This is a genomic window from Microbacterium sp. MYb66, from assembly GCF_002979435.1.
Lineage (GTDB): Bacteria > Actinomycetota > Actinomycetes > Actinomycetales > Microbacteriaceae > Microbacterium.
In genome coordinates this window covers 1-54806 of record NZ_PCOV01000007.1, presented here as the reverse complement: position 1 = coordinate 54806, position 54806 = coordinate 1, and the positions used below count along the sequence as shown (strand labels likewise).

At 69.9% G+C, this 54806-nt stretch carries 58 protein-coding genes and 1 pseudogene (1 of these 59 running past the window's edge); 17 read left to right on the top strand and 42 right to left on the bottom strand.

From position 1 onward, the window contains the following. A protein-coding gene (locus tag CQ045_RS14080) for an acyl-CoA dehydrogenase family protein (RefSeq protein WP_258131075.1) crosses the window boundary here: on the bottom strand, positions 1 to 469 show its 5' end (the start). It extends 1145 nt beyond the left edge of the window; the window shows 469 of its 1614 coding nt (coding positions 1-469); the start codon lies at positions 467 to 469; its stop codon lies off the left edge, out of view. A gap of 121 nt (positions 470 to 590) precedes the next feature. Here CQ045_RS14080 and CQ045_RS14075 point away from each other — a divergent pair. Further along, positions 591 to 1913: pseudogene (locus CQ045_RS14075) on the top strand (APC family permease); the annotation flags it as partial. A gap of 367 nt (positions 1914 to 2280) precedes the next feature. On the opposite strand, the gene CQ045_RS14070 reads toward CQ045_RS14075, so the two are convergent. The 7 genes from CQ045_RS14070 to CQ045_RS14040 form a co-directional block, all read right to left on the bottom strand. Continuing rightward, positions 2281 to 2856, bottom strand: coding sequence for a cysteine hydrolase family protein (locus tag CQ045_RS14070; protein WP_105724765.1), 576 nt, complete (start codon positions 2854 to 2856; stop codon positions 2281 to 2283). Positions 2857 to 3013: 157 nt separating this feature from the next. Further along, complete coding sequence (locus CQ045_RS14065; RefSeq protein ID WP_105724763.1) at positions 3014 to 3781, bottom strand: SDR family NAD(P)-dependent oxidoreductase; 768 nt, start codon at positions 3779 to 3781, stop codon at positions 3014 to 3016. Beyond that, on the bottom strand, positions 3778 to 4392 hold the full coding sequence (locus CQ045_RS14060) for a nucleoside/nucleotide kinase family protein (protein WP_105724761.1): 615 nt from the start codon (positions 4390 to 4392) through the stop codon (positions 3778 to 3780). Before CQ045_RS14060 ends, CQ045_RS14065 begins: the two co-directional genes overlap by 4 nt. 94 nt (positions 4393 to 4486) lie before the next feature. Further along, positions 4487 to 5494: a sugar ABC transporter substrate-binding protein gene (locus CQ045_RS14055; RefSeq protein WP_105724758.1), complete on the bottom strand. Its 1008-nt coding sequence runs from the start codon at positions 5492 to 5494 to the stop codon at positions 4487 to 4489. 55 nt (positions 5495 to 5549) lie between these two features. Then, a complete protein-coding gene (locus tag CQ045_RS14050) occupies positions 5550 to 6587 on the bottom strand; it encodes an ABC transporter permease (RefSeq protein WP_258131074.1) in 1038 nt (345 codons plus the stop codon). Continuing rightward, positions 6584 to 8083, bottom strand: coding sequence for a sugar ABC transporter ATP-binding protein (locus CQ045_RS14045; protein WP_105724754.1), 1500 nt, complete (start codon positions 8081 to 8083; stop codon positions 6584 to 6586). Before CQ045_RS14045 ends, CQ045_RS14050 begins: the two co-directional genes overlap by 4 nt. Continuing rightward, on the bottom strand, positions 8080 to 9135 hold the full coding sequence (locus CQ045_RS14040) for an NAD(P)-dependent alcohol dehydrogenase (RefSeq protein ID WP_105724752.1): 1056 nt from the start codon (positions 9133 to 9135) through the stop codon (positions 8080 to 8082). Before CQ045_RS14040 ends, CQ045_RS14045 begins: the two co-directional genes overlap by 4 nt. 220 nt (positions 9136 to 9355) lie before the next feature. Here CQ045_RS14040 and CQ045_RS14035 point away from each other — a divergent pair, with 220 nt between their 5' ends. After that, on the top strand, positions 9356 to 10423 hold the full coding sequence (locus tag CQ045_RS14035) for a LacI family DNA-binding transcriptional regulator (RefSeq protein WP_105724750.1): 1068 nt from the start codon (positions 9356 to 9358) through the stop codon (positions 10421 to 10423). A gap of 23 nt (positions 10424 to 10446) precedes the next feature. On the opposite strand, the gene CQ045_RS14030 is transcribed toward CQ045_RS14035, so the two are convergent. The 3 genes from CQ045_RS14030 to CQ045_RS14020 are packed head-to-tail and all read right to left on the bottom strand — an operon-like array spanning position 10447 to position 13216. Then, positions 10447 to 11103 carry a transaldolase family protein gene (locus CQ045_RS14030; protein ID WP_105724747.1) on the bottom strand — a complete coding sequence of 219 codons (657 nt, stop codon included), beginning with the start codon at positions 11101 to 11103 and terminating at the stop codon, positions 10447 to 10449. 8 nt (positions 11104 to 11111) lie between these two features. Continuing rightward, entirely contained in the window at positions 11112 to 12569 is a 1458-nt protein-coding gene (xylB, locus tag CQ045_RS14025) for a xylulokinase (protein ID WP_105724745.1), read from the bottom strand. Beyond that, entirely contained in the window at positions 12566 to 13216 is a 651-nt protein-coding gene (locus CQ045_RS14020) for an SIS domain-containing protein (RefSeq protein WP_181156571.1), read from the bottom strand. Before CQ045_RS14020 ends, xylB begins: the two co-directional genes overlap by 4 nt. 140 nt (positions 13217 to 13356) lie before the next feature. Between CQ045_RS14020 and CQ045_RS14015 the strand changes: the two genes are divergently transcribed. Then, a complete protein-coding gene (locus CQ045_RS14015; protein ID WP_181156570.1) occupies positions 13357 to 14307 on the top strand; it encodes a sugar-binding transcriptional regulator in 951 nt (316 codons plus the stop codon). Beyond that, complete coding sequence (locus CQ045_RS14010; RefSeq protein WP_105724738.1) at positions 14307 to 14936, top strand: hypothetical protein; 630 nt, start codon at positions 14307 to 14309, stop codon at positions 14934 to 14936. Before CQ045_RS14015 ends, CQ045_RS14010 begins: the two co-directional genes overlap by 1 nt. A gap of 30 nt (positions 14937 to 14966) precedes the next feature. Here the strand turns inward: CQ045_RS14010 and CQ045_RS14005 are convergent, their stop codons facing one another. From CQ045_RS14005 to CQ045_RS13995, 3 genes are read right to left on the bottom strand one after another with little or no spacing between them, the layout of a single operon-like run. Next, positions 14967 to 16277 (bottom strand): FGGY family carbohydrate kinase, encoded by a 1311-nt coding sequence (locus CQ045_RS14005; protein WP_105724736.1) that lies wholly within the window; start codon positions 16275 to 16277, stop codon positions 14967 to 14969. A 45-nt stretch (positions 16278 to 16322) separates the two neighbouring features. Further along, positions 16323 to 17339, bottom strand: a complete 1017-nt coding sequence (locus CQ045_RS14000; protein WP_105724734.1) for a magnesium and cobalt transport protein CorA — start codon at positions 17337 to 17339, stop codon at positions 16323 to 16325. Positions 17340 to 17374: 35 nt separating this feature from the next. Further along, positions 17375 to 18658: a serine hydrolase domain-containing protein gene (locus CQ045_RS13995; protein ID WP_105724732.1), complete on the bottom strand. Its 1284-nt coding sequence runs from the start codon at positions 18656 to 18658 to the stop codon at positions 17375 to 17377. 96 nt (positions 18659 to 18754) lie between these two features. Between CQ045_RS13995 and CQ045_RS13990 the strand changes: the two genes are divergently transcribed. Then, positions 18755 to 19069: a DUF2470 domain-containing protein gene (locus CQ045_RS13990; RefSeq protein ID WP_105724730.1), complete on the top strand. Its 315-nt coding sequence runs from the start codon at positions 18755 to 18757 to the stop codon at positions 19067 to 19069. A 46-nt stretch (positions 19070 to 19115) separates the two neighbouring features. Further along, positions 19116 to 19763 carry a heme oxygenase (biliverdin-producing) gene (locus tag CQ045_RS13985; protein WP_105724728.1) on the top strand — a complete coding sequence of 216 codons (648 nt, stop codon included), beginning with the start codon at positions 19116 to 19118 and terminating at the stop codon, positions 19761 to 19763. A gap of 14 nt (positions 19764 to 19777) precedes the next feature. On the opposite strand, the gene CQ045_RS13980 is transcribed toward CQ045_RS13985, so the two are convergent. Next, the gene (locus CQ045_RS13980) at positions 19778 to 21163 is read right to left on the bottom strand and encodes an ATP-dependent RecD-like DNA helicase (RefSeq protein WP_181156569.1); all 1386 of its coding nucleotides are present in this window, start codon (positions 21161 to 21163) and stop codon (positions 19778 to 19780) included. 115 nt (positions 21164 to 21278) lie between these two features. On the opposite strand from CQ045_RS13980, the gene CQ045_RS13975 reads away from it, so the two are divergent. Continuing rightward, positions 21279 to 22349 (top strand): hypothetical protein, encoded by a 1071-nt coding sequence (locus tag CQ045_RS13975; protein WP_105724724.1) that lies wholly within the window; start codon positions 21279 to 21281, stop codon positions 22347 to 22349. Between the two features lie 18 nt (positions 22350 to 22367). Here the strand turns inward: CQ045_RS13975 and CQ045_RS13970 are convergent, their stop codons facing one another. The 3 genes from CQ045_RS13970 to CQ045_RS13960 form a co-directional block, all read right to left on the bottom strand. Beyond that, a complete protein-coding gene (locus tag CQ045_RS13970) occupies positions 22368 to 24362 on the bottom strand; it encodes a cytochrome c oxidase assembly protein (protein WP_105724721.1) in 1995 nt (664 codons plus the stop codon). Between the two features lie 106 nt (positions 24363 to 24468). Beyond that, the gene (locus CQ045_RS13965) at positions 24469 to 24756 is read right to left on the bottom strand and encodes an HU family DNA-binding protein (protein WP_017203554.1); all 288 of its coding nucleotides are present in this window, start codon (positions 24754 to 24756) and stop codon (positions 24469 to 24471) included. Between the two features lie 182 nt (positions 24757 to 24938). Next, positions 24939 to 25520: a TetR/AcrR family transcriptional regulator gene (locus tag CQ045_RS13960; protein ID WP_105724719.1), complete on the bottom strand. Its 582-nt coding sequence runs from the start codon at positions 25518 to 25520 to the stop codon at positions 24939 to 24941. Between the two features lie 152 nt (positions 25521 to 25672). On the opposite strand from CQ045_RS13960, the gene CQ045_RS13955 reads away from it, so the two are divergent. Beyond that, positions 25673 to 26500 (top strand): alpha/beta hydrolase, encoded by an 828-nt coding sequence (locus CQ045_RS13955; RefSeq protein ID WP_105724716.1) that lies wholly within the window; start codon positions 25673 to 25675, stop codon positions 26498 to 26500. A 60-nt stretch (positions 26501 to 26560) separates the two neighbouring features. Here CQ045_RS13955 and rpsN read toward each other — a convergent pair whose 3' ends face one another. From rpsN to CQ045_RS13880, 15 genes are all read right to left on the bottom strand, one after another. Continuing rightward, a complete protein-coding gene (rpsN, locus tag CQ045_RS13950) occupies positions 26561 to 26866 on the bottom strand; it encodes a 30S ribosomal protein S14 (protein ID WP_017829734.1) in 306 nt (101 codons plus the stop codon). 3 nt (positions 26867 to 26869) lie between these two features. Further along, positions 26870 to 27040 carry a 50S ribosomal protein L33 gene (rpmG, locus tag CQ045_RS13945; RefSeq protein WP_017203558.1) on the bottom strand — a complete coding sequence of 57 codons (171 nt, stop codon included), beginning with the start codon at positions 27038 to 27040 and terminating at the stop codon, positions 26870 to 26872. Next, positions 27040 to 27276: a 50S ribosomal protein L28 gene (rpmB, locus tag CQ045_RS13940; RefSeq protein ID WP_017203559.1), complete on the bottom strand. Its 237-nt coding sequence runs from the start codon at positions 27274 to 27276 to the stop codon at positions 27040 to 27042. Before rpmB ends, rpmG begins: the two co-directional genes overlap by 1 nt. 157 nt (positions 27277 to 27433) lie before the next feature. Beyond that, on the bottom strand, positions 27434 to 28168 hold the full coding sequence (locus CQ045_RS13935; protein WP_105724714.1) for a DNA-3-methyladenine glycosylase: 735 nt from the start codon (positions 28166 to 28168) through the stop codon (positions 27434 to 27436). A gap of 1 nt (position 28169) precedes the next feature. Next, positions 28170 to 30059, bottom strand: coding sequence for an Ig-like domain-containing protein (locus tag CQ045_RS13930; protein WP_258131073.1), 1890 nt, complete (start codon positions 30057 to 30059; stop codon positions 28170 to 28172). Beyond that, positions 30049 to 30852 carry a TIGR03943 family putative permease subunit gene (locus tag CQ045_RS13925; RefSeq protein ID WP_105724710.1) on the bottom strand — a complete coding sequence of 268 codons (804 nt, stop codon included), beginning with the start codon at positions 30850 to 30852 and terminating at the stop codon, positions 30049 to 30051. The genes CQ045_RS13930 and CQ045_RS13925 overlap by 11 nt, the downstream gene beginning before the upstream one ends. Continuing rightward, entirely contained in the window at positions 30845 to 31885 is a 1041-nt protein-coding gene (locus CQ045_RS13920; protein WP_105724708.1) for a permease, read from the bottom strand. Before CQ045_RS13920 ends, CQ045_RS13925 begins: the two co-directional genes overlap by 8 nt. Beyond that, positions 31882 to 32298, bottom strand: coding sequence for a Fur family transcriptional regulator (locus CQ045_RS13915; protein ID WP_105724706.1), 417 nt, complete (start codon positions 32296 to 32298; stop codon positions 31882 to 31884). Before CQ045_RS13915 ends, CQ045_RS13920 begins: the two co-directional genes overlap by 4 nt. Before the next feature lie 46 nt (positions 32299 to 32344). After that, on the bottom strand, positions 32345 to 33205 hold the full coding sequence (locus CQ045_RS13910) for a metal ABC transporter permease (protein ID WP_105725007.1): 861 nt from the start codon (positions 33203 to 33205) through the stop codon (positions 32345 to 32347). A 14-nt stretch (positions 33206 to 33219) separates the two neighbouring features. Beyond that, the gene (locus CQ045_RS13905; RefSeq protein ID WP_105724704.1) at positions 33220 to 34053 is read right to left on the bottom strand and encodes a metal ABC transporter ATP-binding protein; all 834 of its coding nucleotides are present in this window, start codon (positions 34051 to 34053) and stop codon (positions 33220 to 33222) included. After that, positions 34050 to 35075, bottom strand: a complete 1026-nt coding sequence (locus tag CQ045_RS13900) for a metal ABC transporter solute-binding protein, Zn/Mn family (RefSeq protein ID WP_105724702.1) — start codon at positions 35073 to 35075, stop codon at positions 34050 to 34052. Before CQ045_RS13900 ends, CQ045_RS13905 begins: the two co-directional genes overlap by 4 nt. A 79-nt stretch (positions 35076 to 35154) precedes the next feature. Next, entirely contained in the window at positions 35155 to 36507 is a 1353-nt protein-coding gene (locus CQ045_RS13895) for a dihydrolipoamide acetyltransferase family protein (RefSeq protein ID WP_105724700.1), read from the bottom strand. Positions 36508 to 36535: 28 nt separating this feature from the next. Next, a complete protein-coding gene (locus tag CQ045_RS13890) occupies positions 36536 to 37558 on the bottom strand; it encodes an alpha-ketoacid dehydrogenase subunit beta (protein ID WP_258131072.1) in 1023 nt (340 codons plus the stop codon). Beyond that, a complete protein-coding gene (locus CQ045_RS13885; protein ID WP_374955027.1) occupies positions 37513 to 38640 on the bottom strand; it encodes a thiamine pyrophosphate-dependent dehydrogenase E1 component subunit alpha in 1128 nt (375 codons plus the stop codon). The genes CQ045_RS13890 and CQ045_RS13885 overlap by 46 nt, the downstream gene beginning before the upstream one ends. A gap of 104 nt (positions 38641 to 38744) precedes the next feature. Further along, positions 38745 to 39812 (bottom strand): histidinol-phosphate transaminase, encoded by a 1068-nt coding sequence (locus CQ045_RS13880; protein WP_105724696.1) that lies wholly within the window; start codon positions 39810 to 39812, stop codon positions 38745 to 38747. Positions 39813 to 40020: 208 nt separating this feature from the next. On the opposite strand from CQ045_RS13880, the gene CQ045_RS13875 reads away from it, so the two are divergent. Continuing rightward, positions 40021 to 40425, top strand: a complete 405-nt coding sequence (locus tag CQ045_RS13875) for a phage holin family protein (RefSeq protein ID WP_105724694.1) — start codon at positions 40021 to 40023, stop codon at positions 40423 to 40425. Positions 40426 to 40542: 117 nt separating this feature from the next. Here CQ045_RS13875 and CQ045_RS13870 read toward each other — a convergent pair whose 3' ends face one another. Together CQ045_RS13870 and CQ045_RS13865 are read right to left on the bottom strand one after the other, a co-directional pair. Beyond that, positions 40543 to 41862, bottom strand: coding sequence for a hypothetical protein (locus CQ045_RS13870; RefSeq protein ID WP_146115246.1), 1320 nt, complete (start codon positions 41860 to 41862; stop codon positions 40543 to 40545). Continuing rightward, positions 41859 to 42122: a hypothetical protein gene (locus tag CQ045_RS13865; protein ID WP_105724689.1), complete on the bottom strand. Its 264-nt coding sequence runs from the start codon at positions 42120 to 42122 to the stop codon at positions 41859 to 41861. Before CQ045_RS13865 ends, CQ045_RS13870 begins: the two co-directional genes overlap by 4 nt. A 209-nt stretch (positions 42123 to 42331) precedes the next feature. Here CQ045_RS13865 and CQ045_RS13860 point away from each other — a divergent pair, with 209 nt between their 5' ends. Further along, a complete protein-coding gene (locus CQ045_RS13860; protein WP_374955028.1) occupies positions 42332 to 42808 on the top strand; it encodes a low molecular weight protein-tyrosine-phosphatase in 477 nt (158 codons plus the stop codon). Next, positions 42805 to 44187, top strand: a complete 1383-nt coding sequence (purB, locus tag CQ045_RS13855; RefSeq protein WP_105724687.1) for an adenylosuccinate lyase — start codon at positions 42805 to 42807, stop codon at positions 44185 to 44187. Before CQ045_RS13860 ends, purB begins: the two co-directional genes overlap by 4 nt. 16 nt (positions 44188 to 44203) lie before the next feature. Here purB and CQ045_RS13850 read toward each other — a convergent pair whose 3' ends face one another. The 3 genes from CQ045_RS13850 to CQ045_RS13840 all read right to left on the bottom strand — a co-directional run bounded on the left by CQ045_RS13850 (position 44204) and on the right by CQ045_RS13840 (position 46714). Beyond that, complete coding sequence (locus CQ045_RS13850) at positions 44204 to 45637, bottom strand: MFS transporter (RefSeq protein ID WP_181156568.1); 1434 nt, start codon at positions 45635 to 45637, stop codon at positions 44204 to 44206. Between the two features lie 76 nt (positions 45638 to 45713). Continuing rightward, positions 45714 to 46070 carry a hypothetical protein gene (locus CQ045_RS13845; RefSeq protein WP_105724684.1) on the bottom strand — a complete coding sequence of 119 codons (357 nt, stop codon included), beginning with the start codon at positions 46068 to 46070 and terminating at the stop codon, positions 45714 to 45716. Further along, on the bottom strand, positions 46067 to 46714 hold the full coding sequence (locus CQ045_RS13840) for an acyl-CoA synthetase (protein ID WP_105724682.1): 648 nt from the start codon (positions 46712 to 46714) through the stop codon (positions 46067 to 46069). Before CQ045_RS13840 ends, CQ045_RS13845 begins: the two co-directional genes overlap by 4 nt. A gap of 305 nt (positions 46715 to 47019) precedes the next feature. Between CQ045_RS13840 and CQ045_RS13835 the strand changes: the two genes are divergently transcribed. Then, positions 47020 to 47931, top strand: coding sequence for a hypothetical protein (locus CQ045_RS13835; protein WP_105724680.1), 912 nt, complete (start codon positions 47020 to 47022; stop codon positions 47929 to 47931). Positions 47932 to 47938: 7 nt separating this feature from the next. On the opposite strand, the gene CQ045_RS13830 is transcribed toward CQ045_RS13835, so the two are convergent. Next, positions 47939 to 48778, bottom strand: coding sequence for a sulfurtransferase (locus CQ045_RS13830; RefSeq protein WP_105724678.1), 840 nt, complete (start codon positions 48776 to 48778; stop codon positions 47939 to 47941). Between the two features lie 124 nt (positions 48779 to 48902). Between CQ045_RS13830 and CQ045_RS13825 the strand changes: the two genes are divergently transcribed. The 3 genes from CQ045_RS13825 to CQ045_RS13815 are packed head-to-tail and all read left to right on the top strand — an operon-like array spanning position 48903 to position 50995. Continuing rightward, complete coding sequence (locus CQ045_RS13825) at positions 48903 to 49841, top strand: DMT family transporter (protein WP_258131070.1); 939 nt, start codon at positions 48903 to 48905, stop codon at positions 49839 to 49841. Continuing rightward, positions 49834 to 50493 (top strand): GTP cyclohydrolase II, encoded by a 660-nt coding sequence (gene ribA, locus CQ045_RS13820; RefSeq protein ID WP_105724676.1) that lies wholly within the window; start codon positions 49834 to 49836, stop codon positions 50491 to 50493. Before CQ045_RS13825 ends, ribA begins: the two co-directional genes overlap by 8 nt. Before the next feature lie 28 nt (positions 50494 to 50521). Further along, a complete protein-coding gene (locus CQ045_RS13815; RefSeq protein WP_105725000.1) occupies positions 50522 to 50995 on the top strand; it encodes a MarR family winged helix-turn-helix transcriptional regulator in 474 nt (157 codons plus the stop codon). Between the two features lie 40 nt (positions 50996 to 51035). Here the strand turns inward: CQ045_RS13815 and CQ045_RS13810 are convergent, their stop codons facing one another. Further along, the gene (locus tag CQ045_RS13810; RefSeq protein WP_219844436.1) at positions 51036 to 51908 is read right to left on the bottom strand and encodes an aldo/keto reductase; all 873 of its coding nucleotides are present in this window, start codon (positions 51906 to 51908) and stop codon (positions 51036 to 51038) included. A gap of 115 nt (positions 51909 to 52023) precedes the next feature. On the opposite strand from CQ045_RS13810, the gene CQ045_RS13805 reads away from it, so the two are divergent. Both CQ045_RS13805 and CQ045_RS13800 read left to right on the top strand, forming a co-directional pair. Next, complete coding sequence (locus tag CQ045_RS13805; protein ID WP_105724672.1) at positions 52024 to 52950, top strand: helix-turn-helix transcriptional regulator; 927 nt, start codon at positions 52024 to 52026, stop codon at positions 52948 to 52950. 64 nt (positions 52951 to 53014) lie between these two features. Then, entirely contained in the window at positions 53015 to 53368 is a 354-nt protein-coding gene (locus CQ045_RS13800) for a helix-turn-helix domain-containing protein (protein ID WP_105724670.1), read from the top strand. A gap of 1 nt (position 53369) precedes the next feature. On the opposite strand, the gene CQ045_RS13795 is transcribed toward CQ045_RS13800, so the two are convergent. Next, on the bottom strand, positions 53370 to 53963 hold the full coding sequence (locus tag CQ045_RS13795; protein WP_105724668.1) for a ClpP family protease: 594 nt from the start codon (positions 53961 to 53963) through the stop codon (positions 53370 to 53372). Next, positions 53960 to 54574: a ClpP family protease gene (locus tag CQ045_RS13790; protein ID WP_105724666.1), complete on the bottom strand. Its 615-nt coding sequence runs from the start codon at positions 54572 to 54574 to the stop codon at positions 53960 to 53962. Before CQ045_RS13790 ends, CQ045_RS13795 begins: the two co-directional genes overlap by 4 nt. Positions 54575 to 54806 lie beyond the last annotated feature (232 nt).

The following is a 54806-nucleotide window of genomic DNA, read 5'->3' as shown; positions in this document are numbered from 1 at the left end:
GCAGCCGCGGCATCCACTCCTCCGCGAGCTGCGGATGCTGCGCGATCACGGGCACGGCGGAGTGCGTCATCGACATCGGACACGCATGCCCCGGCTCGATCTGCGCGTAGAGCATGAACGTGGCGGCTCTGGCCGCGCTCGCACCGGGGCGCGGGTCCGCGAACGCGGCCGTGTGGGCACCGTCGCCGACGGCCGCGGCGATCACGCGATGGTAAGCGGGGTCGTACTCGACCTCGTCGACGCGCTCACCCCAGCGGTCGTGCGTCCGCAGGACGGGTTCGTTCCGGTTCGCCCGCCGGGCGTCGTCCTGGAAGCCGGCCGATCCGACGCGGCGCCCGACGCCGTGCAGCGACTCGGCCGCCCACCCGGCCCCCTGGAGCCGCACGGCCTCGATCAGCGCGACGTTCGCCCCGTACTCGTCGACGTCGACGCGCGGCGGGACCTGGTTGAAGACGGTGTGCGTGCTCACGATGCTCCGGATCAAATCACGGATGCCGTCGCCGGGCAATGCTCGACCCGGTGCACGACCCACGCCGCACGTCGGTGTCAACCCCGTCGCCACCCCCTCGACTGCTCCGTATTCTGCAGGGATGACGACCGAGACCGCGCCCCGCGCCGAGAATCCGACCCGGCTGCGGAGGGCGATCACCGGCCCGCTGCTGTTCGCCTTCATCCTGGGCGACGTGCTCGGCGCGGGCATCTACGCGCTGATGGGCGTGCTCTCCGCGAAGGTCGGCGGAATGCTCTGGGCGCCGCTGCTCCTGGCCCTGTTGCTCGCCCTGCTCACCGCCGGCTCCTATGCGGAGCTCGTCACCAAGTACCCCAGGGCCGGAGGAGCCGCAGTCTTCGCCGAGCGCGCGTTCCACAGCCCGCTGATCTCGTTCCTGGTGGGCTTCAGCATGCTCGCGGCCGGAGTGACCAGCGCCGCCGGGCTCGCCATCGCCTTCTCCGGCGACTATCTGAGCACCTTCATCGACCTGCCGACGATCCCCGTCGCCATCGTCTTCCTCGCCATCGTCGGCCTCCTGAACGCCCGCGGCATCCGCGAGTCGATGGGGGCGAACCTCGTGATGACGGCGATCGAGCTCAGCGGCCTCGTGATCGTCATCGTCGTCGTCGCGGTGTTCGTCGGCGGCGGGGGCGGCGACGTCTCCCGCGTCACCGAGGTGCCGGAGGGCACCAGCGTCGCCGTCGCCGTGCTGTCCGGCGCGGTGATCGCGTACTACTCCTTCGTCGGCTTCGAAACGTCGGCGAACATGATCGAAGAGGTCAAGGATCCGCGCCGCACATACCCGCGCGCCCTCTTCGGAGCGCTCTTCACCGCCGGAGCCGTCTACGTCCTGGTGGGGCTGGCCAGCTCGATCGCGCTGCCAGCCGCAGAACTGCAGGAGTCGAGCGGTCCGCTGCTCGCGGTCGTCGAGGCCACCGGGGTCAGCATCCCGTCATGGCTGTTCAGCCTCATCGCCCTCATCGCCGTCGCGAACGGGGCCCTGCTGACCATGATCATGGTCAGCCGTCTGACCTACGGCATGGCCGAGCAGGGACTGCTTCCCGCCGCTCTCGGACGCGTGCTCCCGAAGCGGAAGACGCCGTGGGTGGCGATCCTCACCACCACTCTCGTCGCGATGGGCCTCACGCTCGTCGGCGACCTGGCCACCCTCGCGGAGACGGTGGTGCTGCTGCTCCTCGTCGTCTTCCTCAGCGTGAACGTGTCCGTCCTGGTGCTGCGCCGCGACCACGTCGAGCACGACCACTTCCGCGTGTGGACGTTCGTCCCGGTGCTCGGCGTCGCGTCGTGCATCCTGCTGCTCACCCAGCAGCGGCCGGTGGTCTGGCTCTTCGGAGCGATCCTGCTGGCGGTCGGCGGCGTCCTGTACGTGCTCGCACGGTGGGGACGCAAGTACGCCGAGAAGCGCGACGGCCACCCCGGCGACGGTCCCGCAGATGACGAGAACCGGCCCGACGGCGATCCCGTCGAAGACAAGAAGGAGAGAGCCATGACCACCCCAGATCGCACGCCCGCCGAGGAGATGACGAACGCCGACGAGATGACGAGCGCCGAGAAGCGTCACGATCAGCTGACCGCCGCACCGGATGCCACGGAGGCCGACGCCGCGCCCCGCATCGAGGTCAGCGAGCACGACGGCAACACGCGCATCGACATCGCCCCAGATGCTCCGGTCCGCCCCGGCGCCGGCCCCGGGATGCCCGAAGCCGACCCGGAGCACTGAGACCCTCGCACCCGTCTCCGGCATCCGCCCCGACGGGAGGGCGGCGCGATCAGGCGGCCGGCGCGCCGACCCTCCGCCCGGTCTGCGTGATCGTCGCGAAACCGCGGGCGGAGAGGATGCTCTCGGTGCGGCGCATGATGTCCGCACCGGAGACGGCGGCGAGCGCACCCTCCGCCGGGATGCCCGACGTCGTGGTGGCGTCCGTGACGAACTCGACCGTGTAGCCGAGGTCCGCGGCCACGCGCGCCGTCGTCTCGCAGCACTGCTCGGTGCGGATGCCGCAGATCACGACGCGGCGGACACCGGCCTCGCGCAGCCGTTCGTCGAGATCGGTCGAGGTGAAGGCGTTGATCGTGGTCTTCGTGACGGCGGCCTCGGTCTGCCGCGGGTCGAGTTCGTCGATCACGCGCACGAAGCCCGACTCCGGGTCGAACACTCCCCTGCTCCCCGGCTCGGAGTGGGTGATCCACACGACCGGATCGCCGACGTCGCGGGCATGCGCGACGAGGAGCGCGATGTTGTCGAGCACTGCGGGGTTCGCGGTCGCCGCCCAGTCGGCGGAACGCTGCCGGAAGGACTCCTGCGCGTCGATCACGAGCAGGGCGGTGTCGGAGGAGGTCGTCATGCGCTCATGGTGCCCGGCACGGACGCCAGGGACAAGGTGCCGCTCGGCCAACGACCGCACGGATCCGGACAGCCGGCTCGAGCCGACCGGATTCGGGGCGGGGCCGAAGAGCAGCGGATGCCGCCGGAACGGATCCCGACGGCATCCGCTCGTCCGCTCAGAACAGCGTGTAGCCGCCGTCGACGACGAGCACCGTGCCCGACATGAAGCTCGCCGCGTCCGAGGCGAGGAACACGACCGACGGGCTGACCTCGTCGGGTGTCGCGTAGCGCTGCTGAGCCGAGTCCTCGATCCAGAAGCGGCGGAACCGCGGCTCGTCGACCGGCGACATGTCCGTCTTGATGTATCCGGGAGCGACGGCGTTGACGCGCACGCCGGCCGGCGCCCACTCCGCCGCGAGCGACTTCGTGAGGTGGTGGACCGCGGCCTTGGAGGCGTTGTACGCGGGCTGGAACTGCGGGCGGTTGACGATCTGCGCCGAGATCGAGCCGACGTTCACGATCGAGCCGGAGCCGCGGGCGACCATGTGCCCGCCGACGGCCTGCGACATGCGCCACAGGGCCGTGAGGTTGGTGTCGATGACGTGCGACCACTCGTCGTCGGTGACCTCGAGCGCCGGGCGGTGGATGCACGCGCCGGCGTTGTTGATGAGGATGTCGAGGTGGCCGGCGGCCCCGATGGCTTCGGCGACGACGCGGTCGACGGAGTCGCGCTCGGTCAGGTCTCCGAGCACGATCCACGCGCGGCGTCCGCGGGCCTCGATCTCGGCCGCGACCTCCTTGGCCGCCTCCTCGTCGCGGCCGTGCACGACGATGTCGGCGCCGGCCTCGGCGAGGGCGCGGGCGAACTCGCGTCCCAGCCCTCGGGTGGCGCCGGTCACGAGGGCCGTGCGGTCGGTGAGGTCGAATGCATCCATGACGCTCATGCGTCTTCTCCTTCGGTCAGGGTGATGATCGCGTCCGCCCGGTGGCGGGTCGCGCGGATGAGGACGGCGTTGGGGCCGTCGACGTCGGAGGCCCAGCGCACGGCGTCGTCGTGCGTTCGGCCGAAGGACTCGTGGCGGGCGACGAGTCGGCGGAGTCGGAGGTCTTCCGGCACGTCGATGTACCAGACCTCGTCGAGCAGCGGGCGGACCCTCTCCCAGCCGTCGGAGTCGTGGAGCAGATAGTTGCCCTCGACGACGATCAGGCGGTCGCGGGCGGAGAGCGGGAGGGCACCGGCGACGGCGGCGTCGATGTCGCGATCGAAGCGGGGGGCGACCACGTCCTCCCCCGCGCGGAGGCGACCGAGCTGAGCGGCGAAGCCGTCGACGTCGAAGGTCGCTGGCGCTCCCTTCCGGTCGCGCAGGCCGAGCCGATCGAGGTGCTCGTTGGCGTAGTGGAACCCGTCCATCGGGAAGGCGGGCTCGCCGAGCGCCTCGGCGAGAGTGGACTTGCCGGCCCCGGGCGGGCCGACGATCCCCAGCAGGAAGGGGCGCCCGTCCTGGGCGAGCCGCCGCGCGCGGTCACGGGCGTCGGCGAGTGCGAGAGCGAGCATCGCGGGGTCTACCTTCCGGGGGGATGTGCGGGCATGCGTCGGGGGAACAGGCGGGCGCCTGCTCCCCCGACGTGGTGTCACTGGACCGGTGGCATCACTCGTCGAGGAGTCCGGCTTCCTTGTACAGGTCGATGTACTCCTGGACGTTCTCCTTCGTGATCAGCGGGTTGCCGATGTCGACGTTCACCTCGTCCTCCGCGCCCGTGAGCAGGTCGTGCACGGCCTTGAGGTTGAGCTGCGCCAGCTCGCGGGCGTTCTGCAGCGACGTCGCCGTCATCGTGCCGGCCTCGATCAGGAGCACGGCCTCCGGGGTGCCGTCGACGCCGTAGGCGAGGATGCCGTCGAAGCCGCCCTTGCCCTTCACGGCCTCGAGCGCGCCCGATGCCATGTTGTCGTTCATCGAGATGATCGCGTCGACGTCGGGGTTGGCGAGCGACCAGTCCTCCATGAGGGTCATGGCCTCGTCCTTGTTCCAGTTCGCGATGTCCTCCGCGACGATCTTCACGTCCGGACGCTTCTCGAAGAACTCGGCCTGCCACGCGTCGCGACGTGCGGTGCTGTGGAAGTTGCCCGCGGGGCCGTTGAGCACGACCACGTTCGCGTTCTCCGGGATCTCCTCGACCGCGAGCTCCGCGACGACCGCACCCTGCTTGTACGGGTCGGCGTCGACGGAGTTGCCGCCGGTGAGGTCCTCGACGCGGGGGTTGGTCGTGATGGTCACGATGCCCGCGTCGATCGCCTGCTGGATGTACGGCAGCTGGGCGTCGGCGTTGTTCGCCTGGATGATGATCGCGTCGAACCGGTTGGCGATCGCGTTCTCGATCATCTTGTTCTCGATCTCGTCGTCGGCCTGGCCGTCGAACACCTCGAGGGTGATGTCGTCGTAGTTTCCGGCTTCCGCCTTCATCTCGTTGGCGAGCCATGCCGCGAACGAGTCGGCCTGGGCACGGGCGATGTACGCGACGCGGTACTCGTCCTTGTCCTCGGATGCGCCGCCGCTGTCACCGGTCGGGTTCCCGGTGGTGACGGCGCAGCCGGCGAGACTGATCGCGGTGACGGCTGCGGCGCCGAGAGCGACGATCCTGCGGGTAAGACTCTTCATTGTCTTCTCCTGTTTTCTGTGTGTGTGGGTGAAGCGAGAGGGAATGGGAGGGGGGTCAGGATTTCACCCGACCGCCTCCCGGATCGGACGCGGAGGACCCGACGGGGAAGGGATCGCCCTTCGAGTCGGACTTGAGGATCGTGGTCTTCGCCTTGCCGCGCTTGCTGAAGACGTCGTAGGCGACGGCGACGACGATGATCGCGCCCATCACGATCTGCTGGATGTACGAGCCGATCCCGATGAGGTTCATGATGTTGCCGAGGATGCCGACGATGAGCGCACCGGCGAGGGTTCCCATCACCGTTCCGACACCGCCGGAGAAGCTCGTGCCACCGATGATCGGAGCGGTGATCGCCTGGAGCTCGTAGCCGACACCCGCGTTCGGGAGGCCGGCGTTGACGCGCGACATGAAGATGACACCGGCGATGCCGACCAGCGCTCCGTTGACGAGGAACGCCTGGTACTTCACGCGGGCGACGGAGATGCCGGCGGCGCGCGCCGCTTCCTCGTTGCCGCCGACGGCGTACACCGAGCGGCCGTAGCGGGTCTGGTTCATCAGGTACCAGATCACGATCGTGACGCCGATGAGCACCAGTACGGGGATCGGCAGCCAGCCGAGGTTGCCCTGGCCGATGAGGACGAAGTCGCCCAGCTGCAGCACGTTCTGCCCCTGGGTCAGCTCGAGCACCGCGCCGCGGGCCATGAGCATCATGCCGAGCGTGACGATGAACGCGGGTGTCTTCAGCGTCGCGACGAGGAAGGCGTTGACGAGGTTGCAGATCATGCCGATCGCGATGCCGGCGAGGATCGCGAGGAGCAGGTTGCCGCTGGACTTGTAGACCATGACCGACACGACGCCGGCGAAGGCCATCACCGCTCCGGCGGAGAGGTCGATCATGCCGCCGATGATCAGGGTCATCGCGCCGAACGCGAGGATCGTGATCACCGACACCTGGCGGAGCACGTTGAACAGGTTGTCCGAACTCAGGAAGTTCGGGCTCAGGAAGCTCGCCGCGACGATCACGATCAGAAGGATGATGTAGATCGAGAACCGGCTCACCTCGAGTCTCTTCAGGTTGGAGAGCATTTTCATGCCACCTCGATTTCATTCATGGCGTAGGTGAGGATGGTTTCCTGCGAGAACTGATCGGGTGTCAGTTCCGCGGTGAGACGTCCGGCCGACATCACGTAGATGCGGTCGCACATCCCGATGAGCTCGGGCAGCTCGGACGAGATCATGAGGATGCCGCGCCCCTGCTTGGCGAGCTCGGTCATGATCTTGTAGATCTCGAACTTCGCTCCGACGTCGATGCCGCGGGTGGGCTCGTCGAGGAGGAGGACCTTCGGGTCGGAGATCAGCCAGCGGGCGAGGAGCACCTTCTGCTGGTTGCCGCCGCTGAGGTTCGCGATGCGCGTCTGCAGGCTCGGCGCCTTGACGTTCAGCTTGTCGAAGTACTCGGTGACGAGCTTCTCCTCTTCGCGGCGCCGGGCGAAGCCGCCGTGGATCACCTTGCGCATGCTGGCGAGCGTGGCGTTCTTCATGATGCTGAGCTGCGGCACGATGCCGACCAGGCGGCGGTCTTCCGAGAGCATCGCGACACCGGCCTTGATGGCCTGGGTCGGGTTCTTGATCTTCACGGTGGCCGTGTCGACCTCGATCTCGCCCGCGTCGAGCTTGTCGAGCCCGAACACCGCGCGGATGACCTCGCTGCGACCGGCGCCGATGAGTCCGGCGAGTCCGACGATCTCCCCCGCCCGGATGTTCAGGTCGATGTTCTCGAACATGTGCGCGGAGGACAGCCCGGTGGCGCGGAAGACCGTATCGCCGATCTCGACCTGCTCCTTGGGGTACGACTGGTGGTCGAGGTCACGGCCGACCATCTGCGCGATGATCTGGCTGGAGCTGATCTCCTCGGTGGGCTGCGAGCTCACGACGGTGCCGTCGCGGAGCACGCTGACGTCGTCCGCGAGTTCGAAGACCTCGTCCATCTTGTGCGAGATGTAGATGATCGACTTGCCCCGGGCACGAAGGTCGCGGATCTTCGCGAAGAGCGATTCGACCTCCTTGTGCGCGATCGCCGACGTCGGCTCGTCCATGATCAGCACGTCGGCGCTGTGGTAGACGGCCCGCAGGATCTCCAGGGTCTGGATCTCCGAGACGGTGAGCGTTCCGAGCCGGCGGTTGATCGAGAAGTCCAGCCCTTCCTCGGCGAGGATGCGGCGGGCCTCGCTGCGGATGAACTTCCAGTCGATCTTGCCGAACTTCATCGGCAGCCGACCGAGGAAGAAGCTCTCCGCGATCGTCATGCCCGGCACGTAGTTGAGCTCCTGCGAGATCATCGCGATGCCGCGGGCGCGGGCGTCGATCGGGTTCTTGATCCGCACCTCCTCGCCGCGGACGCTGATGGTGCCGGCATCGGGCTGGTAGATCCCGTTGATGATCTTCATCAGCGTCGACTTGCCGGCGCCGTTCTCGCCGCAGAGCGCGTGGACGGTTCCCGGACGCACGTCGAACGAGACGTCGTCGAGCGCCTTCACACCGGGGAACGACTTCGAGATCCCCTGGACGGACAGCAGTGTGTCGCTCATGGCGCCTTCCTGACCTCTGGCTCGTCGACCCGACGCACGCGCGGCAGGACGATGCGCTTCAGCGAGTCGACCGATCCTTCGCCGGACAGCGCCTCTTCGACCTGCTCGATGCCGTACACGTGGGTGACGAGCGAGTCGAGCTCGACCTGGCCGGATTCGAGGAGCGCGCGGGCGATGGGCCAGGTGCCCGTGTACCGGAAGATCCCGGTCACGTTCAGCTCGCGCATCGCGACGTCGGGCACCGAGAGCGGGAACTCGTCGGCGCTGCCGACCAGGACCACGGTCCCCCCGGCACGGGTGGAGCGGATGCCGTTGACGATGGCGGGAGTCGCCCCGGAGGCGTCGATGAAGACGTTCGCCTCGAGCTCGACGGTCGACTCGGCGGCGGGGTCGACGACGCGCGCGCCGTAGGAGGCGGCGAGCTCGCGGCGGGCCGGGTTGATGTCGGCCACGACCACGTCGACGGCTCCGAACGCCTTGGCGACCTGGGCGGCGATGATGCCGATCGGTCCGCCGCCGGCGATGAGCACGGTGTCACCGACCTTGATGCCGCCCTTCTGGGCCGCGGCGATGCCGACGGAGAGCGGCTCCATGAGCGCTGCGGCATGGTCGCTGATCGAGTCCGGCACGTCGTAGGCGAAGTCGTCCTGGATGAGGACGTAGTCGCAGAACGCGCCGTCGATCGGCGGGGTCGCGTAGAACTCCATCTGCGGGCAGAGGTTGTAGTCGCCGGCGCGGCAGAAGTCGCAGCGACGGCACGGGCGCTGCGGCTCGACCGCCACGCGCCGACCGATCCGCGACGGGTCGACGTCGGCCCCCACGGCGACGATGCGACCGCTCACCTCGTGGCCGAGGATCAGCGGGCTGTCGACCACGTACGGACCGATGCGGCCGTGCTCGTAGTAGTGCACGTCCGAGCCGCAGACACCGACGCTCGCGACTTCGATGAGCACCTCGTCGGCGGCGGGCACCGGAACGGGACGCTCTTCCAGCACCAGGTCCTTCACCCCTCGCAGCACGCTGGCGGTCATCGTCGACGGGATCTCAGTCATGAGAATCCTCTCTCTCCTGTGAGAACGGGGTGGTGCGGAGCTTCGGGCTCCTGCGCCCGGAGCGCTTCGGGTCCAGCCGAGGGCTCGTGGTCGGTTGAATATTAGAACGTAAATGTAATGGCGTCAACACTGCTTCATCCATCCCTGTATTTCCAACGATTTGCGCGCGCCAGCGTTCGCGCTCTGGTACTTGAAACGTCAAATCCACTAGGCTGAGGAAATGACCAAGACGCCCGGAGCGCCGCCCCCGACGCTGACGAGCATCGCCCGGTCGCTCGGCCTGTCTCCGGCGACGATCTCGAACGTCTACAACCACCCCGAGCGCGTCAGCGACGACGTCAGGGAGCGTGTGCTCGCGACGGCCGATGCGGTGGGCTACGCCGGCCCGGATGCCGCGGCACGCCGTTTCCGCCGCGGCAAGTCCGAGACGATCGGCGTCGTCTTCACCGACGAGATGCCCTTCGCTCTCGCCGACCCCGCCTCCGTCGCGCTGCTCGCCGGCCTCTCGACGACGCTGCAGGAGGCGCGACTCAACCTGCTGCTCCTCCCCACCGGCCCCCCGGTCGATGAGTCGCGGGTGTCGAACGTGATGGGCGCCGTCGTCGACGGCTTCGTCTTCTACTCGGTCCCCGAGGGCGACCCCCACCTGAACGCCGCGCTGCGCCGCCGTCTGCCGACCGTCGTCGTCGACGAACCGCGTGACGACCTCGCCGCCGACTGGGTCGGCCTCGACGATCGCGCCGCCGCCGCGGAGCTCGGGGAGCACCTGGCCCGCCTCGGCCACCGAAAGGTCGGCGTCATCACCTCGCGACTGGGGCGCGCACGCTACAACGGTCCCGCCGACGAGGAGCGCTGGACCCGGGCGGTCTACTCCGTCCAGCGCAACCGGATCGCCGGTCTCCGCGACGGTCTGGGCGGCGTGCCCATCGTCGTGGAGGAGCGGTTCGAGAACGCCGTCGAGTCCGGGGCCGCCGCACTCCAGGCGCTGCGACAGCGGCACCCCGACCTCACAGCGGTCTGCTGCTTCGGCGACGTGCTCGCGATCGGCGCGCTCGAGGCCGCGCGTCGCCAGGGGCTCAGCGTGCCGGGCGATCTCACGATCACCGGCTTCGACGACATCCCCGAGGCAGGACGCGTCGGTCTCACCACGGTGAGCCAGCCGCTGGTCGAGAAGGGGCGCATCGCCGGCGAGCTGCTGCTCAGTCATGCGCTGGCCGTGACGCCGCGCCGTCGATTCCTGCCGACCTCGCTCGAGGTCAGGGCGACGAGCGGTCCGCCGCGCGCCTGACGGCATCGAGCACGTCCCCGCGCTCATAGCGGCACCGCCGGGGTGCGTGTGCTCGCGGCGACGAGTGCCTCGAACTCCGCGCTGGCCGCGAGGGTGAGCTCATCCTCGAAGAGCGCGCGGGCGATGGCGGGTGCGAGGGTGAGGTCGTGTGCGCCGGCCGCCGCCACGGCGGCGACCTGGTCGGACGAGCGCAGGCTCGCGGCGAGGATCCGCACGCTCGGCGCACTGCGGGCGATCGCGGCGACGAGCGCGATGCCATCGCGGCCGTTCTCGCTCGTCCTGCCCACGTAGGGCGCGATCTCCTGCGCTCCCGCGGCCGCCGCGAGAAGCGCCTGCGCGGGATGGTAGACGGCGGTGACGAGCACCTCACGCCCGGCATCCGTCAGCTCACGGGCCACGGCGAGCGCCGGCTCGGTGGCGACGAGCTTGATCACGACGTCGTCGCCGAGATCGGCGATCCGCTGCGCGGTCGCACGCAGCTCCTCCACCGTCGTCCCCGTTGCCTGCGCGTAGAAGCGGGTGACTCCCCCGGCACGCAGCCAGGCCGCCAGCTCGGGGAGGTCGTCGGCCGTGAGGCCGGCGCGGGCGAGGATCGTCGGGTTGGTGGTGACGCCGGCGAAGAGACCCGTCGCGAGGAGCGGAGCGAGCTGGTCGCGGTCTGCGCTGTCGATGTAGAGCATGGGTCCTCCTAGAACCGGTCGCCGTCGGCCTGCACGTCGGCCAGGTGGATGTAGCGGTCCCAGATGTCGCTGCGGTCGGCGCGCGGCTCGGTCACGGAGGTGACCTCCGGGCGCCAGGCGGATGTCACGGCGGCCACGGTCTCGCCGCGCACGACGGCGGCGGCCTGGATCGCCGCTCCGCGGGCGGTGCCCTCCGGGGCGTCGACGGTGTGCACCGCACGGCCCGTCAGGTCGGCGATGATCTGGCGGTACGCCCGCGAACGCGCTCCCCCGCCGATCGCGATGGTGCGGCCCGAGACGGGGATGCCGAGGGCGGCGAGCGCCCGCTCCCCGCGGACGAGTCCCAACGCGACACCCTCGAAGGCGGCGAGCGCCAGCTCTTCGCGGCTCGTCGCGGTGGTGAGACCCGCCAGCATCCCTCGTGCCGAGGGCAGCCGCGGCGAGCGCTCTCCGTCCAGGTACGCGGCGAGCACGGGGCGCTCGGGATCGAGCGGTGCGGCCAGGGCCAGGTCGGTGAGCTCGGCGTGGTCGACCGCGAGCAGTCGCGCCATCGCGTCGGTGACCTTGGTGGCGTTGAGGGTGCAGACGAGGGGAAGGTAGCCGCCCGTGACGTTGGCGACGCCGTCGACGGATCCGGTGACGTCGACGACCGGGTCGGGGGTGGTCGCGAACACGACGCCCGAGGTGCCGAGGCTGTAGGCCACGTCTCCGTCGCCGAGTCCGATGCCCTGCGCGGCCAGGTGCTGGTCGCCGCCGCCCGGGCCGACCAGGGCGTCGGGATCGATGCCGAGCTCTGCGGCGGCAGCCGGCGTGATCCGCCCGGCTGCCTCGTCGGGCGCGAGCACCTCGGGCAGCAGCGGCGCCCAGTCGCGCTCGGCCACGACCTCGTCGAGGATGTCGGTGCGCCAGCGACCCGTGTCGGCGGAGAAGTACCCGGTGCCCGAGGCATCGGAGCGATCGGTGACGCGGCGTCCGGTCAGCCGGAAGGTCAGCCAGTCGTGCGGCACGGAGAGGTGGCGGACGCGGGCGAACGTGTCGGGTTCCGTCTCGGCCAGGAGGGCGAGCTTGGAGATGGTGATGGCCGCCGACGGCACGATGCCGATCTGCTGCGCCCACCAGGAGGCGGGGTGCCGGTCGAGGAGCGCTGCGGCCTGCGGGCCCGACGTGGTGTCGTTCCACAGGCGCGCGGGGCGCAGGACCCGACCCGCCTCATCCGACACGACCAGGCCGTGGCACTGGGCGCCGACGCTGACGCCGATGACACGCACGTCGACGTCGCGGCGCGCCTCGGCCATCGCCGACACGAGCGCCTGCCACCAGGACTCGGGGTCCTGCTCGCTGACCGGCGGGTGGGTGACCGGGTGCGGAGCACGGCCGGTCGACACGAGCACCCCCGTGGCGGCGTCGCGCAGCTCGACCGTGCACGACTGCGTGGAGCTGTCGACTCCGGCGACGACGTCGATCATCGCGCGACCTCCTGGTGCACGGGGATCTCGATCCGGGGCGGATCCGCCGGCAGGTCCTCGAGGCGTCCGACGGCACCGGCCGGGTGGGTGGTCATGAACTCCGCCCAGGTGTAGCCGCGACCGCGCATCAGCACCTCGGCCAGGGCGTCGCCCCACGCCGACTGCGCGATGGTGATGCCCGTCGCGACGATGCCGCCGATGTCGGCTGCGGGGCGCACGGCGACGGCGACGCTGTGGTCGGCCAGCTGAGCGAGCGGAGTCTCGTGACTGCGCGAGAGGGAGATCACCCTGGCGCCGCGGCCGCGGGCGATGCGGGCGAGCTGCACCACCTCGTCGGATGCTCCGCCGTTGGAGATGAGCAGCACGATGTCGTTGGCCGAGATGGCTCCCGACGCTCCGTGCAGCCCGTCCATGGGCGAGAAGGGCAGCGAGGGGGTGCCGGTCACCGAGAGGATGTGCGCCATCCGTCGCGCGACCGTGCCCGAGGTGCCGGAGCCGCCGATGAAGAGCTTGCCGGTGCCGGAGAGGATCAGCGATGCCGCCGTGACGAGGGTGTCGTCGACCGTGTCGATCAGCGCCGCCACGGCATCGGCTTCCGCCTGAAGCCGACCGCGCGCTACCGCCAGGATGTCGTCATTGACCGTCAACACTTGCTCCTTCAATCGCACGATGGAATCAGTCGCGCTCATCTGTGATGCTTGGATGTACGTTTGAGCATAGGAAGTGTCCCGTGCCGAAGGAAAGGCAACCGTCACATATGTCACAGTTTCGTGATTTCAACGCTCAAATGAGCGAGGTCTCGACCGGCATGGACCACGATCGAGCCCTCATGGCGGCCGTCGCCCGCGCCCACTACCTCGAAGACCGCTCACGTGTGGACATCTCCGACGCTCTGGGCATCTCCCGCTTCAAGGTGGCGCGCCTGCTCACCCGCGCCAGGGAAGAGGGCGTGGTCACCATCGAGATCCACGACTGGGGCCTGCCGGATGTGGAGCTCAGTCAGCGGCTGCAGGACAAGCTCGGCCTGGAGCACTGCCTCGTGGTGCGCTCGCACGGCGACGACGACACCGTACGTCGGCAGATCGGCGGCGCCGCGGCACGGGCGCTCAGCGAGAGCCTGCACGAGGACGAGGTCCTCGGCGTCACCTGGGGCCGCACCCTGACCGCGACGGTCAGCCAGTTCGACCATCTCCCGCGACTCTCGATCGTGCAGCTCACCGGCGTCGTCGCCGGCGACCTGGCATCCTCGCCCATCGAGGTCGTGCGTCAGACGTCGCACCGCTCGGGCGGCGACGTCTATCCGATCTTCTCCCCGCTGATCGTCGACGACCTCGAGACGGCGAAGAGCCTGCGCCGGCACCCCGACATCCGCTCGGCCATGGACCTGTTCCCCGCGGTCACGACGGCACTGCTCTCGGTCGGCGCCTGGAACCCGCCCGTATCCCAGGTGCGCGACGTGCTGCCGATCGACGACCTCGCGAACGCTCTGAGCAAGGGCTGCGTCGCCGACATCGCCGGCATCCTGATCCGGAGCGACGGCACCCCGGTCGATGCGGACTTCCAGGACCGCTGCGTCAACATCTCGTACGAGCAGCTGCAGAAGGTGCCCCGCGTGGTCGCCGTCGCCGGCGGAGCGGCCAAGGCCGATGCGATCCGCACGGTCTCCCGGGTCGGCCTCATCACCGAGCTGTTCACCGACCACACCCTCGCCGAGGCCGTGCTCGCGGAGGACCGCTGATGCAGATCGCCGGATCCCTCTGGTCGGTGCCCGTCGACGACCGCCTGGACACCTCGCTGCGGCTGCGCGACGCCGGACTCGCGCGCCTGCATTGGGACACGACCGACGGCAGCTTCGCCGCGGCCGGCGGGTTCTCCCCGGAGTCGGCGGCCGAACTCGCCGCCGCGACCGGCCTCACGGCCGAAGCGCATCTGATGGCCCATCGGACCGCGGGCGAGGTGGATGCCTGGACCGCCTTCTGCGACCTCGTGATCGTCCACATCGAGAGCGACGACTGGCAGGCGGCGCTCGACCGCATCGAACGGCGAGGCGCCGTTCCCGGCCTCGCGGTCTCTCCGCAGACGCCCGCCGACAGCGTGCCCTCCGACATCGCGGTGCTGTGCATGTCGATCGTGCCCGGTCAAGCGGGGAGCACCTTCGACACCGCCGTGCTGGACAAGCTCACGGCCCTGCGCACGGCCTCGCCCGAGCGACGGCTCGGAGTCGACGGCGGCGTGCGGCGCATCCATGCCGAAGCGCTCGCCTCCGCGGGGGCGGACTGGGCGGTCGTCGGCACCGACCTCGTGTTCGACCGCGAGGGCGCCTGGGCGGATCTGCTCGACCCCCGAGGGTCGGCCGCTCCGGCCTGACCGAGCTCCCGCTCGGGCCGTCGGTCCGAGCTAGGCCGCGGGCGGCAGCTCCAGGCCGAGCGTCCGCGCCGCCTGCCGCGCCATGCCCCACGCGACGAACTCGCCGGCGGGAGGCGCGGTCATCGGGATGTCGAGGATCTCGGGCGCCATCGCGCGCACCGCGGCGGAACGGGCGCCGCCGCCGATGAGGATCCCGCGCTCGGTCGGCACACCGAGATCGCGGATCGCATTGAGGCCGTACAGCAGGCCGCCGAGCACCCCTTCGAAGGCCGACCGGGCGAGGTTCTCGCGCGTGGTCGAAGCCAGGGTCATGCCGAACAGGGTCCCGGTCGCGTCCGGCAGGTTCGGCGTCCGCTCTCCTTCGAGATACGGCTCGAGCACGAGCCCGCCCGCACCGGGGGCCGCGGCCAGCGCGAGCCGGCTCAGCTCCTCGTGATCCACCGCGAGCAGCGTCGCGAGCGTGTCGAGCACGCGGGCGGCGCTGAGGGTGGCGACGAGCGGCAGGTGCCCGCCGGCCGCGTCCGCGAATCCGGCGACCGTGCCGGACGGGTCGATCGTGCGGTGCGCGCTCGTCGCGAAGACGGTTCCGCTGGTGCCGATCGACACCACCACATCGCCCACCTGCGCGCCCAGTCCCAGCGCGGCACCGGCGTTGTCTCCGGATCCGGGTCCGACGGAGCGGCCGTCCGCGTCGCGGACCGCGGCGTCGTGCGCGAGGACTCGCGGCAGCATCGCATCGCGCCCCAGCGCCTCGCCGAAGAGCTCCCGGTCATAGCCGGCATCCGTCCAATACCCCGTGCCCGAGGCCTCCGAGCGATCGGTGACGAGCTCGTCGAGATCGGGACCGAGGCGATCATCGGGACCGAACCCTCGAAGACGCCACGTCAGCCAGTCGTGCGGGAGCGCGACGGCGCCGACGCGGCGGGCGTGCTCCGGTTCGTGCTCGCGCAGCCAGCGCACCTTCGTGAGGGTGAACGAGGGCACCGGCACGAGGCCGGTGCGCTCGGCGAGTGCGGTCGCTCCGTACTGCGCGATCAGGGCCGACGCGGCGTCCGCGGAGCGCATGTCGTTCCACAGGAGTGCCGGGCGCACGACTCTGCCCGCAGCGTCCAGGGCCACCATCCCGTGCTGCTGGCCGCTCAGCGCCCAGGCGCGCACATCGTCGAGACCGCCGGCCGCGGCGATCGCGGCCTGCAGCGCCCGCCACCACTCCTCCGGGTCGACCTCGGTACCCGGCGGGTGCGCCGCCCGTCCTTCCCGGACCACCAGACCGGAGACGGCATCCGCGATGACGACCTTGCAGGACTGGGTCGAGGAATCGATTCCCGCCACGAGTTCCATGTTGCGATCATCCCATGCGCGGCATGATGCGCCGTGCGGTCGGCGTCAGAGCCAGCCCTTGCGCTTGAACACCGCGTACAGACCGAAACCCAGGGCCACCATCAGGCCGAGGGCCATCGGGTAGCCGAGCAGCCAGTGCAGCTCGGGCATGTGGTCGAAGTTCATGCCGTAGATCGTGCCGACGAGCGTGGGCGCGAACAGGATCGCCGCCCACCCGGAGATCTTCTTCACCTCGTCGTTCTGGCGGATGCTGAGCTCCGTCATCCGCCGCATCTCCTCGTTCTGCCGCCGGGCCACGATGGTCGACTCGACCGTGAGGGCGTTGTCGAGCACGGTGCGGAAGGTCGTCGCCCGGTCGGTGACGCGCAGCGTGTGGTCGAGCACATCCCGCAGGTAGCGCTGCAGCTCATCGCTGACGCGGTACTTGTCCGATCCGCGCAGCAGCGCCTCCAGCATCCCCGAGAGCGGCTGCGTCGCCCGCTGGAAGTCGATGACCTCCCTGCCCAGGTCGTAGATGCGCTGAGTGGCGTCCGTGTCCTCCTCGAACAGCTGGCTCTCGATCTCGTCGATGTCGTTCTCGAGTCCGGCCAGGACCGGCGCGTACTCGTCGACGACCTCGTCGAGGATCGCGTACAGCACCGCTTCGGGGCCGTGGGCGAGAAGGGCCGGGTCGTTCTCCAGCCGGCGCCGGACGCGGGCGAGATCGGGAGACTCGGCATGACGGATCGTCACGACGAAGTCCGGTCCGACGAGCACGTGCACCTCACCGAACTCGACCTCCTCGACGGCATCGAGGTAGCGGGCCGGACGCAGCACCATGAACAGCACGTCGCCGTACCGCTCCAGCTTGGAGCGCTGGTGCCCCGAGAGCGCATCCTCGACGACGAGGGCATGGATGCCGAACTCGTCCGCGACCTCGCGGATCTCCTCTTCGCTCGGCCGGTAGAGACCGATCCAGCTCATGCCGCCGCGTTCCCGCATGCGCTCGAACGTCTCGCTGAGACTCTGCGGATTCTCGGTGCGGACGCCGTCGACGTAGATCGCGTTGTCGATGATCGCCATCGTCGCCTCCTCGCGCGCGGCCGGTCAGGCCGGGGTCACTCGGCCGGCGGCACGCAGACGAGCGCGGCGTCGGTGGTCGCCTGGTGGTACTGCTCGGCCGTGAACGGCAGACCGAACTCCGGCGCCGTCTGCCCGGCCGCGGCCGGAGCCTTCGACGCGATGGCCGCGAGTTCCCAGGAGAGCTGCTGGGCGAACAGGGCCCCCGCGGTGGAATCGTTCAGCACGACGGCGACCGTGAACCCGGTCGTCGGGTCGGAGTACGCCGCCGTGGCGTAGCCGGGGGTCCACCCCTGCTGACCGATCATCGAGCCGACGAGATACCCGCCGCCCGTCGCCTGGTACCACGACGCGGCGCCCTCGGCGGCCGGGAGCGGAGCGCCGAAGCGATCCGGCTTCTCCTTCGTGCGGAGCTTCTGCGCCGCCTCGGCCTGCACGTACCGACCGAGGTCGGTGATGGTCGACACCGCACCGGAATCGGTGAAGCCCGAGCTCGCCGACATCTTCGTGATGTCGACGGGCGCCGTGCAGTCGTAGCCGCCCTCGACCGCGTTGAGGAAATGGCCCTCCATCGCCGGTCCGGGTCCCGGCACCGCGGGCGCCGAACCGGGAAGCGAGGTGCCCGCGAGGTCGAGCGGCTTCGTGACGTACTCCGCGATCAGTTCGGATGCCGACATCCCCGAGGCCCGCTCGAGCGCGAGGCCGAGCAGGAGATAGCCCGCGTCCGAGTCGCGGTAGGTCGTCGCCGGCGCCAGGCGAGGGCGCGCGAGGCCGTAGCCGGCGAGCTCCAGCGGGGCCCAGACGCGTTCCGGCGTGTTCAGCCAGGCCGACTTGACGGTCGCCTCGGAGGATCCCGCGCCGCTGGTGCCGTTGCACAGGTCGAGGAGCGTGACGCCCTGCTCGCGCATGTCCGCGACGCCCGAGACGTAGTCGGCGACGTTCGCGTCGAGCTCGACCGTTCCCTCGTCGGCGAGGGCGTAGAGCACATCGCAGGTCATCAGCCGGGTCACGTCCGCGATGCGGAACGACATCTCGGTGCTCAGCTCGCCGCCTTCCCGGTTCTGGGTCCCGGACGCGGTGACCCAGCTGCCGCTCCACGGCACCCAGACGCCGACGATCGCACCGGATGCGCCGGAGGCGGTGAGCGCGTTGTCGACCGCGTCCTGCATCGCCGCGACCGTGTCATCGGGCAGAGCGCCGTCGACCTGGGCCGGTGGCGTGTACGTGAAGGAGTCTTCAGATGAGCATCCGGTGAGGACGAGAGCGAGCACGGCCGCCGTGGCCGTTGCGGCGCGCCACCGGCGCGACGAGAGAAGCTGCATGGAAGGAACCCCCGAAGACGTGTCTCCCGAGTCTAGAGCGCGGATGCTGAAAGTCGGCCCCGTGCCGCGTTCCGACCCGCGCGTAAGGTTGTGGGCGTGCCCCACACCTTCGATGCCGACGTGATCACCGCGGTCCTCCGCCACATGAACGGCGACCACACCGACGACAACATCCTCATCGCCCGAGCCTTCGCCGAGCCGTCCGGTTCCGAGATCTCGGACTCCGTGATGACCGGCTTCGACGGAGAGGCGGGAGTGTGGGAGATCACGCGCGACGGCGCCGTCTCCGAGTTGCGCGTCCCCTGGCCCGGCGGCCCGATCGCCGACCGGCCGTCCGTGCGCCGCGAGGTCGTGGCGCTGTACGACGCCGCGTGCGCCCGTCTCGGCGTCGAGCCCCGCCCGCACGCCTGAGGACTCCGACTTTCGCCCAGGGTTAGGTAAGCCTTACACTGGCTCCATGCCCGAGATCCTCTCCTTCTCCGCCGCCCTGCGCGAGCGCTCGTCCGGATCGCACTCCCGCAGTGAGACCGCCGGATTCATGTCCGACCTCCTGAAGGGTGAGGGCTCTCGCGAGGACTACATCTCCCTGGTCGCGCAGCACTACTTCATCTACGACGCTCTCGAGAGCGCCGGCGAGCGGATGCGGAAGGACCCGGTGGCGGCGGTGTTCATCAGCGACAAGCTGACCCGTCTCCCCGCGCTCGAGGCCGACCTCGAGTTCCTGCTCGGGGCGGACTGGCGCGAGCAGATCACGGCGCTGCCCACGACGCAGCGCTACGTCGAGCGCATCCGCCAGGTCGGCGCGACGTGGGCCGGCGGCTTCGTCGCACACCACTACACGCGCTATCTCGGCGACCTCTCCGGCGGCATCTTCATCGGTCGGGTGATGGCGCGCCGCTTCGGCTTCGAGACCAACGGCATCGGGTTCTACCTGTTCGACGACATCGCCGACCCGGCAGCATTCAAAGACGTCTACCGCGAGCAGCTCGACTCCGCTCCCTGGGACGAGGCGGAGCGCGAGCGCGTGATCGACGAGGTGCTGCTCGCGTACCGCTTCAACACGGAGCTCTTCGAAGACCTCGACCGGGCCCGCGCCGCCGCCTGAATCTGAGCCCGGGTTCAGCTCTTCGGCAGCTCGGGCGTCGATGCCGCGAGCCACGCGTCGCGCATGAACCGCCGCACGTCCTCGTCCACCCGGATGTCGCGGGGTCGCAGCGCCCGCGAGAGATAGAGCCCCTCGAGCGAGGTCAGCCGGCTCAGCGCCACATACGTCTGTCCGGGGGCGAAAGCCCCGGAGCCGAGGTCGATGATCGCGCGCTCGTAGGTCTTGCCCTGCGACTTGTGGATCGTGACCGCCCAGGCCAGCCGCAGCGGGAACTGCGTGAACTCGGCGACCACGTCGCGGGAGAGCTTCTTGGTGTTCTGGTCGTACGCGTACCGGAACCGTTCCCACACAGCGGGTTCGACGTCGACCTCCTCGCCGTCGATGTCGACGCGCACCGCGCTTCCGAGGATGCGCGTCACGGTGCCGATGGTGCCGTTGACCCATCGGGGCGGCTCACCGGACATCGCGGTGTCGTTGCGCAGGAACATCACCTGTGCGCCGACCTTCAGCTTCAGCTCGGACTCGGCCGGCAGCGAGGCCTCCCCGCGTCCGAAGTCGCCGCTGACCTCGGCCCGTGCGGTCTGCTCCTTGCCGGGCAGCGCCGCGAGGTGTCGGCTGTTGATGCTGTTCACGATGTCGTTGCGGGTCGCGAGGGTGATCATGGGCACCTCGCCCGGCTCCGGGTCGGGGGGCGTGCGCGCACCCTGCGTGTTCAGCACCCCGGCGATCTCGGCCGTCACCCGGCCGTAGCGCACGGCATTCAGCATCGACTTGAACCCGTCGTCGGACTGTCGGTGGATCTGCACCAGCTCGCGCACGTGCAGCTCCGCACGCGTGTCGACCTGGAACAGTCCCTCCTGGTCCGAGATCCCCGACCCTCCGGCCCAGACCTTCGCGTCGAAGAACCAGAACGAGCGGTAGTGGTCCTGCACGTAGCGGGCCTCGTCGCCGCGCGGCGGGACGGGGGCGAGCTGGTACGGGTCGCCGAACATGATCACCTGCACGCCGCCGAACGGCTCGCCCCTGCGCCCTCTGGCCTGCCGCAGCGAGCGGTCGATCGCATCCATCAGGTCGGCGTTCACCATGGAGATCTCGTCGATCACGAGCGTCTCGATGGCGTTCAGGATGCGGCGGGTCGCATCGTTCTGGTCGATGTCGGCGTCGCCGATCAGTCCGATCGGGAGGCGGAACAGCGAGTGGATCGTCTGTCCCTCGACGTTGAGCGCCGCGACCCCGGTCGGCGCGCAGATCGCGATCTGCTTCTTCGTGTGCCAGGCGAAGTGCTGCAGCAGAGTCGACTTCCCGGTGCCGGCCCGGCCGGTGATGAACACGTGCTCGCCGGTGTCCTCGATGAGCCGGAACAGCTCTTGCTGCTCCTCGGACAGGGCGGGAAGGGACACGGCACTCACAGGGGAAGCGGGCGGAAAACGGGGCGCCACCCATGCTACGTCCCGGTATCGGCCCGCGGCCGCCGACGCTCGGCGTCCCCCCAGGACGCCCTCCTAGACTGACGCCATGGAGCGGGCCCGTACGAGCGCGCCCCGGCGTTCGCGCCTGGGGGTCGATCTGGCGATGCTCGTCGTCGTCGGCCTGGTGCTCGTCGCGGCACTCGGCGCCGGCGGCGCCACGCTCTACCAGCAGTTCTACGGGCCGTCGGCTTTCGTGGTGCGCTACCTCGACCTGCTGTCCTCCGGTCGCGCCGCCGATGCGCTGCGCGTCCCGGGCGTCGCGATCGACCGCGAGACCCTCGAGAAGGCCGGCATCACGCCCACGGCATCCGAGGCGATGCTGCGTCGCTCGGCCCTCGCTCCGCTGACCGACGTGAAGGTCGAGTCCGAGAAGCCGGTGGACGGGAAGACGGCCGTCACCGTCAGCTACGAGGCGAGCGGCCACCCCGGCACCAGCACCTTCCTGATCGAACAGGACGGCTGGGCGGGCGTCACCCCGAACTGGCGCTTCACCACCAGCCCGCTGGCCGTGGTGGAGCTCACCCTGCTCGGCGCGGACCGCTTCGCGTTCAACGGATTCGAGGTCGACCGGCGCCAGGTGTCGGCCGACGGCCCCGATGCCGGCGCGCTCGATCCCCTGCCGCTGCTGGTCTTCACACCGGGGCTGTACTCGGTGACCGTGGAGACGCCGATCGCGACGGCATCCGGTCACGGAGTGCTCGCCGACACGCCCCTCGCCGTCACCCCGCTCGACGTGCAGACCACGCCGACGGAGGAGTTCATCGACGTCGTGCAGGAGCGGGTGGAGGAGTTCCTCCTCCAGTGCACGACGCAGGAGGTGCTGCAGCCGACCGCCTGTCCGTTCGGGCTGCGGGTCACGAACCGCATCGCCTCGCCTCCGAAGTGGTCGATCGCCGCGCAGCCCGAGGTGACGGTCGCTCCCGACGGAGGCCAGTGGCAGATCCCGACGACGGATGCCGTGGCTCACGTCGAGGTCGAGATCCGATCGCTGTTCGACGGCTCCATCGAGCCGATGTCGGAGGACGTGCCGTTCCAGCTCAACGGGACGATCGCAATCCTGCCCGATGGGAAGGCCTCGATCAGGATCGGCTCTCCGGGCGAAGCCCCCGCCGACTGACGGGTCGGGTGACCGCTCTCAGCGGCCGTCACGCTCCTCGCGCCGTTGGTCGCGTTCGGCGAGGGCGGCGAGCTTGGCGTTGTACTCCTCCAGCTCGGCGTCTCCGGTGCGATCTGCGTGCCTGTCACGCCGCCGCTGCAGCTTCGTGTCGCTGCGGCTCCACTGGATCGCGACCGTGATCGCGAGGATCAGGGTCGGGATCTCGCCGATCGACCAGGCGATGCCACCGCCGACGTACTGGTCCTCCATCGGGCTCACGCCCCAATCGCGCCCCATCGCCCCGAACCAGTCGGCGACCATCAGGCCCTCCTGCATCATGATCGCGATGCCGAAGAAGGCGTGCATCGCCATGACAGCGATCAGGGTGATCAGGCGTCCGGGATACGGCAGCCGGTACGGCACCGGGTCGGCGCCGATCAGGCTCATCACGAACAGGTAGCCCGAGAGGAGGAAGTGGATGACCATCCACTCGTGCCCGAGGTGCTCGAACATCGACCAGCGCACCAGATCGGTGAAGTAGAAGGCCCACAGCGACAGGATGAAGATCGCGGCCGCGACGAACGGATGCGTCACCACGCGGGCGAACGGCGAGTGCACGGCCCACATGATCCACTCGCGACCGCCGCGGGTACCGTCGTCGCGCTTGTGGATCGCGCGCAGGGCGAGCGTGATCGGCGCTCCCGAGACCAGGAGCAGCGGGATGGCCATCGACAGCATCATGTGGCCCATCATGTGGATGCTGAACAGGTACTCCTGGTACGCGTTGATCGGCCCACCGGTCACCCAGACGAGCAGCAGCATCCCGAGCACCCAGAACACCGTTCGATGGATGGGCCAGCGATCCCCCCGCAGCCGCAGACGCCGCACACCGGCGAGATAGAGGAACAGTCCGAATCCGGCCACCACGACCCAGAGCACGTCGAAGTCCCACGCCGTGAACCAGCGTTCGAACGTGAGCTCGGGAGGCAGCGTCCCCCCGGTCAGGATCTGCGCCGGGGTCTGCAGGAAGGCCGCGGTCTCACCGGTCGGCGGGGGCGTGCGGGCGAGCGCGGCGGCCGCACCGGAGGCGAGGCCCATCAGCGCCACCTCGCACAGCACGAGCAGCCAGAACCAGCCGGCCGCACGGGCTCCCGCGAGCTTCGGGATGAGGCGGGCGCGGTACCAGGCGCCCAGCAGCCCCATCCCGCCGAGCAGCACGGCCTTCGCGAGCACGATCCAGCCGTACGGCGTCGTCCAGAGCGCATCCCAGCTGCCGACGGCCACGATCGACCGGGTGATGCCGGAGAAGGCGACCACGGCGAAGGCGGCGATCGCGAGCGAGGAGTAGCGTCCGACGAGGAGGGCGGTGTCGACGTCGGCTCGTCCGCGCAGCAGCACGAGGAGCAGGAGGCCACCGAGCCACACGGCCGCGCCGATCGTGTGCAGCAGGATCGAGTTGACGGCCATGTTGTGCCCGGCGAGATCACCGGCGTGGCCCTGGGTCGCCAGCGGGAGGAAGGATGCCGCGGCGAGCATCGCCGTGATGAGCGTCGGAGTCCACGAGCGCCACGCGAACGCCAGCACCGTGATGACCGCTCCGAAGATGGTCGTGATGAGCCAGGACTGGCCGATAGGACGCTCGATCAGGTACCGTCCGAGCTGCGCGCCGAACTCACGCTCGATGCTGAGCTTCGGGTTGAAAGCGGCCATGAACGCGAGGAAGCCCGCCAGACCTGCGGAGACCGTGAAGACGGCGGCGCCGACCGAGGCGATGTTCAGTGCCGCGTCGAACGACCGCTCGCCCGCGCGCAGGCCGAACAGCGCCAGAACCAGGGAGCCGAGCATGACCGCGCCCGACATGTTCATCACGAGCTTCGCGATCGGAGTGCCCCAGAGCACGAACGGTCCCGGATCCTGCAGGAGCGGCGGTCTAGCGCCGCCGCCGACGAGGAGCGCCAGCACCAGCGCCACGAGGGCTGCGATGAGGAGGATGACGATCCCGGCGATTCGATACGCCGACGTTCGGCTGGTCATCTCGGTGCGGGAACTCACCCCTCCAGCCTAGGCGCGCCCGGCGGGGAGAAAGCACGAAGGCCGCCCCCGTCGAAACGGGAGCGGCCTTCGAAGAGGTGCGGCCTGATTACTTGACGGCAGCCTTGAGCTTGGAGCCAGCGGTCACCTTGACGCGCTTGCCGGCCGGGATCTTGATCTCGGCGCCGGTCTGCGGGTTGCGGCCCGTGCGAGCAGCGGTGTCGACCTGCTCGAAGGAGATCCAGCCCGGGATGGAGACCTTGCTGCCCTTGGCAACAGCGTCGGAGACCGTGGCGAACAGCGAGTCGAGGACACCGGAGACGGTGGCCTGGCTCTGGCCCGTGGCGCTTGCGATGCTCGCGACGAGCTCGGTCTTGGTGATGGACTTGTCAGCCATGTCATCCTCCAGCGACGAGTTCCCGTCGCATCGTTGTGGGTATCGGAGCGGATGCTCCTGGTCTAGTGACCGCCTTGAATGTATCAACCACCACCCGCATTTCCGCGTCATTTCGCGGGTTTTGGGCAATTACATGGCGTGTCGCGTCACTTTCGTCACTCCAGTCACAGAATCGGGGGCGCTCAGCGGGCTCGGTGCGCCTCGATCACGGCGCCCGCCGTGCGCTCGAACGCGGGGGCGACGCGGTCCTCCCCATCCAGATATCCGCCCACGAGGGCCGCATCCCGCAGGAGGACCAGGGAGGCGGCGACCTCGTCCGGACGTTCGAGCCCCGAGGCCTCGGCGACCTGCCGGAGTGTGGAGCGGAACCACTCCCGGTGCTCGTCGATGAGCTGCCGCACGGCGCCACCGGCATCCGGGAACTCGGCGGCCGCGTTGATGAACGGGCACCCTCGTGTGTGGCGACCACGGATGTCGGCCGCGATGCCCTGGACCACCGCGTCGAGCAGAGCATCCGGATCGGTCACGGTCTCCCCGGCGGCGGTGAACATCGCGCGGAGGCTCTGGTCCTCACCTGCGAGGTACGCGAGGACCAGGTTCTCCTTGCCGCCGAACTGCTTGTAGAGCGTGGCGCGGGTGACCCCGGCCTCCTCGATCACCCGGTCGACGCCCACCGCGTGGATGCCCTCCTCATAGAAGAGCCGGGTGGCGGCGTCGATCAATCGGGAGCGGGCGGGGCTGGGGCGCTTCGTCGTGGTGTTCATGATTGTCCTTCCTCATCGTGGCATCCGAATCGCGGCATCCGAACGCCGACTTCACGACTTTCGGGAATATGTTGCAGTAGATAGAACGTTCGGTCTACTATCAGCGTAACGCACTCCCGATCAGCGGGATCCGAAACAGAGAGAAGAAGATCATGAACACCACCGACAAGACCCCCATCGTCCTCATCCACGGCCTCTGGATGACGCCCGCCAGTTGGAACACCTGGGCCGAGCGCTTCCGCGCGAAGGGTCACGAGGTCATCGTCCCGGGCTGGCCCGGCATCGATGACCGCTCGGTGGAAGACATCCGCCGCGACCCGTCCGCCCTGAAGGGCATCGGCCTGAAGCAGATCGTCGACCACTACGAGCGCATCATCCGCGCCCTCCCCGTGAAGCCGATCGTCATGGGCCACTCGTTCGGCGGAGTCATCACCCAGATGCTCGCCGACCGCGGTGTCGGAGCAGCGTACGTGGGCGTGGCCCCCGGGCAGACCGCGGGCATCACCACCCTGCCGTTGTCGACGCTGTGGACCGGCACGCCGATCCTCGCGAACCCCTTCGGCCGCAACGGCGCCAAGCCCCTGTCGAAGCGGCACTTCCACTTCACGTTCGGCAACGACCTGAGCCGCGCCGATTCCGACCGCCTCTGGGAGGAGTCGGCCGTGAACTCCTACAACCGGGTCTTCTTCGAGGGCGTGGCATCCGCGTTCAACGAGAAGGGCGGCGTCACGCACGTCGACTACGCCCGGACCGACCGGGCACCGCTCTCCGTGATCACCGGCGAGATCGACCACGTCGTGCCGCCGGCGATCGGGCGTGCGATCGTGAAGAAGTACCTCTCCACCGGCAGCCCCGCCGTCGTCGAGTACAAGGAGTACCCCGGGCGCACGCACCGGCTCGTCAGCCAGGACGGCTGGGAGGAGATCGCCGACGATGCTCTCGCCTGGGCCGTCGCGCACGCCACGGCATCCGTCGCGTGAAGCCGGGGACGCAGAAGGGGCGAGGATCCGAAGATCCTCGCCCCTTCTGTCTGCGGAGACTTACCAGCTCGACTTGGTCACGCCGGGCAGCTCGCCACGGTGTGCCATGTCACGGAAGCGGACACGCGAGATGCCGAACTTCGTGAGGACACCGCGGGGGCGGCCGTCGATGACGTCGCGCGAACGCACGCGAGCCGGCGACGCGTTGCGCGGCAGCTTCTGCAGGCCGACGCGTGCGGCCTCGCGGGCCTCGTCGGTGGCGTTCGGGTCGACCAGGGTCTTCTTCAGCTCGGCGCGACGCTCGGCGTAACGCTCGACGATGACCTTGCGCTGCTCGTTGCGAGCGATCTTGCTCTTCTTAGCCATTGATCAACGCTCCTCTCGGAATTCGACGTGCTGACGGATGACCGGGTCGTACTTCTTGAGCACGAGGCGGTCGGGGGTGTTGCGGCGGTTCTTCTTCGTCACGTACGTGTAACCCGTACCTGCCGTCGAACGCAGCTTGATGATCGGACGTACGTCCTGAGCCTTCTTGGCCATTAGAGCTTCACACCCTTCGCCTGGAGGTCCTTGACCACGTTCTCGATGCCGCGGACGTCGATCACCTTGATGCCCTTGGCGGACACGTTGAGCGTGATCTTACGACCGAGCGACGGGACGAAATAGGTCTTCTTCTGCACGTTCGGGTCGAAGCGGCGCTTCGTCCGGCGGTGCGAGTGCGAGACATTGTGTCCGAAGCCGGGAACAGCTCCGGTCACCTGGCACACTGCTGCCATGATGTGACTCCTTCTATACCGTGAGGCCGGACGGCCTCACCCAAGATCCCTTGTCTGCACGCAACCACGACCCGCCGATCTCTCGGCCGCAGAAGGGGAAGCACGCGAACTGCGCACAGGAGTGTGCGCAGACAAAGAGTCAGTTTAGCACGGGAGTTCAGCGCCCCGAGTCACGCGTCGGGTCCACGAGCAGAGCGGCGTCCGCCGCACCTCGCCCCCAGCGGAACGGCGACACCGTCGGATCCGCCTCGATCCAGAAGCGCCACGGGAACGCGTCGGTCCCGGCGACGCCGGCGACACCCACTCGCGGCCCGCTCACCACGTCGTCTCGCGGCTCTCCCAGCCACAGCTCGGCCCGTGCACCGTGCCGGATCTCCCCGGTCACCGCGTCGATGCCGTCGTGCACCGGATGCCGCAACCCCACGGCCTGCCCGAGCCGCCCCGGTCCACGCGCGAGGTCACGGAGCGCGATGCGCCCGAGCGGCAGTGCCGCACCACGCCGCCGAGCGGCAGCATCCGCTCCGACCACGATCTCACCCGCACGCAGCAGCACGCCGTCGCCCTGCCCCTCCGGTCCGCACACGACGTTGACGCACGAGTGGATGCCGTGGCTCAGGTAGACGTACAGGTGCCCCGGCTCGCCCCACATCGTGGCGTTGCGGTCCGTGCGCCCCATCCGCGCGTGCGACCCGGGATCGGCGGTCTCGCCCGTGCCCTGCCCGTGATAGGCCTCGACCTCGGTGATGCGCAGCCGCACCTCGACCGGGGCGGCGTCGGATGCCGTCGTCACGAACGTGCGCAGCTCGCCGCCGAGGAGGCGCGGTGCGACGTCGACCGCGGACGACATCAGATCTGCGCGGACCGCACGGCGCAGAGCATCCTGCAGCGGCATCTCAGAACCGCGGAGCCGTCTGGCACCAGGAGGCGTCGAAGCCGGTGAGGGCGACGGTCTCCTTGCCGGATTCCATGTCGATCAGATGCGTCTCGACGTTCTCGGGAAGGGGGAGCAGCATCCCGTCGTACGGGTTGTTCGCCAGGTCGGGAGCGATCACGACCGCGGCATACTGTCCGCTCGGCGAGGCGCACGCCTGCAGGATCGAATCGGTGGATCCGACCTCGACCAGCGGGGTCGCCGTACCGTCGTCGTCGACGCGGATCACGGCCTGACCGACCGGGAGCCCCGAGTCGTCACGGGCGACGACGTGTCGCAGCGTGCCGCCGGGGAAGGGCGTGATCGAGGTCGCGGTGCCGTAGTCGGGATCGGATGCCGCGAGCGGCTGCTCCGTTCCGTCGGCGAGGTTCAGCTCCACCGCCGAGCCGTCGAGCCGTTCGACGATCGCCGTGTAGGTGCCGCGGGAGATGCCCTGGATCATGGCCGCGAGGCCGAGCGACTGCACACCCGCGTCACTCGAGCGGTCGACGAGGGAGAGGGCGCCGTCGAAGTCGATGAACAGCACGGCCGCGCTGTCGGGCACGAACTGCCAGACGAAGACGCTGGCCTCCTCGTCCGCGACCTCGATGATCTGCGGTTCGTCGCCGCCGCTCAGCGACTGGGTGACGAGCACGCTCGCGCGCCCCTCGGTGTCGCTCAGCTCGCGATCGGAGTAGCTGTAGCCGACGAGTCCGCCTCGCTCGGAGACCTGGATCGCACCCACGTAGCCGTCGCCGGGCAGGCTCAGCTCGCGCTGGTTGGCGCCGTCACGGTCCATCACGAGCAGACGGGAGCCGTCGTCCTCCTCCACCGAGACGACGAGCTGGGTCGACGTCGCCCGGAAGTCGTTGATCTTGTCATGCTCGAAGACGGGCACGGCCTTCTCGCCGCTGAGGTCGGTGAGGAAGATCTTGTCCTTGCCGTCGACCTCTCGACGCAGCAGGAAGATGTTCGACGGCGGCGTCTCGAAGCTCGTCGTCAGCGTGGTCGACGGCCCCCCGCCGGCACCGACGACATCGGCGACGCGCACCGTGTACGTGGTGGAGTCGTCGAGCGGGACCGTGAAGCGGATGCCGACGCCGCGGCCGGAGGCGTCGACGGTGAACGGTACGGCCGGTTCGACGCTCACCTGGGCGGGATCGACGTCCGCCAGCGCCTGATTCGCGGTGAGGATGACCCGGCTCCCGGACGACTCGATCGCCTGCGCGGCATCCACCTGCACGTCGCTGAGTCGGGGCCCCTGCAGCAGGCTGACGATGCCCAGCCCCGCGCCGACGAGCACCAGGACGCCGAGGACCGCGACGAGCGTGAGCGCGAACCGGCGGGAGCTCCCGGGCGTGGGAGCGGGATCGTCACCTGAGCGGACGCTCCAGGGCGGGGGTGCGTACGGCGCGTCAGGCGTCTCGGCCTCGGCCACGATGTCGGTGACGCCGAGGGGAGCCGCCCCCACGAAGATGGGTCCGGAAGCGACGGGGACCGGAGGGAGCGCCGTCGCCTCGGCATCCTCGCGGGCAGCGGCCTCGAAGGCGGCCATCTTCCGGGCGGCGGCTTCCTGCTCGGCGACCGCTCGGTCGCCGGCCTCGCGGACGGCAGCCTCCCGGGCAGCGGCGTCGTCTGCGCCGGCGTCGTCTGCGCCGGCGTCATCTGAGCCGGCGCCATCTGGGCCGGCGCCATCTGAGCCGGCGCCATCTGAGCCGGCGTCGTCCGAGTCGGCCTCGGCCTGCTCGGGCGGCGCGACCGCGCGGGCGATCCGCTCCGCCTCCGCGGCTTCGGCAGCCTCGCGGGCGGCACGCATCTCCGCGCGGGTGCGCGGGACGGCGGGCACTTCGGGGCGCTCGTCGTCAGTACTCATACGGATCCCCCGGCTCGTCGATCGCGACCACGTCGGTCGGCTCGATGTGGAGCTTTCCGTCGGCATCCGCCCGCACGGTCCCGGTGATCTCGACCCACTGGCCGGTCGCGTAGTCGTCCGGGTCGACGGTGACCGGGAGCACGGCCGTCTGCGCATCGATCACGCAGTGGGTGATGATCAGCCGCGTCAGGTTCACACCGTCGTCACCGGCCTTGCCCGGAGTGACGAAGCCGGTGAGCGTCACGGGGGCGCCGTCGTAGGCGGCGGTGTTCGTGGATGCGGCGAACACGCTCGCCCAGTCGCCGACGCCGAACGTGGAGGTGTCGGCCACGCCGAGCGCGACCGTGTCGGCGCCGACGAACAGCGCGGTCTGCTCCCCCGCGCGGGACATCGCGAGCTCGACCGACAGCGATGCCGGCGGCAGCACGAGCGCCGCCGCGACGACGCCCGTCGCGATCACGCCGCCGGCGACCGCTCCGACCCCGGCGAGAGTGCGGCGGGAGGATGCCGGTGCCGCGAAGTGGTCCGGGTCGTCCGCAGCATCCGTGGCGTGCCCGTGGTCGTGACCGTGGTCGCCTTCCTCTCCCAGCGGGAGAGCGCAGGACCAGATCGCGCCGGCGAGGGTGACGACGGCCGCCGTGCACGCGAACCACACCGACTCGGGGCTGATGTAGAGCGTGAGGCGGCCGGTGACGCCGAGGCCGAGGGTGACCACCGCGATCACGGCGGCGAGCCCCACGCCCAGCCAACGGGTGGCGAGGGCGCGCGCACGGGGGACGGACTGCTCAGGCAAAGACGTTCACCCCGATCCCGATCGCGAACGCGGCGGTGACCACGATCCCCACGATCCCGGCGAGAGTGCGGCCGGTGAAGGTGGTGCGCATGAGGGCGAGCATCTTGATGTCGACGAGAGGGCCGACCAGGAGGAAGGCGACGATCGCCCCCGAGGAGAACGTCGAGGCGAACGACAGCGCGAAGAAGGCGTCGACGTTCGAGCAGATCGCGACCGTCATCGCGAGCACCATCATCGCGACGATCGACAGCACCGGGTTCGACCCGATCGCGAGCAGCCACTCCCGCGGGATCAGCACCTGCACGGCTCCGGCGAGCGCCGATCCGATCACCAGCGCGGGCATCACGGCGCGCAGCTCGATGAGGAACTGGGTCAGGCTGCGACGCACCGGGGTGCCGGGCTCGTGCGTGACACGGTCGCAGGTGTCGATGAAGCGCTGCGTGAGCATGCCGTCGGGATCGGGGTGGCGGCTGTAGATCCAGCCGATCAGGTTCGCGATCAGGTAGCCGCCGACCAGACGGGCGACCAGGATGCCGCCGTCCCAGCCGAACGCGGCATGGGTGGTGAGGATCACGATCGGGTTCACGATCGGCGCAGCGATGAGGAAGGTCATCGCCTCCGCCGGGGCGAGGCCGCGCATCATCAGGCCGCGGGCGAACGGGACGTTGCCGCACTCGCATACCGGGATCAGCATGCCGAGCAGCGACAGCACGGCACGGCGCGCCCAGGCCCGCTTCGGCAGCCAGCGGTGGATGACGTCGGCGGGGAGCCACACCTGCACGACGATCGACAGCAGCACGCCGAGGATGACGAACGGGAGGGCCTCGATGAGCACGCTCAGAGCGAGGGTGAGGCCGTCCTGCGCGCGGGTCGGCAGCGATGCCGGGAACAGCGTCGGCAGGAAGGCGTCGATCAGGAACAGCGCGGCGATGATGGCAGCACCGAGACCGACGCCGACCCAGGCCGAGCGCGGCGAGGGTGCCGGTCGGTGGGAGTGGCCGTGACGCGTCGCCGTCGCTGCGGAGGGACTCACGCCGTCGCAGCCCTTTCGGCGTCGCGCTTGTTCGCGCACGGGGTGCACAGGCCGAAGATGTCGACGACGTGCGCGGCATCCGTGAATCCGTGCAGCGCCGCGGTGCGGTGCGCCCACTGCTCGACGTCCTTGGCCTCGATCTCGACGGTCAGCCCGCAGGATCGGCAGATGAGGTGGTGATGATGGCCCTGGGTCGTGCAGGCGCGGTACAGCGCCTCGCCCTCGGGGCTCTGCAGGGAGTCGGCGTCGCCGGATGCGGCGAGACCGGCGAGCGCCCGGTAGACCGTGGCGAGCCCGATGCCCGTGTTGTCGTCTCGCAGCGAGGCGTGCAGGGTCTGTGCGCTCACGAATCCGCGTGCGTCGGCGAGCGCTTCGCGCACGCGTTCGCGCTGCCAGGTGTTCCGCTGAGCCATACGACGAGTCTAGGCCGCGGGGGTTGGGGAGGGCTGGGAGTGCGGCTCAGGCAGGGACACGGCGCACCCGGGCACGCGCCCGCTGCACGATCCAGCACACGACGTAGATCGTGAACGACAGCGTGGTGATGTACGGGCTCACCGGCAGGGTGCCGGCGAGCGCGAGCAGGATTCCGCCGACCGCCGAGACGAACCCGAACAGCGCGGCCAGCAGCGGCACGGCGATCGGACCGGCGGTGACCCGCATCGCGGCGGCCGCGGGCGTGACCAGCAGCGCCATCACGAGCAGCGCGCCGATGATGTGCACGCTCACCGCGACGATGAGCCCGAGCAGCACCATGAAGAGCAGGCTCACGGCCCGGGTCGGCACTCCGCGCGCGGCGGCCGATTCCGGGTCGAGCGAGTCGAACCGCAGAGGGTTCCACATCACCAGCAGCCCGAGCAGCACGACGATGCTGATGCCGATGAGCCAGCCGAGGTCCGGGCTCGACACCGAGACGATCTGGCCGGTCAGCAGACTGAACCGGTTGGCGCTGCGGCCGTCGTAGAGCGACAGGAACAGGATGCCGAGGCCGAGGCCGAACGGCATCAGGACTCCGACGATCGAGTTCCGATCGCGTGCCTTGGCTCCGAGGATGCCGATCAGGATCGCGGCGACGAGGGCTCCGCCGAGGGAGCCGACCACGACACTGCCCCCGAACAGCAGGGCGGCGGCGGCACCCGCGAACGACAGCTCGCTCACCCCGTGCACCGCGAAGGCGAGATCCCGCTGCATCACGAAGACGCCGATCAGTCCGCCGACGATGCCGAGGACGGCGCCGGCGATGATCGAGTTCGCGAGGAGGGCGACCAGATCGCCGTAGTCCTGGAACGAGAAGACGTCGCTCCAGTCGACGATCGGCACCATGCCCGACACGGCGCTCATGCGGCACCTCCGTGCTCGTGATCCCCGTGGTCGTGGTGGGGCTCGGCATCGGGCACGCCCACGACGACCAGACGGTCGCCCGCCCGGAGCACGAACACCGGGGTGCCGTAGAGGTCGGTGAGCACCCGCGTCTGCAGCACCTCGTCGGGGGTTCCGAGCAGGAAGCGGCCGCCGGCGATGTAGAGGATGCGATCGACCCGACCGAGGATGGGATTGATGTCGTGGGTGACGAACAGCACCGCCGCCTCGCGCTCGCGGCGCTGACGGTCGATGATGTCGGTCACGGCGAGCTGGTTGGCGAGGTCGAGGTTCGACAGCGGCTCGTCGCACAGCAGCAGGGCGGGCTCGTCGGCGAGGGCCTGCCCGACCCGGAGGCGCTGCTGCTCACCGCCCGAGAGCAGCCCGACCCGGCGCTCGGCGAAGTGCGAGGCTCCGACGGATTCGAGCAGACGGTCGACCTTCGCCCGGTCGCCGCGGTGCGGGATCGGGAAGCCGAAGCGACTCCCCTGCACTCCGAGGGCGACCAGGTCCCGTGCCCGCATGCTCGTGTCGGGGGCGAGCGAGCGCTGCTGCGGGATGTAGCCGATGCGGGGGTTGCCCCGATGCACGGGCTCGCCCGCGACCCGGATCGACCCCGACGACAGCGGTTGCAGGCCCAGGATGCTGCGCAGCAGGGTGGTCTTTCCCGATCCGGAGGGGCCGAGCACCGCGATGAACTCGCCCGGCTGCACCGTGAGGTCGAGTCCCGACCAGAGTTCGCGATCGCCGCGGTGCAGTGACGCGTCCGAGATCTCGAGGACGGGTGTCTCGCGCTGTGCGGTGCCGCTCACGACTGGACGGCGGCGGCGAGGCTCTGGATCGCGTCACTCATCCACTCAGAGTACGACGATCCGTCCTCGAGCAGCTCCGTGAAGGCGACGACGGGGATGCCGGCATCCTTCGCGGCGGCCTCGACGCGCTCGGTCTCGGCTCCCCCTGTCTGGGCGTTGGTCAGCAGCGCCGTGACTTCGCCGCCGTCGATGACCTTGAGCGCCTCGAGCAGCACGGCCGGGGCGACGTCGGTGCCCTCTTCGACCGACTCGGCGAATCCTTCCGGCGTGACGTCGGTCAGGCCGGCGGCCGCGGCGAGGTAGCCCGGAAGCGGCTCGGTGATGAAGACGTTCACGCCCGTGGCATCCGTCTTGATGGTCTCGAGGTCGGTCTCGAAGCCCTCCAGGTCGGAGATGATGTCGTCGGCGTTGGCGGCGAACTCCTTCGCGCCGTCGGGGTCGAGTTCGGACAGCTCGTCGGAGATCGCCTCGACCACGTGGATCATCGTGTGCGGATCGAACCAGACGTGCTCGTTGAAGCCCTCGATGTGGTTGTGACCCTCGTGGCCCTCTTCGCCGTCGGCGTGGTCGTGGTCATGCGCCTCTTCCTCCGGCGCCTCGGTGGCGGACTCGTCGTCGGCATGATCGTGCTCGGCCTCGTCGTGGCCCTCGTTGCCGGGGAAGTCGTGCGAGTACTCGACGGCGGTGACCACGTGCGGGTCCTGCGCGTCCTGCAGCAGCGTGTCGATGAACGCGTCGTAGCCGCCGCCGTTCTCGATCACGAGATCGGCCTTCTGCACCGTGAGGCGGTCGCGCGCGGTCGCCTCGTAGGAGTGCGGATCCTGCGAGGCGGAGGTGATGATCGACTCGACCTCGACGCGGTCGCCGCCGATCTGCGCGGCGATGTCGCCGTAGACGTTGGTGCTCGCGACGACGGTGATGGTGCCGTCATCGCCCTCTCCCGCAGCGGGGGTGGTGGAGCATCCGGCCAGCGCGAGAGCGGTGACGGATGCGAGGGCGAGGGCGACGACGGGCTTCTTCATGCTCCCACTCTAAACGCTAATGAGAACCATTATCAACTCGGTGCCGCGGCGCGATCCGAACGCCCGGCCGCGCCTCACCTCACTCGACCAGCAGCGCGGGCTCCTCGAGGACGGAGGCCACGTCGGCGATGAAGCGGCTCATGCCGTCGCCGTCGATCACGCGGTGGTCGAACGATCCGGCGACCGTGGTCACCCAGCGCGGGCGCACCTCGCCGTCGACGACCCACGGCTTCTGGCTGATGGTGCCCATCGCCACGATGCCCGCTTCACCGGGATTGATGATCGGGGTGCCGGCATCCATCCCGAACACGCCGATGTTGGTGATCGTGATCGTGCCGCCCTGCTGATCCGCCGGCGGCGTCTTGCCCTCGCGAGCCGTGAGCGTCAGGCGGTTCAGCGCCCGCGCCAGGTCCTTCATGCTCAGGTCCTGCGCGTCCTTGATGTTCGGCACGAGCAGGCCGCGCGGGGTGGCGGCGGCGATTCCGAGGTTCACGTAGTGGCGCACGGCGATCTCGGCGCCGGCATCCGTCTCGATCCAGGCCGCGTTCACCATCGGCGTCCGACGCGCAGCCCAGATCACGGCCCTGGCCACGATGAGCAGCGGCGACACCTTGATGTCGGCGTAGTCGGGCGAGGCCTTGAGGCGCTTCACGAGCTCCATCGTTCGGCTCGCATCGACCTCCTTCCACACCGTCACGTGCGGAGCCGAGTACGCGCTCTGCACCATGGCCGAGGACGTGGCCTTGCGCACACCCTTGACCGGGATGGACTCGGTGCGGTCGTCGCCGGCGGCGGAGGGACGCGTCGCGGTGAGGCCGCGCGCGAGTCCGGCCGGAGCGGCCTGCGGCGCTGGCACGGTCTCTTCGCGGACGTCGCCCCACTCCGGCGTCTCGATGTTGCGGAAGACACTCGCCTGGGATGCGTGCTTGACCACGTCGTCGCGGGTGACCTCGCCGTCGGCGCCGGTCGCGGCGACCGCGGTGAGGTCGACCCCGAGATCGCGGGCGAGCTTGCGGATCGGCGGCTTCGCGATCACGCCCACCGAGGAGCGGACCGGGCGTTCCGCCGGACGCTTGCGGCGCGAGGTCGCACCACCGCCCGTGCCGTAGCCGACCAGCACCGAGCCACCACCCTCCTCCGCCGCGGGAGCCTCCGCCGTGGCGACGACACCGGGCCCCGCGTCGTCGCGCGCATCCGTCACGAAGGTGATGATCGGCGAGCCGACCTCGACCGTCGCTCCTTCGGCGGCGAGCAGCTCACCGACGACGCCCGCGTGCGGGGACGGCAGCTCGACGAGCGACTTGGCCGTCTCGATCTCGCAGATGACGTCGTTGATCGCGACCGTGTCACCCGGGGCGACCTTCCAGGCGACGATCTCCGCCTCGGTCAGGCCCTCCCCGACGTCGGGGAGGTTGAAGTTCTGCGTGCTCATGACGAGTCCTTTCGGCCGAGCGGGGATGTCAGTAGGCCAGCGAGCGGTCGACGGCCTCGAGGATGCGATCGGCATCCGGGAGGTACGCGCCCTCGAGCTTCGCGGGCGGGAACGGGGTGTCGTAGCCGGAGACGCGCAGCACCGGAGCCTCGAGCGCGTAGAACGCGCGCTCCATGACGGTCGCCGCGATCTCGCCGCCGATGCTCCCGAAGCCCTGCGCCTCCTGCGCGTAGACCATGCGGCCGGTCTTGCGCACCGAGTCGAGGATGGGCTCGTAGTCCACCGGCGACAGCGAGCGCACGTCGACGACCTCGCAGCTCGTGCCCTCGGCCTCGGCGAGAGCCGCGGCCTGCAGCAGCGTGGTGACCATCGCGCCGTGGCCGACGAGCGTCACATCGCTGCCCGTGCGGACGACACGCGACGAGTGCAGCGGGACGGCGGAGGCGTCGAGCTCGACCTCGCCCTTCTGCCAGTAGCGGCTCTTGGGCTCCATGAAGATCACGGGGTCGTTCGAGGCGATCGCCTCCTGGATCATCCAGTAGGCGTCGTTCGGCGTCGAGGGCGAGACCACACGCAGGCCCGGAGTGTGCGCGAAGTACGCCTCCGGACTCTCCTGATGGTGCTCGACCGCGCCGATGTGCCCGCCATAGGGGATCCGGATCACGATCGGCATGCTGATCGCGCCCTCGTGCCGGTTGGTGAGCTTCGCGAGCTGGGTGGTGATCTGGTCGAACGCCGGGAACACGAACCCGTCGAACTGGATCTCGATGACCGGGCGGTACCCGACCATCGCCATCCCGATCGCGGTGCCGACGATCCCCGATTCGGCGAGCGGGGTGTCCAGCACCCGACGGTCGCCGAAGTCGCGCTGCAGATGCTCCGTCACGCGGAAGACGCCGCCGAGCTTTCCGATGTCCTCACCCATGAGCAGGACCTTCGGGTCGTTCTCCATGGCCTTGCGCATCCCTGCGTTCAGCGCCTTGCTGAGCGGCATCGTCTCCAGGGTCACAGTGCGCCTCCTTCGAACGACGCCTCGTACCGCGCGCGCCATGCCTTCTGCTCGTCGATCAGCGGATGCGGCTCGCTGTAGACGTGGTCGAACATCTTGTCGGCACTGGGCGGAGTGAGCTCGACGCTGCGCGCGCGCAGGTCCTCCGCGGCATCCGCTGCTTCGGCCTCGACGTCGGCGAACAGCTGCGCGGATGCGCCACGGCCCTCGAGGAAGGCGCGCATCCGGACGATCGGATCGCGGCCGGCCCAGTACTGCTCCTCGTCGCTGCCGCGGTACTTCGTCGGATCGTCGCTCGTGGTGTGCGCACCGAGTCGGTAGGTGACGGCCTCGATCGCCTGCGGACCCTTGCCGCTGCGGGCCTCGTCGAGAGCTGTGCGGGAGACCGCATAGCTGGCGAGCACGTCGTTGCCGTCGACGCGGACGCTCGGGATGCCGTAGCCGGCGCTGCGCTGCACCAGGGGCACGCGCGACTGCGTGGACACGGGCACCGAGATCGCCCAGTGGTTGTTCTGGAGGAAGAAGACCGTGGGCGCCTGGTAGCTCGCGGCGAAGACCATCGCCTCGTGCACGTCGCCCTGGCTCGAGGCGCCGTCGCCGTAGTACGTGATGACAGCCTCGTCGCGGTCGACATCTCCGGTGCCGGTACGGCCGTCGAAGACCAGGCCCATGCCGTAGCCGGCGGCGTGCAGCACCTGCGAGCCGAGCACGAGCGTGTAGAGACGCGTGTTGCCGTTCTTCGGGTCGGTCGGGTCCCACCCGCCGTGGGAGACGCCGCGCATCAGCTTGATGATGTCGACCGGGTCGACGCCGCGGATGCGCGTGACCGCGTGCTCGCGGTAGGAGGGGAAGATCGTGTCCTGCCGACGGGCGGCGCGACCGGAGCCGACCTGCGCCGCCTCCTGTCCACGGCTCGGCGGCCACAAGGCGAGCTGCCCCTGCCGCTGCAGGTTCGTCGCCTGGGTGTCGATCGCGCGGATGACGACCATGTCCCGATAGAACTGCTCGAGTTCGGCGTCGCCGATCGCCTCGATCAGCGGAAGATATCGCTCGGCGGCGGGGGACGGTGCGAACCGTCCCGCCTCGTCCAGAACGCTCACAAGGGGTGTCTCGGAGGTGCTCACGGTCTCACGCTACCGGCGCGCGCATGCTCGGTCACGCATACCTAGGACGCCCTTGTAACTGCCCGGAAACCGGAGAATCACGGCGCAGTCGCGCGTCGGAGAGGTCAGCGGAGCGAGGCGGCGACCTCGAGCACGCGGGCGATGGAGCCTTCCTCGCCGACCGAGATGCGGATGCCGTCGCCTGCGAACGGCCGGACCACGAGGTCGTTCTCGACGAAGGCCGCAGCGACCTGGTCGGTGCGCTCGCCTGCCGGGAGCCAGACGAAGTTGGCCTGTGAGTCGGGCACATCCCAGCCCTGCGCACGGAGCCCCTCCACGAGGCGGGTGCGTCGCTCGACGATCACGGCGACGCGCTCGAGGAGCTCCGGTTCGGCGTCGAGGCTCGCGATCGCGGCGTTCTCCGCCGCGGACGTGACCGAGAGCGGGATGCCGGTCGTGCGCGCCGCATCCAGCACCTTCTCGTGTCCGATCGCGTAGCCGACGCGGAGCCCCGCCAGACCGTAGGCCTTCGAGAAGGTGCGCAGCACCACGACGTTCGGATGCTGCTCGAACACGCGCTCGGCGAGGCCGTCGACCGCGTCGGGCGCGGTCACGAACTCGGCGTACGCCTCGTCGAGGATGATCAGGATGTCGGAGGGCACGCGTGCGACGAACGACGCGAACTCAGCCGACGTGATGATCGGGCCGGTCGGGTTGTTGGGCGTGCACAGGATGATCGCGCGGGTGCGATCGGTCACGGCATCCGCCATCGCCTCGAGGTCGTGGCGGGAGTCGGCGGTCAGCGGCACCTGCACGCCGGTCGCGCCGGCGACGAGCGGCAGGCTCGGGTACGCCTCGAAGGAGCGCCACGCGTAGATGACCTCGTCGTCCACCGACGAGGTCGCCAGGATCAGCTGGTGCAGGATCGACACGCTGCCGGATGCGACGTGCACCTGGTCGGGGTCGACGCCGTAGCGCGCACCCAGTCGCTCGCGCAGGCGGGCCGCGGTCGCGTCCGGGTACCGGTTGATCGGCGTCGTGTGCTGCAGCGCTTCGAGGACCGACGGCAGCGGATCGAAGGGGTTCTCGTTGCTGGACAGCTTGAACGCGTCGGGTCCCGCCTGCTTCCCCTGCCGATACGGCGCGAGGGCGGCGATGGCGGGGCGGATGCGGGGCAGGAGCGGCTCGGTCACGCGTCGAGTCTACGAGGGCGGCCATCTCGACGACGGCCGGAACGGCCATGGTCGAGCGGCTCCCGGGTGCGAGGCGGTCGACTTCGTCCTCGACATGGCGCAGAGAGCCGCCCGGGGTTGATGCAGATCGCGCAGGCCATCGCGGCGCACATCCGGGAAGGCACCGCAGGCTGACTCTCGCAGGCGTCCATGCGAAACTGGTCGGACTATGCGCTTCATCATCCGTGTCGTCGTCAACGCCTTCGCCCTCTGGGTCGTCACACTGATCCCCGCACTGCAGGTCGTGATCACGGCCTTCCCTCCGGGCGAGACGCTGCAGCTGGTGCTGACCCTGCTCGCGGTCGCGGCGATCTTCGCGCTCGTGAACACGATCATCGGCACGGTCGTGAAGATCGTCGCCTTCCCGCTCTACATCATCACGTTCGGGCTGATCGGCTTCCTGATCAACGGCTTCCTGCTGTGGCTGACGGCGTGGATCACGAGCGGCTTCGGCTGGGGCCTGACCGTCGGTGACTTCTGGTGGGGCGTGCTGGCCGCGCTCATCATCTCGGTGATCAACGGCATCTTCGGCTTCATCCTGCGCCCGCAGAACAAGAAGTCCCGTCGCGACTGAGACGGCGCGCGAGTCCAGCGGCTCGAGCCGCAGCGGACCGATCTCGGCGAGGAACGTGAAGTCGCGATCCTGCCCTGGCCAGCGGGGACGGACACCTCCCCTGCACAGCCGTCCTGATCACCCCGTCCGCTGGGCATGGAACTCGGTGCGCTCGACGGCCACGGCCTCGCCGAGGTCGCTCCAGTAGACGTCGAGGGCCTCCGCCCGGGGGTCGTGGGACTCGTCCACCATCTCCGCCGTCTCGATGTACGTCTCGAGCCCGTGGGTCTTCAGTGTGAAGTCCTGGAACCCGTCGTCGGGGTCGCCGACGCGAGTCGCGGTGAAGCTGTCAGGGGATCCGGTCCCTTCCGCCGACCCGCCTGCGGCGAGCGCGGAGACGACGTCGTCCGTGTGCCGGAGTTGGACGATGGTCTGGTCGTCTCGGAGCGTCGGCTCTTCGGGGCTTCCCGCCGTCAGCTGCAGCGAGACGTCGAACTCGCTCTCCATCGCGAGGCGGGCGGCGATCATCCCGCCCTGCGAATGAGCGACCACGTCGACCTGATCGCCGGGCTCCGCACCCGCGAGTGCGAGCGCATCGAGGGTGGCCTGATACGACGCCGACCTCTGTCCGCGGTACAGCTCGACGTTCGACTTCATGTCCCACGGCTCCGCGGCACCCGCCTGCCACGGCGCGGAGTTCTGGGTGCCCTTGACGTACGCCACGTACCGGGTCGTGCCGTCGGCCATCGTGTACTTCTCGACCGCCACCTGTGCGCTCGCCTTCGGCATCCGTCCGAGGGCGGCGGCGAGGTCCTTCGGTGCGGCGGCGGGCGTCGACGTGCGCACCGGGTCGACCCGCACGGGGTCGGCCGCCCCCTTCAGCGGCGCACCCGGGGCGACCTTCCCGAGCCCTGAGACGACCCCGACGAACGCCCCCGCCAGGAACAGGTGCGGAAGGGCTCCTCCCAGGTCGTACTGACCTCCCAGCCCTTCGAAACGGCGCGCCTTCCCGTCCGCCACCAGCCGGTCGGCGAGGGCATCGATCCGCTCGTCTCCGGCGGTCAGACGGTCGATGCGCACCTGGACGGCATCCGCTGCGGCGGCGTCGGTGAGGGCCAGCGCCTCAGCCCGCGCGCGCAGCTCGACCAGCTCGAAGGCATCCACCATCAGCAGCACACCCCCACACGCCTCCCCGATCTCATCGCGCAGCGCACCGACACGCTCCCCGCTCCACCGCAGCGCGCCGACGTCGACCAGCGGGAAGCTCCTCGGCGCGGAGGTGATGAGCGCGAGCGCCCGGCCGATCGCCTCCCGAGCGTCGGCATACTGGTACGCCACCGCAAGCATCCGGGCGCCGACGACGCGCAGCTGCTCGGTGTCGACGGCGATCGCGCCGCCATGGTCGATGTCCAGCCCGCCGATGCTCCCCGGCGTCACAGCTCCGGCCGTTCCGCTCATGCCGCGCCCCCGCGTCCCAGCTCCCATTCGCGGGCCGTGAGGTGTCCGACCTCGACGCCCGTCTCGCCGCGGAGCCGCTCGAGCAGTTCGTGCAGCGCGCGCAGCCCGGCAGACTGCCAGTCCGAGCTGTCGGCGAGCCCGACGAGGAAAGCTCCGGCCGCGTCCAGGGTCGAGATCGCCGCTGCGATCTCGCGGCAGGCCAGGAACCAGATCCCGGGGTCATCGGAAGCGGCGGCCGGCTGTTGTGCGATCTCGTACATGGCCTCCAGCATCCGCGATCACCGTCCGCTCGCCCGGCGCGATTCGCGCGACCAGTGGATACCTGGATGCCCGCTCAGGGTGTGCAGGGATCGCGCGGGTCGGCCGGCCGCTGTGCAGGACGGCCGCGGCCGGGCAGAATGTATCTGTGACATCCCCGGTTCCCTTCCGCGTGATCTTCGTCTGCACGGGGAACATCTGCCGCTCTCCCATGGCCGAGGTCGTGTTCCGCGACCTCGCCGAGCGCCAGGGCCTCGGCTCGCGCATCGTCTCGCGCAGCGCAGGCACCGGCGACTGGCATCTGGGCGAACGCGCCGACCATCGCACGATCGACTCCCTGGCCCGCCGCGGCTACGACGGCTCCCGGCACCGAGCCCGGCAGTTCACCGCCGCGACCTTCGCCGACAACGATCTCGTCGTCGCGCTCGACCGCACGCACGAGCGCATCCTGCGGGAGTGGGCGCACGACGAAGACGAAGAGGGCAAGGTGACCCTCCTGCTCGCCTTCGACCCGAACGCGTCGACGCACGACGTGCCCGACCCCTACTACGCAGGCGCGGAGATGTTCGATTCGGTGCTCGGTATGATTGAGGCGGCGACTCGGGGCCTGTTCCGTCAGCTCGAACCCGCTCTTCGTCTCCCCCGCTCGCCCCGGACCTTCGGGGCCCCATCAGGAGGACTCCCCTGACTTTCCAGCCCTCGCTCCCCCCGCAGCCCCTGAGCCCCCTCGACGGCCGCTACCGCGGCGCCGTCACCGGCCTCGCCGACTTCCTGTCCGAGGCGGGCCTGAACCGGGCTCGTGTCGAGGTCGAGGTCGAGTGGCTGATCGCGCTCACCGATCGCTCGCTGTTCGAGACATCGCCGCTGTCGGATGCCGACAAGGACCGCCTGCGAGCGCTGTACCGCGACTTCGGGCAGGCGGAGATCGACTGGCTCGCCGAGAAGGAAGCCGTCACCCAGCACGACGTCAAGGCGATCGAGTACCTCGTGCGCGACCGGCTGTCGACGCTCGGGCTCGACGGCATCGCGGAGCTCACGCACTTCGCCGCCACGAGCGAGGACATCAACTCCGCCTCGTACGCGCTCACCGTCAAGCGCGCCGTCGAGGAGGTCTGGCTTCCGGCGCTCGACACCGTGATCGCCAAGCTCCGCGAGCTCGCGGTCGAGCACGCCGACGCCCCGATGCTCTCCCGCACGCACGGCCAGCCCGCGACGCCGTCGACCATGGGCAAGGAGATCGCCGTCTTCGCATGGCGCCTCGAGCGCGTGCGCGGTCAGATCGCGGCATCCGACTACCTCGCGAAGTTCTCCGGCGCCACCGGCACCTGGTCGGCGCACCTCGCGGCCGACCCCGACGCCGACTGGCCGACCATCGCCCGCGAGTACATCGAGGGTCTGGGTCTCAGCTTCAACATCCTGACGACCCAGATCGAATCGCACGACTGGCAGGTCGAGCTCTACGACCGCGTGCGTCACGCCGGCGGCATCCTCCACAACCTCGCCACCGACATCTGGACCTACATCTCGCTCGGCTACTTCGCGCAGATCCCGGTCGCCGGCGCCACCGGCTCGTCGACGATGCCGCACAAGATCAATCCGATCCGCTTCGAGAACGCCGAGGCCAACCTCGAGATCTCGGGCGCCCTGCTCGCCTCCCTCGGCCAGACGCTCGTCACCAGCCGCCTGCAGCGCGACCTCACCGACTCCACCACGCAGCGCAACATCGGCGTGGCATTCGGTCACTCGCTGCTCGCGCTCGACAACCTGCGCCGCGGCCTGAACGCGATCTCGCTGTCGCGCGACGTGCTGCTCGCCGACCTCGACGTGAACTGGGAGGTGCTGGCCGAGGCCATCCAGACCGTCATCCGCGCCGAGGTCGTCGCCGGCCGCTCCACGATCACCGACCCGTACGCGCTGCTCAAGGAGCTCACACGCGGACACCGGGTGGGTGCTGCCGACCTCGCCGCGTTCGTCGAGGGGCTCGAGATCGGGGATGCCGCCAAGCAGCGCCTCCTCGCCCTGACCCCCGCGACCTACACCGGCATCGCGGAGCGCCTGGCGCGCTGACCCCGGCAGGGGCGGTTCAGGAGGTCGGCTCCCCGGAGTGATCGGCCACGGTGTCGCGAGGCATGAACGACGCGGCGAGCAGCGTGAGCAGGGCCGTCGCGGCGACCGCGACGAACACCCACACCGACGCGTGGATGATCGTGCCGGGATCGTCGGGGCCCGCGCCCCGGGCGATGACCGCGTTGGAGATCGCTCCGAACACGGCGACGCCCACGGCGCTTCCGGCCGAGCGCGCGAACGCGTTCATCCCGGTCACGGCCCCGCGTTCGCTCCAGCCCACCGACGACTGGGCGACGATCAGGGTCGGGGCCGCGGTCCAGCCGAGCCCGAAGCCGAGGACGAACGCGATCAGCGCCAGCACGAACGGGTTCGGCCAGGAAGACACCGACGCCAGGACGATCGCGGCGACCGTCGTGATGCTGATTCCGATCAGCGTGGTGCGGCGGAAGCCGATGCGGAGGTAGAGGCGTCCGACGTTCGCGGCGGCGATCGGCCAGCCGAGGGTCAGCGCCGCGACCGCCAGCCCCGACAGCAGGGGCGCGATGCCGAGGGAGCCCTCGAGGTAGGCCGGCGCGAAGCTGGTGACGCCGATCATCAGCGCGCCCACTCCCAGCGAGACGAGCGTGGTCGTGAGGATGAGCGGCCGGGCGGCCAGCCGGAGGTCGACGATGGGCTCCGCGGCGCGACGCTCGACGACCGCGAAGAGCGCGAGCGCGATCAGTCCCACCCCGAAGCAGAGCGCGCTCGGGACGGAGAGCCACGCCCACGCGTTCCCGCCCTCGAGCATCCCGAGGATGAGACCGGTCAGTCCGATCGTGAGCAGGGCGGCGCCCGCATAGTCGATGCGGTGCCGCTGAGTCTGCTTCTGCTCCTTGTACTTGACCTGCAGCATCCACCCGGCGATCAGACACAGGGGGATGTTCACCCAGAAGATCCATCGCCATGCGTCGAGCTGCGCGAAGACGCCGCCGAGCGCCGGGCCGACGACCGACGACATCGCCCAGACGCTGGCGATGTAGCCCTGCACCTTGGCGCGCTCGGCGAGCGTGTAGATGTCTCCGACGATCGTCATCGCCATCGGCGCGACCGCTCCGGCGCCGAGACCCTGGATGACGCGGAAGACGATAAGCGCGGGCATGCTCCACGCGAAGCCGCAGAGCACGGATCCGAGGAGGAACAGGGCGATGCCGAGGAGGATGATCGGCTTGCGGCCGACCGTGTCGGCGAAGCGCGAATAGATGGGGACGCTCACGGCCTGCGCCAGCAGGTACACCGAGAACAGCCAGGGGAACTGCTGGTAGCTGCCGAGATCGCGAACGATGCTGGGCACCGCCGTCGCGAGGATCGTGGCGTCGATCGCGATGATCCCGGTGGCGAGCATCAGGGCGCCGAGGATCGGTCCTCGGGTCGACCGGAGTCCGATGGAGGCGCGGTCGACGGAGGCGGTCACGACAGGGACGAGTCGTCGCGTCGGACGTCTCTTCCGAAGATGCCCGGAAGAGGCGGGAAACCCGGCCCCGAGCCGGTCACGAGGACGCCGGGCGTCCGGGAGCCTCGGAGTCGGGGTCTTCGTCGTCGGGCTCCGGGTCGTAGAGCACCGGACGATCGATCGTCTTGGTGACATCGGCGGGATCGACGGCGAGGATCAGCATCGCGAGGATCAGCAGCGTGACGATGAACGCCCCGCCGCCCACGACGAGTCCCAGTGCCACCGGGGTCAGCCCGTCGTAGGTGCCGTTCGCGATCGCCGTGTTCACGCGCGACGTGAAGGCGCCGGTCGAGACGAGCGTGACGACCATGGCGAAGACGCCGCAGGCCAGGGCGATGCCCAGGAGGTGCAGCGGGCGCAGGATGTCCCGACGTGTGGGCTTCTCGTCGCTCATCGCTCTCCTCCGTGCTCCGCAGGGGCGGCGCTGTCATTCGCTGCGGAGGCCGCGACGGCATCCACTCGCTTCGGCGTGAGCCCGGCGATGCCGAGGAACACGGCGACGATCGCCGCGTACCCGCCGAACATCCCGACCCCGAGGATGATGCCCGAGAGCACGAACGTCCCCGCCTTCTCGATCGTGTACTCCTGCAGGAAACCGGCCGGGATCAGCAGGAGGACGACGCCGAGCAGCACGCCCAGCGCTCCGACCGTGATCGCATCGCGCGACAGGACGTCGCCGGTTCGACGGGAGCGGATGCCGGCGAGGAGTTCGATACCGCCGGTGATGATCGCCCAGGCCGAGACGACGATGAAGAACAGGTCGTCGGAACGCCACCCGGGGACGCCGCTCACCATGCCGGCGATGACGCTGACCGCCGCGAGCAGCACATACGACCAGCGCGATCCCGCCGGCACCACCAGCCAGGCGGCGAGCACCTGCACGAGGGCGGTGACGAAGACGAAGCCGCTGAAGACGGACAGTCCGACGGGTGCGGAGTGATCAGACGAGAAAGTGATCATCAGCGCGGCGACCGCGGCGAACAGCGCGCGCAGCAATTGCACGTGGCGCATGGTGAATGCGCGAGCAGGGGCAGACATGACGGTCCAGAGTCCTCCGGGGTGTTCCCCCCAGTCTACGCGGGGCCGCGGAGGCCTTCCGCCGGGAGGCGTGCGGGAGGAGGATTCGTGAAGCCCGGCGGATCTCCCCAGATCGATTGCCGGGCTTCACGACATACGCAGCAAGGGGGGCATCACTGCGTCAGACCGGTCGTCGCAGGTTCGGGCACCCGTCCCGCGATGACGGCCAAGTGACCCCACATGCCCACCCGGTCCCCTGAGGTGCGCGCGTGCGGTCGTATGCTCACTTTAGGGCGGTGCGCTTCACATACCGGACGGGGGCTGTGATGAGTTACGAATATGACGAACGCAGATCCGGATCCGAGACTTTCGCAGCGGCGCTGCGGGACGCGGTCAACGCGAAGGACGTGACACTGTCGTGGCTGCAGCGGCAGCTCAAGGCCCGGGGGAACCGCGTCTCGATGGCCACGCTGAGCTACTGGCGTTCGGGAGCGCGACGCCCGGAAGGCGCGCAGTCGCTGGCCGCCTTGACGGACATCGAGGATCTCCTGGGACTCGACGTCGGCACGCTGACCAGGCACCTCCGCTCCACGAACCGCACCGGTCCGCTCGGACCGAACCAGTTCCCGATCGACGAGGAGGAATTGGAGCAGGCGGTCATCGACGCCTTCCAGGCGCTCGGCGCGTCGTACCCCGACACCTCCCGGGAGATCACGACCCACTCCGTGACCGATGTCGGCCCCGACGGGAACGTCGCGTACAGCATCACCCGCAGCATCGTGCAGTCGACGGTCGGGACGATCACCGCGATCCCGTTCCTCGAGATCAGCCCCGGCATCGCCACCCCGGCCCCCCTGCTGAACGCGGTGTCCGGCGGGCGGATCGCCGCACGGTACTCCCACCCCGACGGCGAGGTGCACGGCGTGCTCTTCGAGCTCGATCTTCCGCTGACGGCCCCGGAGACGGCGATGGTCGAGTGGTCGGTCGAGTACCCGCCCGACTATCCGCCGACACGCGAGACCGGACACGCGCTGGCTCAGAAATGCCGGGAGCTGCTGGTGTGGACGCGTTTCCACCCGGATGCTCTCCCCGACTGGTGCGAGGAGCACGTCGAGACCCCGGACGGCGTCACCGTGTCGCCGGTGCCGCTCACCCGGGGGACGTCGGTGCATCTCGTGCGCCGGGCGTTCGGTCCGGGCGCCCTGGAACTGCGCTGGGGCTACGGCCCGCGGGACTGACGCGGACTCAGCCGGGCTGGTCGCCCGTCGCGACCGGGCGGCCGGGGGTGTTCGACCACTGGCTCCACGAACCGGGGAAGACCTTCGCGTCGATCCCGACCTCGTGCAGGACCAGGGCGGTGTGCGCGGCCGTGACCCCGGAACCGCAGTAGGCGGCGACCGGGGTGCCCGGGGTGACGCCGACCTCGGCGAAGCGCGCCAGGATCGTCTCGCGGTCGAGGATCCGGCCCTCCGCATCGAAGTGCACGGGCTCGGGGAGGTTGCGCGCGCCGGGGATGTGTCCGCCCACCGGATCGTAGGGCTCGGAATCGCCGCGGTACCGATCGGCGGCCCGCGCGTCGAGCAGCACGCCGGATGCCGGGAACGCCGCGGCCTCGTCGATCGACAGCGCCTCGCCGCCGATCTCGTCGAGCACGACGTCGCCGGGCTCCGGGTGCACGTCATCGGTCGCGACCTCGAACCCCTCCGCCTGCCAGCCTCGGATGCCGCCGTCGAGCACGCGCACGTCGACGCCGCCCTGACGCAGGAGCCACCAGGCACGGGCCGCCGAGATGCCGTTGAAATCGTCGTATGCGACGACGAGGTCGCCCGCCCGGACACCCCAGCGCCGTGCCGCGGCCTGGAGCGTCGCGGTCGACGGCAGCGGGTGCCGCCCCTCCGACGGCTCGCCGTGGGTGGAGAGCTCGGTGTCGAGTGCAGCGAACACGGCGCCGGGGATGTGCCCGGTCAGGTAGTCGTCGTGCCCGGACTCCGGACGATCCAGCCGCCACCGCACATCGATCACGCGCACGGGCGCACCCCGGGTCAGAAGGTCGCTCAGCTCGACGGCACTCACGAAGTCGCTCATCCTGCGAGGCTACCGAGTCGGCGGCGGCATCCGGCGCATCGTCGCCTTCTCCCGTCACGGGGCGAATCGAAGAAGGGCCGCGGGTGACTATGCTCGATCCGGCAACGTCGAGAAAGGGCCCGCGATGTCCTCTCGTCTCCGCTGGATGCGCTTCCGCCCGCAGGAAGCCGCGCTCATCGCGATCACCGCGGTGTGGGGCGGCACGTTCCTGCTCGTGCATTGGGCGATGGAGCACTCCGGTCCCTGGTTCTTCGTCGGCATCCGGTTCCTGATCGCCGGCGCCATCAGCGTCGTGATCTTCCGTCGCGTGCTGCGCGGCATCCGCTGGCGTGACGTCGGGGCGGGCGTCGCGATCGGCGTGATGATCTACCTCGGCTACGGCCTGCAGACGCTCGGCCTGCAGACGATCGACAGCAGCACCTCCGCCTTCATCACCGCGATGTACGTGCCGCTCGTGCCGCTGGCGCAGTGGGCCGTGTTCCGCAAGCGCCCGCCGGCCATGGCCTTCGTCGGGGCGGGCCTCGCGTTCGTGGGGCTGCTGTTCATCGCCGGCCCCGACGCCTTCGCACTGACGCTCGGCGCGGGCGAGATCGCCACCATGATCAGCACTCTTCCGATCGCCGCCGAGATCATCCTGATCAGTCTCTTCGCCGGGAAGATCGACCTCGGCCGCATCACGGTCATCCAGCTGCTGACCGCCGGCGTGCTGGGCCTGCTCACGATGCCGGTGGTCGGCGAAGACGTGCCGGAGTTCTCGTGGATCTGGGTCGGCTGCGCGGTCGGCCTGGGTGCGGCGAGCTGCCTGATCCAGCTGACCATGAACTGGGCGCAGAAGTCGGTCTCCCCGACCCGCGCGACCATCATCTACGCCGGAGAGCCGGTGTGGGCAGGGGTCATCGGTCGCATCGCCGGTGAGCGTCTGCCCGCGACCGCGCTGATCGGCGGGGCTCTCGTCGTGCTCGGCATCCTCGCCAGCGAGCTGAAGATCGTGCGGCGGCGGGGGCGGGAGTCGTCGCATCCGGGAATACTCCGCGGGACTGCGCGTTGCACCCGGCATGATTGAAACTTCAACCGTCGCTCCGGTCCCCACGGAACGCACTCGCGTCCGCGTGCCGCTGCGCTTCGGCGACGGCTTCTCCACGACCGCCGACGTGGTCACCTTCGACGGCCTCATCGACGGCCGTGAGCACCTGCTGCTCGGGCTCGGCGACTGGCGCGCAGCGCTCGACCGCTCTGTCGACGGCGGCGCCGCACCGCTGGTCCGTCCGCACAGCGAGTGCCTCACCGGCGACGTGTTCGGCTCGGAGCGCTGCGACTGCGGCCCCCAGCTGCGCGAGGCCGTCGAGCGCATCGCCGACGAGGGCGGGTTCCTGCTGTACCTGCGCCAGGAGGGCCGGGGCATCGGCCTGTACGCGAAGCTCGACGCCTACGCGCTGCAGGATGCAGGGCTCGACACCTACGAGGCGAACGTCGCCCTGGGCCACGGCGAGGACGAGCGGGACTACACCGTCGCCGCCCAGATGCTGCGCGCGCTCGGCGTCGACGGCATCCGCCTGCTCAGCAACAACCCCGACAAGGCCGTGCAGCTCGAGGCGCTCGGCATCCGCGTCACGGAGCGGGTCCCCACCGAGGTGCACCTGTCGGAGGCGAACACCCGCTACCTGCAGGCCAAGCGCGACCACACCGCGCACACGCTCGACCTGTCGGCGGCGTGACACCCGCGTGACAGTCCAGGAGGGCATGATGACGGCGGAGCAGCAGCATCCGCGTCGACTCGACGACACCGAGATGGAGACCTGGCTGCCCGTCATCCGGTTCGTCCAGCTGCTGCCGCAGGTGCTCGACCGCACCCTGAAGGAAGAGGTCGGGCTCAATCACGCGCGCTACGCGATCCTCGTCACCCTCGCAGGACAGGGCGAGGGCACCGTGACGATGACGGAGCTCGCCCGCATCGCCGGACTCAGCCGCTCGCGGTTGAGCCATGCGCTGGACTCGCTCGAGCAGCGCGGCTGGGTGGAGCGCACCTCGTGCAGCTCCGACAAGCGCACGCTGTCCGCCACGCTCACGCCCGCCGGTCGGGAGATGCTGCGCACCGCCGCTCCGGTGCACGTCGAGCAGGTGCGGGAGCTGGTGCTCGATCCGCTGAGCGCCGAGGAGCGCGAGCAGCTCGGGGCGATCCTCGGCAAGCTCCTGCCCGCCGTGACCGCGGCGCTGTAGGCGGACGGCGGGTTTCACCCGCGGGGCGAGCGCGGACCGATCATGCTTCCGGGATCGCGCGACCGAAGCTCTCGAGGGTGACGTCCTCGGGCTCCGGGCCGCGACGCTCGCCCGTGTCGAGCCCGTCGATCGACGACAGCTCCGACGCCGAGAGCTCGAAGTCGAAGACGTCGAAGTTCTCGGCGATGCGTGCCGGACGCACTGACTTCGGCAGGGCCGAGCGGCCTTGCTGCAGGTGCCAGCGGAGCATCACCTGGGCGGGCGACTTGCCGTGCGAGGCGGCGATCGCCCGGAGGGTCTCGTCGTCGAAGACGGAGGCCCCGTTGGGGCGGTACGCCGTGATCCCGCCGATCGGCGACCACGCCTGGGTGACCGTGCCGGCCGCGGCATCAGCCTCCTGCACCGCGCGCTGCGAGAAGTAGGGGTGCACCTCGATCTGGTTGATCGCCGGCACGATGCTCGTCTGCTCGGCGAGACGCGCGAGGTGGTCGACCATGAAGTTGCTGACCCCGATCGCGCGGACCCGGCCGTCGGCAAGCAGCGTCTCGAGCGCCTTGTAGGCCCCGACGGTCAGGTCGAACCGGGTCGGCAGCGCCTGGTGGAGGATCAGCAGATCGAGCTGGTCGACGTCGAGCTTGCCGGTCGACTTCTCGAACGCGTGCAGCGTCTCGTCGTATCCGTAGTCGCTGATCCAGACCTTCGTCTCGATGAAGACGTCTTCGCGCGGGATACCGGAACGACGGATCGCCTCCCCGACCTCGCGCTCGTTGCCGTACGCAGCGGCGGTGTCGATCAGGCGGTAGCCCGTCTCGAGGGCTGTGCTGACGGCATCGACGGTCTCGTCCGGGGCGGCCTGGAACACTCCGAAGCCGAGGGCGGGCATCTCGATGCCGTTGTTGAGGGTGAGATTCATGGTCATGCCTCCAGTGTGCGCCGCCGTCGAGATCAGAGGGAGGTCCTGGCATGCCCCCTCTGCCCGGTACTGCCGGTACCTCCCTCCTCGGACTCGGAAGGCGTAGCGTCGGAGCATGGACACCCGCAGCGAGGTGCGCGAGTTCCTCTCCACGAGACGCGCACGCATCACACCCGAGAAGGCGGGCCTGCCCGCATTCGGCGGCAACCGCCGCGTTCCGGGACTGCGACGCGAAGAGGTCTCGCTCCTGGCCGGTGTCAGCGTCGACTACTACACGCGCCTCGAACGCGGCGACCTGTCCGGGGCTTCCGACAGCGTGCTCGACGCCCTCGCCCGTGCGCTGCAGCTGGACGAGGCCGAGACCGCACACCTGTTCGACCTCGCCCGGGTCGCGAACGCCTCGCCGATCGTGCGGACGCCGCGGAAGAAGCCCGGCGAGCTGCGGGCCAGCATCCTCCGCCTGCTCGATGCGATGACCGAGGCCCCGGCTGTCGTGCGGAACAGCTACTTCGACTACCTGGCCGCCAACGCGCTGGGCCGCGCGCTCTACGCGCCGGTGTTCGCACAGCCGCAGCCGAACAGCGCGCGCTTCGCCTTCCTCGATCCGGCCGCGCAGGACTTCTACCCCGAGTGGGATCGCAACACCCGCGAGCTCGTCGCGGCGATGCGAGGCGAGGCGGGTCGCAACCCGTTCGACCGGAAGCTGACCGACCTCGTCGGCGAGCTCTCCACGAGAAGCGAACGATTCCGCACACTGTGGGCCGCGCATGATGTGCGGTTCCACCGGACGGGCGTGAAGCGCATCGCCCATCCCGTGGTCGGCGAGATCGAATTGACGTACGAAGCGTTCGCGCTGCCTGCCGACCCCGGCCTGCACCTGTCGACCTACACCGCCGAGCCGGGAACGGCATCGGCCGACAAGCTCAAGATGCTCGCCAGCTGGGCGGCCACCGATGCCGCGGCGCCCGAACCGGCAGCATCCGAACAGACGCACGATGTCGACGCCGCGCCCGAACGCACCTCCGGTCGCGCCGACGCCTGACCTCGCGGTTCTGCTCTGAGCAGAACCGCTCGAACCGGCCGGATGCCGCGGATTATCGTGAGGCATGGCCGACATCGTCCCGTTCCCGCGCGCACCGCGCCCCGACCGTCCGCAGCCGAGCGACCCCGAGCCGCTGTGGCGCCATCTGCTGGGCGACCAGTTGCGCCGCCGCCGCCACGACCGCGAGGAGACGCTGACCGAGACCGCCGAGAAGGCCGGCGTCTCGCCCCAGTACCTCTCCGAGGTCGAGCGCGGGCGGAAGGAGCCCTCGAGCGAGATGATCGCCGCGATCGCCGGAGCCCTCGACACGAGCCTCATCGAGTTGACGAGCGCCGTGGCCGACGAACTGCGGTCGGTGCCGGCATCCGCTGCCGTCTCGGTCTCGGTGTCGCGCGGCTCCTTCGCCCTCGCCGCCTGATTCACACCCCCCGCGGCCCCAGCACGTTGTCGATCAGTCCGTAGTCCAGCGCCGCGGATGCCGTGAACACCCGGTCGCGGTCGGTGTCGGCACGGAGCTCTCCGACCGTGCGGCCGCTGTGCCTGGCGAGGATCTCCTCCATGTCGGAGCGCACCCGCACGACCTCGTCGGCCGCGAGGATCAGATCGGGGATGGCGCCCCTCGACTGTCCGGCCGGCTGATGCAGCACGATGCGGGCGTGGGCCAGCGCGGCCCTCTCCCCCGAGGCGCCGGCGGCGACGAGCAGCGCCGCGGGACCGATGGCCTGACCGACGCACGTCGTCGCGATGCGCGGACGGATGTGCTGCATGGTGTCGTAGATCGCCAGCGCCGCGCCGGGATCGCCACCCTCGCTGTTGATGTAGAACTGGATTCCGGAGTCCGGGCTGTCCGCGTCGAGATGCAGCAGCTGCGCGATGAGGGCGTTCGCGACCCCCGCATCGATGCTGGTGCCGAGATAGATGACGCGTTCCGCGAGCAGGTGCGAATAGACGTCCATGATGCGTTCCCCGCGCGGATGCTGCGCGATGACGTTCGGGATCGTGTACCCGCTCATGCGTCCGCCCCCAGTCCGACGCGCGCGCGTCGTCGCGGCATCACCTCGGTGATCGAGGCGACGATCCCGTCGATGAACCCGTAGTCCTGCGCCTGGGTGGCGGTGTACCAGCGGTCGTGCAGCGAGTCCTCGAAGATGCACTCGAGCGGCTGACCCGTGTCGGCGGAGATGAGCCCGAGCACGGTGTCGCGCGTGTGCCGCAGGTCGTCGGCCTGCGTCTCGATCTCGCCCGCGGAGCCGCCGATGCCCGCCGATCCCTGATGCATGAGGATGCGCGCGTGCGGCAGCGCCCGCCGCTTGCCCGGGGTGCCGGCGGAGAGCAGGAACTGCCCCGCGCTGCAGGCGAGCCCGAGGGCGAGGGTCGCCACGTCGTTGGGGATGAGTCGCATGATGTCGCGGATCGCGAGCATCGACGGCACCGAGCCGCCGGGCGAGTGGATCCAGAGGGCGATGTCGGCCACGGGGTCCTCGGCCGACAGCGCGAGCAGCTGCGTCATCAGCAGCGTGCCGTTGTCGTCGTCGAGCGCACCGTCGAGCACGAGCACGCGCTCGTGGAACAGCGCGCGCCGGGCCTCGGGGCCGAACTGCGGGATGGGGTTGTCTTCGCTCATGTCCCCAGCATCCGTCGCCGCCCGTCGCACTCGGCCGGATTCTGCCCTGGGCCGCTCTGCCCGCAGCAGATCCTCCTCCTCTTCTCCCCTCTTCCTCCCTCGTGCTCTCTCTTCCTCTTTCCTGCTCCCTGCCGACCCGGCCCCTTGGGACGAGCCACCCCCTTCCGCACGTCCGCAAAGGGGTGGCTCGTACAGAAAGGGGTGGCTCGTCCCAAGGGGCCGGGTCGGCAGG

Bases quoted from the DNA above. Each gene is read 5' to 3' on its own strand.
- CQ045_RS13930 (WP_258131073.1), bottom strand. From the start codon at position 30,059: ATGAGTACTGACGACGAGCGCCCCGAAGTGCCCGCCGTCCCGCGCACC.
- CQ045_RS13875 (WP_105724694.1), top strand. From the start codon at position 40,021: ATGCGCTTCATCATCCGTGTCGTCGTCAACGCCTTCGCCCTCTGGGTC.
- CQ045_RS13985 (WP_105724728.1), top strand. From the start codon at position 19,116: ATGCCCGAGATCCTCTCCTTCTCCGCCGCCCTGCGCGAGCGCTCGTCC.
- CQ045_RS13830 (WP_105724678.1), bottom strand. From the start codon at position 48,778: ATGAGCGACTTCGTGAGTGCCGTCGAGCTGAGCGACCTTCTGACCCGG.
- rpmB (WP_017203559.1), bottom strand. From the start codon at position 27,276: ATGGCAGCAGTGTGCCAGGTGACCGGAGCTGTTCCCGGCTTCGGACAC.
- CQ045_RS14055 (WP_105724758.1), bottom strand. From the start codon at position 5,494: ATGAAGAGTCTTACCCGCAGGATCGTCGCTCTCGGCGCCGCAGCCGTC.
- CQ045_RS14045 (WP_105724754.1), bottom strand. From the start codon at position 8,083: ATGAGCGACACACTGCTGTCCGTCCAGGGGATCTCGAAGTCGTTCCCC.
- CQ045_RS13795 (WP_105724668.1), bottom strand. From the start codon at position 53,963: ATGAGCGGGTACACGATCCCGAACGTCATCGCGCAGCATCCGCGCGGG.
- ribA (WP_105724676.1), top strand. From the start codon at position 49,834: ATGATTGAAACTTCAACCGTCGCTCCGGTCCCCACGGAACGCACTCGC.
- CQ045_RS13960 (WP_105724719.1), bottom strand. From the start codon at position 25,520: ATGAACACCACGACGAAGCGCCCCAGCCCCGCCCGCTCCCGATTGATC.
- CQ045_RS14035 (WP_105724750.1), top strand. From the start codon at position 9,356: ATGACCAAGACGCCCGGAGCGCCGCCCCCGACGCTGACGAGCATCGCC.
- CQ045_RS13790 (WP_105724666.1), bottom strand. From the start codon at position 54,574: ATGAGCGAAGACAACCCCATCCCGCAGTTCGGCCCCGAGGCCCGGCGC.
- CQ045_RS13865 (WP_105724689.1), bottom strand. From the start codon at position 42,122: ATGTACGAGATCGCACAACAGCCGGCCGCCGCTTCCGATGACCCCGGG.
- CQ045_RS13800 (WP_105724670.1), top strand. From the start codon at position 53,015: ATGGCCGACATCGTCCCGTTCCCGCGCGCACCGCGCCCCGACCGTCCG.
- CQ045_RS13825 (WP_258131070.1), top strand. From the start codon at position 48,903: ATGTCCTCTCGTCTCCGCTGGATGCGCTTCCGCCCGCAGGAAGCCGCG.
- CQ045_RS13975 (WP_105724724.1), top strand. From the start codon at position 21,279: ATGGAGCGGGCCCGTACGAGCGCGCCCCGGCGTTCGCGCCTGGGGGTC.
- CQ045_RS14030 (WP_105724747.1), bottom strand. From the start codon at position 11,103: ATGCTCTACATCGACAGCGCAGACCGCGACCAGCTCGCTCCGCTCCTC.
- xylB (WP_105724745.1), bottom strand. From the start codon at position 12,569: ATGATCGACGTCGTCGCCGGAGTCGACAGCTCCACGCAGTCGTGCACG.
- CQ045_RS13910 (WP_105725007.1), bottom strand. From the start codon at position 33,205: ATGGTGCCGATCGTCGACTGGAGCGACGTCTTCTCGTTCCAGGACTAC.
- CQ045_RS14005 (WP_105724736.1), bottom strand. From the start codon at position 16,277: ATGGAACTCGTGGCGGGAATCGATTCCTCGACCCAGTCCTGCAAGGTC.
- CQ045_RS13845 (WP_105724684.1), bottom strand. From the start codon at position 46,070: ATGAGCGACGAGAAGCCCACACGTCGGGACATCCTGCGCCCGCTGCAC.
- CQ045_RS13900 (WP_105724702.1), bottom strand. From the start codon at position 35,075: ATGAAGAAGCCCGTCGTCGCCCTCGCCCTCGCATCCGTCACCGCTCTC.
- CQ045_RS13815 (WP_105725000.1), top strand. From the start codon at position 50,522: ATGACGGCGGAGCAGCAGCATCCGCGTCGACTCGACGACACCGAGATG.
- CQ045_RS14000 (WP_105724734.1), bottom strand. From the start codon at position 17,339: ATGGCGATCATCGACAACGCGATCTACGTCGACGGCGTCCGCACCGAG.
- CQ045_RS13995 (WP_105724732.1), bottom strand. From the start codon at position 18,658: ATGCAGCTTCTCTCGTCGCGCCGGTGGCGCGCCGCAACGGCCACGGCG.
- CQ045_RS13840 (WP_105724682.1), bottom strand. From the start codon at position 46,714: ATGTCTGCCCCTGCTCGCGCATTCACCATGCGCCACGTGCAATTGCTG.
- CQ045_RS13965 (WP_017203554.1), bottom strand. From the start codon at position 24,756: ATGGCTGACAAGTCCATCACCAAGACCGAGCTCGTCGCGAGCATCGCA.
- CQ045_RS13895 (WP_105724700.1), bottom strand. From the start codon at position 36,507: ATGAGCACGCAGAACTTCAACCTCCCCGACGTCGGGGAGGGCCTGACC.
- CQ045_RS13890 (WP_258131072.1), bottom strand. From the start codon at position 37,558: ATGGCGCGCGCGGTACGAGGCGTCGTTCGAAGGAGGCGCACTGTGACC.
- CQ045_RS13860 (WP_374955028.1), top strand. From the start codon at position 42,332: ATGGCCGAGGTCGTGTTCCGCGACCTCGCCGAGCGCCAGGGCCTCGGC.
- CQ045_RS14070 (WP_105724765.1), bottom strand. From the start codon at position 2,856: ATGACGACCTCCTCCGACACCGCCCTGCTCGTGATCGACGCGCAGGAG.
- CQ045_RS14015 (WP_181156570.1), top strand. From the start codon at position 13,357: ATGAGCGAGGTCTCGACCGGCATGGACCACGATCGAGCCCTCATGGCG.
- CQ045_RS14050 (WP_258131074.1), bottom strand. From the start codon at position 6,587: ATGAAAATGCTCTCCAACCTGAAGAGACTCGAGGTGAGCCGGTTCTCG.
- CQ045_RS13805 (WP_105724672.1), top strand. From the start codon at position 52,024: ATGGACACCCGCAGCGAGGTGCGCGAGTTCCTCTCCACGAGACGCGCA.
- CQ045_RS13935 (WP_105724714.1), bottom strand. From the start codon at position 28,168: ATGCCGCTGCAGGATGCTCTGCGCCGTGCGGTCCGCGCAGATCTGATG.
- CQ045_RS13810 (WP_219844436.1), bottom strand. From the start codon at position 51,908: ATGAATCTCACCCTCAACAACGGCATCGAGATGCCCGCCCTCGGCTTC.
- CQ045_RS13955 (WP_105724716.1), top strand. From the start codon at position 25,673: ATGAACACCACCGACAAGACCCCCATCGTCCTCATCCACGGCCTCTGG.
- rpmG (WP_017203558.1), bottom strand. From the start codon at position 27,040: ATGGCCAAGAAGGCTCAGGACGTACGTCCGATCATCAAGCTGCGTTCG.
- CQ045_RS14010 (WP_105724738.1), top strand. From the start codon at position 14,307: ATGCAGATCGCCGGATCCCTCTGGTCGGTGCCCGTCGACGACCGCCTG.
- rpsN (WP_017829734.1), bottom strand. From the start codon at position 26,866: ATGGCTAAGAAGAGCAAGATCGCTCGCAACGAGCAGCGCAAGGTCATC.
- CQ045_RS14040 (WP_105724752.1), bottom strand. From the start codon at position 9,135: ATGACTGAGATCCCGTCGACGATGACCGCCAGCGTGCTGCGAGGGGTG.
- CQ045_RS14060 (WP_105724761.1), bottom strand. From the start codon at position 4,392: ATGCTCGCTCTCGCACTCGCCGACGCCCGTGACCGCGCGCGGCGGCTC.
- CQ045_RS13970 (WP_105724721.1), bottom strand. From the start codon at position 24,362: ATGACCAGCCGAACGTCGGCGTATCGAATCGCCGGGATCGTCATCCTC.
- CQ045_RS13915 (WP_105724706.1), bottom strand. From the start codon at position 32,298: ATGGCTCAGCGGAACACCTGGCAGCGCGAACGCGTGCGCGAAGCGCTC.
- CQ045_RS13835 (WP_105724680.1), top strand. From the start codon at position 47,020: ATGAGTTACGAATATGACGAACGCAGATCCGGATCCGAGACTTTCGCA.
- CQ045_RS13870 (WP_146115246.1), bottom strand. From the start codon at position 41,862: ATGAGCGGAACGGCCGGAGCTGTGACGCCGGGGAGCATCGGCGGGCTG.
- CQ045_RS14065 (WP_105724763.1), bottom strand. From the start codon at position 3,781: ATGAGCGTCATGGATGCATTCGACCTCACCGACCGCACGGCCCTCGTG.